The organism is Methylobacterium sp. AC690 (assembly GCF_979256535.1).
Window position 1 is genome coordinate 1 of record NZ_CEEDOX010000027.1, and the last position, 51301, is coordinate 51301.

The window sequence follows — 51301 nt, forward strand, 5'->3', positions numbered from 1 at the left end:
CCTGCAACTGGGGGGGCGGGGAGACGGAGCCCCCCCAGTTGCAGGAGGGCATCGGACATCGCTCGGGCGCGGACAAACGATGAGACGGAGCGGGCGTGACAGCGTCAGGCGGAGGGTGCGCGGGACACGAGGCGGAGGAAGCCGAGCGCGATCGCGGTGAAGACGACCGCCCCGAGGCCCGTCGCCACGGGCGCGAAACCCGGCCCGACCAGAACGAGCGACGAGCCCCGCCCGGCGAGCGTATCGGCCGCCGCCAGCAGCACGCCGACGATGCTCTCGCCTACGAGAAAGCCGGAGGCGATCAGGACCCCCCGTCGCCGCGCCAGGGTCTCGCCATCCCTGGTGGGCCGTGCGCGCAGGCGGCGCCGGGCGAGCCAACCGATGACGCCGCCGATGGCGATCGTCACGACGACCTCGAGGGGCAGGTAGATGCCGATGCCCACGGTCAGGGCCGGGAAGGACAGGTCCCGCCGCCGCAGGATCGCCTCCAGGGCCACGAACGCGACGCCGAGTCCGGCGCCGATCGCCACCATCGTCCAGGGCAACGCGCCGTGGATGATGCCGCTGGCGATCTGGGTCATCAGCGCGGCCTGCGGCGCCGGGAGGGCGTTGCCCGCCTCCATGTCGGGCCGGGGCAGGGCACCGGCGAATCCGTAGGCCTGGTAGAGCAGGGACAGCAGCGGCGCGATCACGAGGGCGCCCACGGTGACGCCGGCGATCAGCGCCACCTGCTGCCGCCAGGGCGTGGCATCGACGAGCTGACCGGTCTTGAGGTCCTGCAGGTTGTCGTTGGCGATCGAGGCGGTCGTGACCACGACGGCGGCGAGGAGCAGCGCCAGGCCGATGACGAAGCGGTCGCCCTCCGGCCCCGCCTCGCGGCCGATCAGCAGCGGGATCATCACCGCGGTCACGAGGGTGGTGAGGATCCCGATGCCGGAGATCGGGCTGCTCGACGAACCGAGGAGACCCGCGAGGTAGCCGCAGGCGGCCGCCATCAGGAAGCCGAACAGCACCGCGAACAGCGTGGCGACCGCCACCACGACGCCGTGCAGGCGCCCGAGCTCGGCGCCCGAGGCGAAGATCCAGAACAGGCCGGCGAGGAGCAGGGCGAGAAGCAGCGTTCCGGCGGCGACCCAGGTGATGGGGAGATCGCGTTCCTGGCGCGGAATGTCCGCCCCGGTGCCGCCCTTGCGCGCGCTGGCGAGGGCGGAGCGCAGGCTGCCGGCGATCTGGCGGCTCAACTGGGCCACGGTCCAGAGCGCACCCACCGCGATGATGCCGGCGCCGACCAGCCGGACCTTCTCCGACCAGACGGCCTGCGCGGCACCGTCCCCGGCCCGGGCGGCCGCCGAACCCATCGCGGTGAGCACCGGCACGGCGATGCCCCAGGCGATGGCGACGCCGGTGAGCAGGGCGAGGCAGGCACCGATCCCGACCAGGTAGCCGACGCCGACGAGGGCGAGGGAAAAGCCGGTGCCGAGGCGAAACAGGGCCGAGCCCGCCGCCAGGGTCGTGTGCATGCCATCCGCCAACACCCGGAAGCCGGTGGTGGAGAGCCCGACGAGGCCGGCCAGGGCGGCCGCACCGATGAGCGGGCGCAAGCCACCGCGATGGCTCTCATCGCCGGAGGTGTCGCCCGCCCGGAGCACCTCGGCCGCTGCCGTGCCTTCCGGGTAGGGCAGGCCCGCCCCCATTACCAGGGCGCGACGCAGCGGAATCGAATAGGCGATGCCGAGGAGCCCGCCGATCAGGCACAGGCCGGTGGTCTGCCAGTACGGAAAATCCGCCCAGTGTCCGATGAGCACGAGGCCCGGCAGGGCCAGGATGACGTTGCAGAGCGTTCCGGCCGCCGAGGCCTGGGTCTGGACGATGTTGTTCTCGTAGATGTTGCTGCCGCCGACCAACCGCAGAACGCCCATCGACAGCATCGCCGCCGGGATCGAGGTGGAGAACGTCACCCCGGTCTTCAGGCCCATGTAGAGGTTCGCCGTCATGAACACGACGGTGATCAGCGCGCCGAGCAGCAGCCCGCGCCAGGTGAGTTCGGATGCGTGCTGCGAGGCGCCCTTCACGAAGCCGCGTTCGGCGCGCCGCCCACCAGAGCGGGAGGACGGTTCGCGCGGCAAAGTCGATGCATGGGTCGGGAATCCTGTCGCCGCGGGGCCGGCGGCACATCCGAAGCCCTGTCCCGCCCCCGCATGGTGCGAAAGCCGGCGCGACCTGCAAACCACATAGGTTATCGGAGTCCGGGGTCCCTGCCGGCTGCCCAGGGGATCGCGCGCGATCCTTGCGAGGTGGCAAAGGGGATCGCGCGCGATGTTTCGAAGGTGGCCAAGGGATCGCACGCGATCCTTACGAGGTGGCCAGGGGATCGCACGCGATCCTTGCGAGGCGGCGAAGCGCGCGCATGCGATCCTGATGCGACCCTCATGAAACGGCGCCGCCTTGCCGCTCGAACCCTCACGCGCCGCGGCGCAGATTCATCGGGCGGTCCGACACCTGGATCGCGCGAACCCCCGAGCCCTCCATGTCCCGTCCCCTACCGGTCACGCCCGACAGCCCGATCTCCGGCCCGGACACATCACGCTTCGTCATCGGCCGGGACGGGCGGGGCTGCTGGGTGGCCCTCGAGGTCCATGGCCGGGCCGGCGGCCTCTTCCGCACCTGCCAGGCGGCCCTGCACTACGCCGTCGAGGCGACGGCGCATCGGCCGGACAGCGTGAGGATCGCGGCGGATCGCATCGAACTTCGGATCTGAGGGGGCGAACGGCGTTCGGAGCCGGGCCTCAGCCGCCGGCCCCGAACCCGTTCCGGCACAGGGCAGCGTGCAGGCTCGGTGCGTCGCGGGCGGCCCGCAGGGCCGAGGCCACGCCCGGATCGCGCAGCCGCCGGGCGATGCAGGCCAGCGCCGTCACCGAGGCGTCACGCGGGTCGACCGGTAGGAGCAGGAGCGCGACGAGATCCACGGGACGCTCATCGATGGCGTCGAAGTCGAGGGGATCGCGCAGGCGGGCCAGCAGCCCGTAGGGTCGTTCCAGGCCGTCGAGACGGGCATGGGGCAGGGCGATGCCGTACCCGATCCCGGTGGATCCGAGGCTCTCGCGCGCTGCCAGGGCTGCGCGGATCGGCGCCGTCTCCCGCCCGAGCCCGCGAGCCGCCCGGCGCGCCAGGTCTTCGAGAAGCGCCGCCTTCCCGGCTACGCGCAGGCCGCAGACGGCCCGCTCCGCCGGCAGGAGAGCGTTGAGGGTGATCAGATCGTCGAGAGGCATCGGATCGTCGAACGTCATCGGATCGGGCCGCCCCCATCGTCCGGCGCGCGCAGGCGGTAGCCCACCCCGGTCTCGGTGAGGAGGATGCGGGGGCGCTCGGGATCGGCCTCGAGCTTCTGACGGAGCTGGCGCATGTAGACCCGGAGATATTGCGGGTCGGACGAGGTCGAGACGGCATTCATGAGCTGGGCGTGGGTCAAGGCCTTGCCGGCATGCTGCACCAGGACCCGGAGGAAGTCGTATTCCCGCGGCGTGAGCTTCACCTCCGCGCCGCGGACGCGGACGATGCGGCGCACGAGATCCACGCTGAGACCGTCGACCTCGAACAGGGGGCGCTCGCCTTGAACCGCCAACTGGTGACGCAGGGCCGTACGCAGCCGCGCCAGGAGCTCGCCCATGCCGAACGGCTTGGTGACGTAGTCGTCCGCACCGAGGTCGAGGGCCTCGACCTTGCCCGGCTCGTCGTCGCGACTCGACAGGACCACCACCGGCAGGTCGCGATGATCGTCCCGGATGCGACGCAGGAGGTCGTGCCCGCGCATGTCCGGCAGGCCGAGGTCGAGGATGATCAGGTCGATCGTCTCGCGGCTCAGGATCTCGAGGGCGGCACGCGCGTTCGGCGCCTCGAAGATCGTGTAGCCCTGGGTCGCCAACCCCATGCGCAGGAGCTTGCGGATGGGGGGCTCGTCATCGACCACGAGGATGGCGAGGCTCATGCGGGGAAGCTCATGCGGGGAAGCTCATGCGGGGAAGCTCATGCAGCGAGGTCCGAAGCGGTGCCGCTCGCGGCGGGCACCGGCAACAGGAGGGTGAAGACGGCGCCGCTGCGGTCCTGCCGGTTGCCCGCGGTGAGCGTCCCGCCCATCGCCTCGACGAAGCCGCGGGCGATGGCGAGGCCCAGCCCGGTCCCGGCCCGCACGGAGTCGCCCTTCCGGACGCGATAGAACTTGTCGAACACCCGCTCGCGCTCCGCCTCCGGCAGGCCGTCACCCGCGTCGATCACCTGGAGGCGGACCTGGGACGGTCCGCCGGCCTGACCCGAGACGACCTGCGCCGTCACCGTGACGGTCGAGCCGGCCGGGGCGTACTTGGCGGCGTTGTCGAGGAGGTTGACCAGGACCTGCTCGAACAGGACCGGGTCGAGGCGCAGGGCCGGAAGGTCCGGCGCGAGCGCCAGCACGACCCGGTGCTCGGCCAGGATCGCGCCCAGGCGCCGCAGGGCGGTGTCGACGATCTCCGCCACGTCCTGCGCCGTCAGGTTCGCCGCGACCGCGCCCGCCTCGAGCCGGGTCATGTCGAGGAGGTTGACGATGAAGCGGTTCAGCCGCTCGGATTCGGCGATGATCGTCGCCAGGAGGTCACCCTTCGCCTCCCGGCCCAGGTCGGCATCGAGGTCGCGCAGGGTCGTGGCGGCCCCGAGGACCGCGGACAGGGGTGTCCGCAGGTCATGGGAGATCGACGTCAGCAGGGCCTGGCGCAACCGGTCGGTCTCGGCATCGCGTTCCGCGCGCGCCAGATCCTCCACGAGCCGGACCCGTTCGATGGCGAGGGCCCCCATGTCGGCGAGGGCATCGAACAGCCGTCGATCCTCGGGGGTGAGGATCGGTCCGGTGCCGTCCGCGTCGAGGCCGATCACCCCGATGGGGCCGCGACCTGTTCGCGTCGGTATGAAAATACGACGCGCGCCGGGAAGCGTGTCGGCGCCGCGTCCCGCCGGCCGATCGTTCGCGAAGGCCCATTGGGCCGCGGCCAGATCCGCCGCGTCCAGGCGGTCCTCCGGAGGATATCCGGCCCGGACCGCCACCGCGTCGCCCTCAGGCAGCAGCAGGACGACCCGTACGCGCAGCATCGCGGCGATCTGCGCCGAGGTCGCCCACAGGACGTCGTCGAGGGTACCGCAGGCGGAGAGCTTGCGGCTGAAGCCGTAGAGACGCTCCGTCGCCCTCGCCCGGCGCTGACTGACCACGGCCACGGCCCGAGCCCGGGCGGCGAGGTTCGAGACCAGCACGGCTACCAGGGTGAACAGCAGGAACGCGGCGACGTTGGTCGGGTCGGCGATGGTCAGCGTGTAGACCGGCGGCAGGAAAAAGAAGTTGTAGGCCAGCGAGGCGGCGACCACGGCGGACAGTGCCGGCCCCAGGCCGAAGCGTGCCGCAACCGCCACCACCGCGGTCAACAGGAACAGATCCGCGTTCTCGACCCCGAGATAGGGCTGGAGTCCGAGTGCCAAGCCGAGGCCCGCAAGGATGGCGAGGGCGGCGAAGCCGTAGCCGGCACCATCGACGGCGGGGCGGCCCGGGGCCGTCGCGACGGTCTTGGGAGAGGCCGGCAACGGCAGCGTTTCGCCGGGCACGACGTGGATGGTGATGGCGCCGCTCCGGCGCACGAGGTCGTAGACCACCGAACCGTTGAACAGCTCGAACAGCCAGGACCGCGTCGCCTTGCCGACGACGATGTGGTTGACGTTGGCTCCGCGGGCATACGCCAGGAGGTCGTCCGCCACGCGCCGGCTGCCCGGCAGGGTCACGGCGTCGCCACCGAGCCGGTCGGCGAGACGCAGCGCGTCGGCAATGCGATCGCGGTCCGCTTCGCTGAGGCCGAGGCTGCGCGTGCCCTCCACCGTCACGGCGGTCCACGGCGCATGCAGGCGGTCGGCCAGGCGCTTGGCCGAGCGGACGAGGCCGGCCGAGCGCGGATCCTCGCTGATGCAGACCATCACCCGCTCGCCGGCGCTCCAGGGCCCCGCGATGGCATGGGCCTGCATGTGGCTGAGGAGTTCGTCGTCGACCCGATCGGCCGTGCGCCGCAGGGCGAGTTCGCGCAGGGCCGTCAGGTTGCCGCGGGAGAAATAGTGGCGCAGCGCGCGCTCCGCATTGGCTGGCACATAGACCTTGCCGGTCTTCAGGCGCTCGATCAGGTCGTCGGGGCTGAGGTCCACGACCTCGATATCGTCGGCCCGATCGAGGATGCCGTCCGGCACCGTCTCGCGCACCCGGATGCGGGTGATCTGCGCGACCACATCGTTCAGGCTCTCGACGTGCTGGATGTTGAGGGTGGCGTGCACGTCGATGCCGGCAGCGAGCAGCTCCTCGACATCCTGGTAGCGCTTGGGATGGCGTGAGCCCGGCGCATTGGTGTGGGCAAGTTCGTCGACCAGCGCCAGGGCCGGGCGCCGTGCCAGCAGCGCGTCCAGGTCCATCTCTTCGATGACGCTGTCATGGTAGGGAACCCGGCGGCGCGGAACGACCTCGAAGCCCTCGACCAGGGCCTCGGTCTCGCTGCGGCCGTGGCTTTCCACGACACCGATCACCACGTCGGTGCCGGCCTTGAGCCGGGCCCGACCGATCGTGAGCATCTCGTAGGTCTTGCCCACACCGGGCGCGGCACCGAGGAAGACCTTGAGACGGCCCCGTCCCGCCTCGTCCCGGCGCGCGTGGTCGAGCAACGCGTCTGGCGAGGGGCGCTGACGCTCGCGGCCGTCCTCGCTCATCGATAGTCCTTCATGACCGGTGTCCTTCGCAGCAGGTTATTGCCGCAGGCGCGCGTCCAAAGCGAGGTTCAGCGCCAGGACATTCACGCGCGGCTCACCGAGAAGCCCGAAGGTCCGGCCTTCGACCTGTGCAGCGACGAGATCGCGCACCCGGTCCGCGCTGACGCCCCGCGCACGGGCCACGCGCGGCACCTGGAACAGGGCGGCCTCGGGCGACAAGTCGGGATCAAGCCCGGATCCGCTGGCGGTGACGAGGTCGACCGGCACCATCGCGCCGGGGTTCTCGGCCCTCAGGGCGTCGAGATCGCCCTTTACCCGCTCGGCGAGGACGGCGCTGGTCGGTCCGAGGTTGGAACCGGCCGAGTTGGAGGCATTGTAGGGCGCCGGCACGGTTTTTGAGGCATCGGCGGGATCGGCGGCCACCGTCGCCGAGGGGCGCCCGTGGAAGTAGCCCGGGCTTGCGAAGGACTGGCCGATCAGGCTGGAGCCGACGATCGTGCCGTCGCGGCGGATCAGACTGCCGGCAGCCTTGGCGGGAAAGATCGCGGCGGCGAGGCCGGTCATGGCCAGCGGATAGGCGAGGCCGGTGATGGCCGTCAGCGCGACGAAGAGGACGAGGGCGGGACGCAGGGACGCTACTAGCATTGGGGGCAACTCTTGTTTGGACTGCGGAGGGGGTTCAGGCGAGGTGCAGAGCGTTCACGGCGAGGTCGATCGCCTTAATGCCGACGAAGGGCACCAGGATGCCGCCGAGGCCGTAGATCAGAAGGTTGCGCCGCAGGAGTGCCGCGGCCCCCACCGCCCGGTATGAGACGCCCCGCAGGGCGAGCGGGATCAGAGCCACGATGATCAGGGCATTGAAGATGATCGCCGACAGGATCGCGCTCTGGGGCGAGGCGAGATTCATGACGTTCAGGGCCTGAAGCTGCGGGTAGAGCGTCAGGAACATCGCCGGGATGATGGCAAAGTACTTGGCCACATCATTGGCAATGGAGAACGTGGTCAGGGCCCCGCGGGTCATGAGCAACTGCTTGCCGATGCCGACGATCTCGATGAGCTTGGTCGGATCGGAGTCGAGGTCGACCATGTTGCCGGCCTCGCGGGCCGCCACCGTTCCGGTGTTCATGGCGACGCCGACGTCGGCCTGCGCCAGGGCGGGCGCGTCGTTGGTGCCGTCACCGCACATGGCCACGAGCTTGCCCTCCGCCTGCTCCCGGCGGATCAGGGCGAGCTTGTCCTCGGGCGTGGCCTGCGCCAGGAAATCGTCGACGCCAGCCTCGGCCGCGATGGCGGCCGCCGTCATTGGGTTGTCGCCGGTGATCATCACTGTGCGGATGCCCATGCGGCGGAGTTCGACGAAGCGCTCGCGGATGCCGCCCTTGACGATGTCCTTGAGGGACACGACGCCGAGGAGTTGCCCATCGCGGGCCACCGCCAAGGGCGTACCGCCGGCCTTCGCGATCGTCTCGGCAATGGCCCTGATCTCCGTCACCGCCTGCAAGTCCTCGGCCGGTCGATAGGCGAGCGCCGCATTCGTGGCGCGGGACGCGATCGGCTGGCCACCAAGGGAAGCGATCACCGCCTCGACCGCGCCCTTGCGAATGGACCGTCCATCGAGGTCGACCCCCGACATTCGCGACTGCGCCGTGAAGGGCACGAAGGTGGCGTTCAGGCTGGCCATGTCGCGGGCCCGGATGCCGTAGCGATCCTTGGCCAGCACCACGATCGAGCGGCCCTCCGGCGTCTCGTCGGCGAGGGAGGCGAGTTGCGCCGCATCCGCGAGATCCTGCTCGTCGACCCCGCCGACCGGCCGGAATTCGGTCGCCTGACGGTTGCCGAGGGTGATGGTTCCGGTCTTGTCGAGGAGGAGGGTGTCGACGTCGCCCGCCGCCTCGACCGCGCGCCCCGACATCGCGAGCACGTTGAAGCGCACGAGACGATCCATGCCGGCGATGCCGATCGCCGAGAGGAGCGCGCCGATGGTGGTCGGGATGAGGGTGACGAACAGGGCGACCAGTACGACGAGAGGGATCGCGCCGCCGGCGTAGCTCGCAAAGCTCGGGATGCTCGCGACCGCGAAGACGAAGACGAGGGTCAGGCCGGCGAGCAGGATGTTGAGGGCGATCTCGTTCGGAGTCTTCTGCCGGGAGGCCCCCTCGACCAGGGCGATCATGCGGTCGACGAAGGTCGAGCCGGCCGCCGCCGTGATGCGCACGCGGATCACATCGGACAGGACCTGGGTTCCGCCCGTCACCGCCGACCGGTCCCCGCCCGACTCCCGGATCACCGGCGCGGACTCTCCGGTGATGGCCGCCTCGTTGACGGAGGCGACGCCCGCGATGACCTCGCCGTCGGAGGGGATCAGGTCGCCGGCCTCCACCAGGACGACGTCGCCGACCTTCAGGGAGGTACCGGGAACCGAGTCCCAGGTGTCACCCGAACCGGTCAGCCGCTTGGCGGTCATCTCGGTGCGGGTTCGGCGCAGGCTGTCGGCCTGCGCCTTGCCGCGGCCCTCGGCGAGGGCCTCTGCGAAGTTGGCGAAGATCAGCGTGAACCACAGCCACAGGATGATCTGACCGGAGAAGCCGAGTCCCGACGCGCCGGTCGCGAGATCACGGGCGAACAGCACGGTGGTGAGGACGGCGACGACCTCCACCACGAACATCACGGGATTGCGGATCATGAACCGAGGATCGAGCTTGCGGATCGAACCGATGAGGGCCGGGCCGACGAGGGCGGCGCTGAAGAGGGACGTGGTGGGGCGAGACATGATGCGAAGTTCCACGGAAGGTCGCGGGAAGGCCGGGCGCGGTGCGCCGGGTCCATGAGGTTGGTCAGGGCGCGAGAGCGCGGCTCGCGAAGTTGGCAGCGAGCACCAGGGCGAGGGCACCCAGGAGGGTGACTCCCAGCACCGCCAGGATCAGGTCCGAGAGTCGGGCCGGCGGGGTCCCGGACAGCGGGCGAGGCGGGCGGGCGCCCGCTCGGAGTCCGTGCAGGTGGTGTCGCCGGCCACGGCGCGGTGGAAAGGCGGGTCGCATCGCTCAGCCGCCCGTGGCGAAGGTCTGGCCTGCCGTGCCCGCGAGGTGCTCGACGATCGGGCCGAGGGCGAGGGACGGGAAGAAGGTCAGGCCGCCAACGATCAGGATCACGCCGACCAGCATGCCGATGAACAGTCCGCCATGGGTCGGCAGCGTCCCGGCGGACGCCGGCACGGTCTTCTTGGCCGCGAGGGCGCCCGCGATCGCCAGCGCGGGGATGATGACGAAGAACCGTCCCACCAGCATGCCGATCGCCAGCGTCGTGTTGTAGAAGGGCGTGTTGCCGCTGAGGCCACCGAAGGCCGAGCCGTTGTTGGCTGCGGCTGAGGTGAAGGCGTAAAGGATCTCCGAGAATCCGTGCGGCCCGGCATTGGCGGGACCGGCGAGACCGGCGGCCACCACGGTGGCGAGGGCGGTGAAGCCCAGCATCATCAGCGGCAGGCACAGGATGGCAAGCATGGCCATCTTCACCTCCCGCGACTCGATCTTCTTGCCAAGATACTCAGGCGTCCGGCCGACCATGAGTCCGGCGACGAAGATCGCCACGATGACGAAGACCAGCATGCCGTAGAGACCCGCCCCGACGCCGCCGACGATGATCTCGCCGAGTTGCATGTTGATCATCGGGATCAGGCCGCCGAGAGCGGTAAAGCTGTCGTGCATCGCGTTCACCGCGCCGCAGGAGGCGGCAGTGGTCACCACCGCGAACAACGCCGAGGCGACGATGCCGAAGCGAAGCTCCTTGCCCTCCATGTTTCCGCCCGTGAACCCCATCCCATTCAGAACGGAGCTGCCCGCGGCCTCGCTGGCATAGGTGACGAGGACGCCGGCGAGAAACAGCACGCCCATGGCGCCGAGGATGGCCCAGCCCTGCCGCTCGTCGCCGACCATTCGGCCGAAGACGTTGGTCATCGCCGCGCCGAGGACGAAGATTGAAACCATCTGGAAGAAGTTGGACAGAGCGGTCGGATTCTCGAAGGGATGGGCCGCGTTGGCGTTGAAGAACCCGCCGCCGTTGGTACCGAGCATCTTGATCGCGACTTGGCTCGCCACGGGTCCGACCGCGATCGTCTGGGTGGCGCCTTCGAGGGTCGTGGCCTGGATGGAGGCGCCCAGGGTCTGCGGGATGCCCTGCGAGACCAAAACCAGGGTGTAGAGCACGCAGATTGGCAGCAGCACGTAGAGCGTGCAGCGGGTCAGATCGACCCAGAACGAGCCCACTGTCCGGGCCGAGGCCCGCGAGAAGCCCCGAACGAGGGCGAGGGCGAGGGCGATGCCGGTGGCCGCCGAGAGGAAATTCTGGTGCGTGAGGCCCAGCATCTGCGACAGGTAGGAGAGGGTGCTCTCGCCGCCGTAGTTCTGCCAATTGGTATTCGTCACGAAGCTCGCCGCGGTGTTGAAGGCGAGATCCGGCGCCACTGCGGCTTGCCCGGCCGGGTTCAGAGGCAGGACATCCTGCAGACGCAGGAGGCCGTAGAGCGCCGCGAAGCCGAGGGCGTGGAACGTCAGCATGGCGAGCCCGTAGCCGAGCCAGCTCTGCTCGCTTCGGGCATCAATGCCGGCGAGGCGATAGAGCCCGGTCTCGATGGGCCCGAGCATGGGCGAGAGCAGCGTGCGCTCGCCCTTGAAGGCGCGGGTCATGTACCCGCCAAGCGGCCTGACGAGCGCCAGCACGGTCGCGCAGAACAGCGCGACCTGAATCCATCCGTTGATGGTCATGGGGGGGTCCTTGGAAATCCGTCCGGAGGGCGCGTCAGAACCGTTCAGGGCGCACGAGGGCGAAGGTGAGGTAGCCGAGCAGCCCGAGGGTCACGAGGGCGCCGAAGGTGAGGTCGAGGGTCATGGCAGGGGATGCTCCTGGCGGCGCGCTCAGAGGCGTTCGCACAGCAGCACGTATCCGGCTGCCAGGCCGAAAAAGACGAGCCCTGCGGCGAGGAAGGCGATGTCCAGCATTCTGCGTCCGATCCTGTGCGGCGGATCGGCCCGGGTCGTTGCGACCGATCACGCTCGCCCGGATCATGGACGGGAACCGCGTTAGGGTTCGAGAGACCGCTCGGCGCGATCTTATAAGGATCGTATGAGGATCTGAGCCTTCAGGGCGCCGAAGGCGCCAAGTCGAGCTTGGCCGCGAGGCGCGGATAGACCCGCAGGGCGTTGCCGGCATAGACCTTCGCGCGGTCCGTGTCGGAGAGTGCGGCCGCCTCGACGTAGCGCTTGGTGTCGTCGAAGGCGTGGCCGGTCTCGGGATCGATCCCGTTCACCGCGCCGACCATCTCGGAGGCGAAGAGAATGTTGTCCGGGGGCACAACCTTGAGCAGAAGGTCAATTCCGGGTTGATGATAGACGCAGGTGTCGAAGTAGACGTTGCGCAGCAGTTCCGTGAGTGGCGGACGCTTCAGGTCCTGCGCCAGCCCACGATAGCGCCCCCAGTGATACGGAACCGCACCACCCCCGTGCGGAATGATGAGGCGCAGGGTTGGAAAATCCTTGAACAGGTCCGAGGTGACGAACTGCATGAAGGCCGTGGTATCGCCGTTCATGTAATGCGCACCGGTCGCATGGAAGTTGCGGTTGGCCGACGCGCTCACGTGCACCATGCCGGGAACGTCGAGCTCGACCATCTTTTCCCAGAGTGGATACCAGAAGCGATCCGAGAGGGGCGGATCGCTCCAGTGGCCACCGGACGGATCGGGGTTCACGTTGCAACCGACGAATCCCAGCTGGGTCACGCAGCGCTCGAGTTCCGCCGTGCAGTTCTGCGGCGAGACGCCCGGTGTCTGCGGCAGCTGGCAGACACCGACGAAGTTGCGCGGCATCAGGGTGACGACGCGGTGGATCATGTCGTTGGAGACAATCGACCAGTCGAGACTGGTCCGGGCATTGCCGATGTGGTGCCCCATGCCTCCCGCACGCGGCGAGAATAACGCGAGGGAAATACCGCGCTCCGTCTGGAGGTTGATCTGGCGCTCGGCAACGCTCGCGCGGACCTCGTCGTCGCTAACCGACAGCGCGGAAACCGAGGGTGAGTGCGCAGGATCGGTGATGGCATCGATCTGGCGCTTGCGCCATGCCAGCATGGCCGGCGGCTCGGTGGTGTAGTGGCCGTGGCAATCGATGACCGGACCGCGATAGGGCGTACGCCCTGCGGTCTGCGCCGAGGCCGGCGGCGTTCCCGTCGCCGCTGCAGCCCCGAGGGCCGCCACCGCCCGCATGAAGCCGCGCCGCGGTAGGCAGCAGGCACAGGCCGCAGGGAGCGCGGCGTCGGAGGCTGCGATCATCACGACCTCACCGGACGGAGAAGGGGAGCTGATACGGGCGGCCGAACGGGACGCCATTGTTCACCGTCTGGACGGGCGAGAGGAAGCCCGTCCCGTCGCGGCGGTTGTTGCGGGTGTCGACCAGGGAGAGTGGCCGCTCGACCCATTCCATCACCGAGACGTCGCCGGGCGCACCCACCTGCAGGGTTCCGAGCTTGGCGTCCCGGTCGATGATGCGGGCGGGGGCCGCGGTCGCCATCGCGATGACCTGCTCCAGGCTGAAGCCCAGTGGCAGGAACTTACTCATCACCAGGGGCAGGAACGGCATGCCCGGCGTGTTGCCGGAGACCACGTGCAAATCCGACGAAATCGTATCGGGCGGGGCTCCTTGAGCGATGGCCGCTTCCGCCACGGTGAAATCGAAGGAGCCGCCGCCATGGCCGATGTCGAAGACGACGCCACGCTGCTTGGCGGCAAGGGCCGCCGGCAGAAGCCTGCCGTCCTGAACGATATTCGTGAACTGCCCGGCCATGTTCGGCGCGCCCGAGTAGCAATGCGTGAGGATGTCGCCCGGCCGAAGCAGGTCGAGAATGCGGCTCATCAGGTCGGCGGTCTCGACGCCACCAATATGCACCATCACCTTGGCAGGGCGTCCCGACAATTCGCAGGCCTGGATCGCCCGGCGCAGGGGCTCGGCGCCATGCTTGAAGATGACGTTCTCGGACATCCGGACCTTCGCCCCGAGAACAAAATCCGGATTCTCCGCGATGGCGAGCGCACAGGCTTCCACCTGGGCATGGTCTATGTTGTAGAGTTCCGCGACCGGGAAAGCGGATAAGCCGTGATTGGCGATGTGCACGAAGGCGAACATCCGCGTCCGGGTCTGCGCGGCAATGTGCCGGCGCAGCGCCGCGATGGTGTTCGCGCCGGCATCGCCAGCGGAGACCACCGTCGTCACCCCTGAGAATGGCACCGCTTCATCGGCCGGGATGCCGATCGCCGAGCCGTAGGGAAAGGTATGGGCGTGCAGGTCGACAAGGCCGGGCAGCACGAGTTTTCCGGATGCGTCGATCGTCTGCTTGGCCCGATCCATCGGCAGACCCGCCGCGAGGGCAGCGATCCGTCCATGACGGATACCGACGTCGCGCTTCCCGCGCAGGGACTGGCTCGGATCGATCACCTCACCGCCCCGTATGAGGAGGTCGAAGGGGCCGCTCGGGTCCGGCTCCGCCCAGGCCCCGGTCGTGGCGGCGAGACTCGTCGCGGCCGCACCAGCGAGCCAGGCGCGACGGGTTACCGCGTCCACGTCGTCAATCCGCGGATAAGGTTGCAAGGCCGGGCGAGGGCAGGACGGGACAGCCAATCGCGATCACGTGGAGCGAACGGGGCTTGGCACCACGACATCGCTTCGACTCCCTGACTTCGGCGCTCGTTGATCGGCTCCGATCTCCAGGATGCTAGAGGCTGACAACGGTGATCGGCAATATCTTTCGCAGACGAACACGCGTCGGCGCAAAGAAATCGGTGAAGTGAGGCTCGTCCACCGGACGACCCCCACGAGTCCGGGAGAAATGGGATCCAGATGAAACGTCGCTCAGACTCGCGCTGGCGCACGAGAACTTCGGTAGATCTCCGTGCCAGCCTGATCAGCATTGAACAGGCGTTGACCTACCTGTCGCGATCGACCTGCAGAAAGTCGATCGGCGGCCCGCGCGTCTCATCGAAGACGCCGGCGGTGAGGCTTCTGCCGTAGACGCATCCCGTGTCCAGATTGGTGCGATAGGGCTGCCTGTCGGGTACTCCCTCCAGCTGCGGCGTGTGTCCGTGCACCACGTGTTTCCCGAAGTCGAAGGCCGTGCCGAGAAACGGCTCTCGGATCCAGAGGTGGTTCCACATGTCGGGATCGACCCCGGTGCGCCCGGGGCGAAAGCCCGCATGAACGAAGTAGCGCAAGGCGTCCTCGTGGACGGTGGGCAAGGACGAGAGCCAGGTCAGCACGTCCCGCGGAAACGCCTCCGGGGCGGTGATTCCGAAGGCGCGGAGGGTCTGGCGGCCGCCGTTGCTCAGCCACGTGGAGGCCCCGTGCGCGTCGCGATAGGCCTCCAGCATCATCTGCTCGTGGTTCCCCATGAGGCAGGTGAGGGCACTGGGCGCATCGCGCTGAAGATGCCTAAGGATCTCGATCACCCGGGCGCTCTCGGGACCACGATCCACGTAGTCGCCCAGGCAGACGATGCGAGCCGGTCTCCCGGCTCGGTGCAGGTTGATTTGCTCCAGCAGCCGGAGCAACGCATCGGCGCACCCGTGGATGTCGCCGATCGCGTAGGTGAGGACGTTCATGCGAAGTCCGGTGACAGGGTCAGGGGCATGCCCGTCGCATGGCAGGAAACGGATGCGCTGAACATCCCCGCCTCGGATCGTCGCCGGGGTCGGCGCTTCGCGCGCGGGTCACCGGCCACGCGAATTTGATGGCCCGGTCCTAGCGGAATATCTGGATCATCGCCGGGGTCAGGATGACGACGAACAGCACCGGCAGGAAGAACAGGATCATCGGCACCGTCAGCTTCGGCGGGAGGGCGGCGGCCTTCTTCTCGGCCTCGTTCATCCGCATGTCCCGGCTCTCCTGCGACAGCACGCGCAGGGCTTGGCCCACGGGCGTTCCGTAGCGCTCGGCCTGGATCAGCGCCGTCGTCACCGCCTTGATCTGATCGAGTCCGATACGGTTGGCGAGGTTCTCGAAGGCGAGTCGCCGGTCCGGCAGATAGGAGAGCTCGGCGGTCAGGACCGCGAGTTCCTCGGCAAGCACGATGGACTGCCCGACCACCTCGGTGCTGACGCGCCGGAACGCGTGCTCGACCGACATGCCGGATTCGACGCAGATCAGCGTCAGGTCGAGGGCGTCCGGCCAGGCGGCCCGAATCTCGGTCTGCCGCTTGTTTGCGCGATTGTGCAGGTACAATTCCGGGGCTTTGATGCCAAACAGCAGCACCCCGATCACGATCATCGTGCGGATGGCAAAGGGCTGGTCGAGGACACCGAGAACGAAGAGGTAGAAGATCGCCACCAACGCGAGCACGATGGGCGTCACCATGCGGAAAAACAGGAAGCCCGTCTCGGCCCCGGGCGACCGATAGCCCGCCATCATCAGCTGCTTGCGGGCGGTCTCCGTCCCGAGCCAACGGCTGAGATTGAACTGCTCCACCACCCGTCTCATGTAGGCCTTGGGGGCGACCCGAAGAGTCGCCTTGGAGCTCATGCGCTCGCGCTCCCGGCGGCGGATCTCCTCCCGCTCCTCACCGATCAGCTTGATCCGCTTGCCGAGGCGGTCGGGCTCCAGCATCGGCTGGAGCAGCGCAAAGGCGGTCGCAGCCGCCGCGATGGCGGCCAGGGCCGTGCCCAGGAAGCGCGGCTCGGTGACCTTGGCGGCGATGAGATCCAGCATGCGGTGTCTCCGTGCGATCCGACCGGACGAGGATTCGAATTCAGGACTTAAGTGGCATCGAAGTGTCAGACGTCGAAGCTGATCATCTTCTTCATCGTGAAGACTCCGAGCGACATCCAGATCGCCGAGCCGACCAGGGCGAGCTTACCAATATCCGTCCGCCAGAGCAGAGAGATGTAGTCCGGGCTCGACAGGTATGTCAGGAGGGCGACGATGAAGGGAAGCGCCGCGATGATGCCGCCGGAGGCCTTCGCCTCCATGCTCATCGCCTGGATCTTCCCGGCCATCTTCTTGCGCTCCCGCAGGACCCGAGACAGATTCGCGAGGGCCTCCGACAGATTGCCGCCGGACTTTGCCTGGATGCTGATCACGATGGCGAAGAAGTTGACGTCCGATACGGGAACGCGCTCGTGCATCTTCATCAGGGCGTCGCCGAGGGAGAGGCCAAGGGTCTGCGATTCGACCACCTGACGGAATTCGCTGCGGATCGGCTCCTCGGCTTCCCGCGAGATGATCCGGAAGCAGTCGCCCACCGGGATACCCGCGCGCACGCCGCGGGTGATGATGTCGATCGCCGTCGGCAGTTCGTTGATGAAGGCCTTGATCCGCCGCTTGCGCAGATAGGTGATGAGCCAGAGGGGCATGCCGAAGCCGCCGGCGAAGACGGCGCCGAGGCCCGCGAGGGGATTTCCGGTCGCGATCAGGATCACCAGACCGAACACCACCGCCATCACCGCGGAGACAGTGAGATACTGATTGCGCGACCAGGACAGGCCGGCGCGGGCCAGCTTCAGCTCCAGCGTGACCTTGGTGCCTTCGCGCTTGGCCTCGACTTCCTTGAGGCTCTTCGCGACCTGCTCGCGGCGATTGACTGTCGCGACCCGGTTTCCGGGCGCTGCCACGACGCTGACGGTCCTGCGCCGCTCGGCGGAGCGCTTCTCGCCGGAGAGGTAGGGAAAAACGAAGACGTAGGCGAGTCCCCCGGCCGTGAGCGCGAGGAGACCGGAGGCGAGGGCCAGACCGCTGGCGTTCACAGCCCGCTCCCGCCTGCGCTGGCCGCATCGAGGGCCGCGGCCAGCGCTTCGTCCTCGCCATAGTAGCGGGCGCGCTCCCAGAAGCGGGGACGGCCGATCCCCGTGGAGCGATGGCGCCCGATGAGCTTGCCGTTCGCGTCCTCGCCGAGCACGTCGTACAGGAAGAGATCCTGGGTAATGATGACGTCACCCTCAAGGCCCATCACTTCGGTGATGTGAGTGATCCGGCGCGAACCGTCGCGCAGGCGGGTGGCCTGCACGATGATGTCGATGGAGCCGCAGATCATCTCGCGCAGCGTCCGGGACGGCAGGCTGAAGCCGCCCATGGTGATCATCGATTCGATACGCGCCAAGGCTTCGCGCGGGGAGTTCGCGTGCAGCGTACCCATCGAGCCGTCGTGACCGGTGTTCATGGCCTGCAGGAGATCGAACGCCTCCGGGCCGCGGACCTCGCCGACGATGATCCGCTCGGGCCGCATGCGCAGGCAGTTCTTGACGAGGTCGCGCATGGTGACCTGCCCGGAGCCCTCCATGTTGGGAGGCCGGGTTTCGAGACGTACCACGTGCGCCTGCTGCAGCTGCAACTCCGCCGCATCCTCACAGGTGATGATGCGCTCGTCGGCGTCGATGTAGCGGGTCAGGCAGTTCAGCAGCGTGGTCTTACCGGATCCGGTACCGCCCGAGATGACGACGTTGCACCGGACGCGGCCGATGATCTGGAGGATGCGGGCACCTTCCGGCGAGATCGCACCGAAGCTCACGAGCTGGTCGAGGGTCAGCTTGTCCTTCTTGAACTTACGAATCGTCAGCACCGGCCCATCGATGGCCAGCGGGGGCGCGATGATGTTGACGCGCGACCCGTCCGGCAGACGGGCGTCACAGATCGGCGAGGCTTCGTCGACGCGCCGGCCGACCTGACTCACGATCCGCTGGCAGATGTTCATCAATTGTTGGTTGTCGCGGAAGCGGACGTTGGTCAGCTGGATCTTGCCACCGACTTCGATGAAGGCCCGGCTGGCGCCATTGACCATGATGTCGGCGATGTCGTCGCGGGCCAGCAGCGGTTCGAGCGGGCCGTAGCCGAGCACGTCGTTGCAGATGTCGTCGAGCAGTTCTTCCTGCTCGGCGATCGACAGGACGATGTTCTTGAGCCCGATGATCTCCGAGACGATGTCGCGGATTTCCTCGCGCGCCGACTCCGCATCAAGACGGGAGAGCTGGGATAGATCGATCGCCTCGATCAACGCCCCGAAGATCATGCTCTTGGTGCGGAAGTAATCCTCCGACTTCACCGACTCCATGATGGGCACGGGTTCGGGCCGGCGGGGTGCCTCCGCGCGGGGACGCAGGGCGGAATCGTCGTGGACCGGGAGCGAGACTTGCGGTTTGTCGACCACGGCCGCCGGACGCGGCGCCAGCACCGCCGCGCTGCCGGATCGTCTACCGAACATGGTGCAGCCTCCTGGCGGTTAGGTCACGATGAGCAGGCCGGGGCATCACGACGCCTTGCGACGGGCGAGTTTGGAGAGCAGGGGCTCGAACAGGTTCGGGCGCGCACGGCGCAGTTCGGCGCGGCCGGTGATCGAGGCGGCGAGCGACGAGTAGATCTCGGCCGCCTTCGCGTTGGCCTGCACCTCGCCGATCATCTGCCCGTTATTGGCGGCGGTCCCGAACAGCGCGGCGTCGAAGGGAATCGAAGCGGTGATCGTGGTGTCGAGCGATTTCGCGAACTCGGCCGCGGCGATCTCGGGACGCTTGGGCACACCGACACCGTTGAGGATGATCCGGGGTTTGCGGTCATTCGGGCGGTGCTGCTGCAGGAGCGTCAGCAGGTTCTTGGTGTTGCGCAGGGCGGCAAGCTCGGGGCTCGCGACGATCAGGATCTCGTCGGCGCTGATCATCAGCCGGCGCGACCAGGCGGTCCACTGATGCGGCACGTCGAGGACGACGCACGGCACCGCGGCCCGCAACAGGTCGAGCAGGTGGTCGAAGGCCGGCTCGGCAAGATCGGTGGTGCGGTCCAGGGTGGCGGGGGCAGCAAGGAGCGAAAGGTTGTCGCTGCACTTCGACAGCAGCCGGTCGAGAAGGTTCGAATCCAGGCGGTCCGGCGCGAACACGGCTTCCGCGATGCCCTGGGGCGGATCCTGGTTGAAGTTCAGGCTCGCGGTCCCGAAGGCGATATCGAGGTCGGCGATGACCGTCGCGGTGTCCTGTTCGCGACCGATCGTCCAGGCTAGGTTGTGCGCGAGGGTTGAGACGCCGACACCGCCCTTCGCGCCCACGACGGCGACGGTGCGCCCGACCGGCTTGGCACCCGGTGCCGTGAACAGGTCCGAGATCGCCTGGATGAGATCGATGGGACGCACCGGCGCCATCAGGTACTCGCTGACGCCGCGCTGGATGAACTGCCGGTAGAGCGCGACGTCGTTGACGTGCCCGATGACCACGACCTTCGTTCCCTCGTCGCAGACCTCGGCCAGCGAATCGAGGCATTCCAGCGGGCGCGACTTCGCGCCCTGGGTCTCGATGACGATGACGTTCGGCGTCGGGGCATGCCGATACGCTTCGACCGCCGCGGCGCCGCCGCCCATCTGAACCTTGATGTGCGCCTTCTGAAGGCGTCGGTCCGAGCCGGCCGATTCGATCAGCGCCGCACTTTCCTGCGTCTCGCAGAACGCCTGAATCGTGATCCGCGGTACGGGAGCGATGATGCGCTCGGACGTCTCGTTCAGATCCGTCATGAAGGAAATTCCGGTTCAGGTTGCCGCCGATGCGGGAGCGAAGACGGGTCAGGTCGCGGGTGAGGCGGAGCGCCCGCTGAGCGCGGTTATTGGGAGACCTGCGCCTTGATCGAGGTCTTCCCATCCTGACGCCATTCGATTGACGGATCCTTGCCGTCGCGGATCTTGCCGATGTCGTTCGTGCGCCGGATCGTATCGATCCGACCCTCCGGGCGGGCCCGGACGAGATCGACGGGATCCGCGATCTGGGCGGCAACGTTCGACTGCGTCGCGCAGCCGAAGTTCCAGTACGCCTCGTTGCGACCGCTGAAGCCGGGATCACCGACGCCGAGATCCTGCGGCCAGGTTCCGCACTGGCTCCCGACCTTGGCTTCCATGCGCTGGAAGCTGAGGCGGAGGGGCGCCGCGAGGTTGGGATTTGCCACTGCATAGCGGGCGGCCACGACCTGACGATCGGAGACGCCGCCGTCCAGGCTCATCCGACGCAGGGCCGCGGCCGTGCGCTCCACGGCGGCGGCCGTGACGGGCGTGCCGCCGGCAGGAACGTCGAGGGCCAGAGTCCCGCGTCCATAGCGCCGGTATTCCAAGAGGAACGCGTCGACGTCGGCGGCCTGGCGCGGATCGATATGACCCGTGCCGGTGACGAACACGTCGAGGGTGCGCACGCCCTCGGCGAGAGCCAGGGGATGCCGCGCGCGGTAATCGGCCGGATAGAGCGAGCCGGTGGTCACGACGGGATCGGCGCGACAAGCCCCGAGGAGGGCGGCGACGCCGGCCACGGCCACGAGGGCCAGCGGGCTGCGGAGGGAAGAGGTGGACATCGGGGGAGGGTCCTGCTGATGCCGGGGCCGGAGCGTCTGGATACGGTTGCGAGTGCGCCGAACTAATCGGTGATGAAGCCGACGCGGCCGCGATAGGCGGTGCCCAGGGGACTGGCGCCGGCGACGCCGTAGAGGCGGTTGAAGCGCCCGAGCAGGATGGCCTGCGCATCCTGCGCATCGACGAAACCGTCATCCGGGCGGGAGACTTGGCGCGGCTCCATCGGCTTGGCGATGTAGGGCGTGACCATGATCATCAGCTCGGTTTCCTGCCGCTGGTAATCGCGCGACCGGAAGAGCGCGCCGATGATCGGCAGGTTGATCAGCCCCGGCAGACCGGTGATCGCCGCCTTATTGCGCTGCTGGATCAGACCGGCGGTCATCATCGTCGCGCCCGAGGCGAGCTCGATCGTGGTCTCCGACTTGCGGACGGTGAAGCCCGGCACGGCCGTGGTGGTGCCGGTGAAGTTCAGGTTCAAGGCGTTCTGCTGGTCGATCTCGGTGACCTGCGTGCCCACGCGCACCGAAATCTTGTTCTCCGCCAGAACCACGGGCGTGAAGTTGAGGCTGACGCCGTAATCCTTGTAGCTCACGCTCGGAACGCAGGTCTGGATCGTGCTGGTGCCGACCGAGGTACAGCTCAGGTTCGACGGAACCGGGATCTGCCCACCGGCCGTGAAGGTGGCGGACTCGCCTGAGATCGCCGTGAGCGTCGGCTCGGCCAGGACGCGAGAGACGCCCGCCTGCTCGAAGGCCCGCAGCGTCGCCGTGAGGTTCGCTCCGCCCGGTCCGTTGATCGTTCCGGACAGGAGGTTGCCCGTCGGGAACGAGCCGCCGTTCAGGGCGAGCGGCGCCGTGTTCACGAGGTTCAGCCCGGACCAGCCGCCGCTGAGATTGACGCCGAACTGCTTCAGGACCGTGCGCGACACCTCCACCACGGTGACGCGCAGCATGACCTGATCCTTGCCGCGGATCGTCAGGTTGTTGATGACGGCGCCGCGCGCCGCGGGGCCGGAACCCGAGATCCCCACGAAGGCATTGGCGATGTCGAGGGCCTGGGCCGCCTCGGACGCCGAATTGACGGTCCCGGTCAGCACGACCGAGTCCCCGGCGGCGCGCACGTCGAAGCGCCCTCCCGTGATGCTCTGGTTGAGGGTCTGGCGCAGCACGTTGAGGTCGCGCGCCACCGTGACGTCGAGGGCGGTGATCTGCCGACCCTCGGCATCCATGATGAAGATCGAGGTGGCCCCGTTCTCCATGCCGATGATGAACACCTTCCGGGTCGAGCGGACGACCGCGTTGGCGACCTTCGGATTGGCGACGAAGACCTCCTTGGCATCGCGCGGCAGATCGATCACCAGGGAGCGTCCCATGGTGAGATCGACCCGGCGCGAGGTCGCCGTTTCGTTGGTCCCGACCGCGAGGATCGGGGCTGCCGTCAGTCCGCCCGAGGGCTGACCGTAGCTCGGACCGACCATCGCACCGGGCAGCAGGCCCGCGAGAAGGCAGGCCAGCAGCGGGGTGCGGCGCGCCGCCAGCCGGGGGGAGGGGGTCATCGACATGTCCTCAATCATGGTGCGTGTGCGTCCCTCAGCGTCGCGATTGCTGCTTCGCGACGCCGAACCGCACCACGGTCAGGGCCGTCTCCGGACGGTTCTCGAGAAGGGGCTCGGCCGCGCGCCCGCTATCCATCAGGCTCCTCAGCGAGAGCGAGAGCTGGCCGACTTTCTGGGCCAGCGTGACGGTTTCGGCCTGCGCCGGCGTCAGGGCCAACGTCGCCGTCTGGCCCGTGGCAACGCTGTTGCCGTTCTTCTCCTGGAGGATCTGTCCGATAGCCAGGACGCGCACGTCTTGGAGCAACGTCTCGGAGACCTGCACCTCCGCGCTCCCGCGCGAGGATTCCTCGTCGCGATAGGTCCGGATCACGTCCACGTGGTCGTTGGGGAGGATGAAGCCGCCCGCGGTGTTGCTACCGATCGCATCGATCGTGACGGCGATGGCCCGCATGCCTGCGGGCAGGATCGCGGCCATGAAGCCGCCGTCGGAGCGGGCGAGCTTCTGCGGCCGGATCGGTTCACCCGCGAGGAAGCTCGACCGGGCGATCGACCCGACGATCTCCTCCATGCCGCGGGGCGAATTGGTGCGGGTGATGTAGCCGGTGGTCACGGCATCGTTCGGCCAGGGCTGCCAGCGCAGATCCGGGGCCTGGATGTTCTGGCCCATCGGCAATTCGGCGGCGGCGACGAGCACGTCCGTCATCGGCACGACGGGGGGCGGGACGATGGCAGCCGGCTGCACGACCGGCTTGTCCTCCCCACTGATCAACAACGCCGCGCCACCACCTGCCACGAGGGCTATGGCAAGGACGGCCAGTCTGGCTGGTTTCATCGCCGAACTCGAACCTGCGACGGCACATCGCCGTGTCGGTCCAGAGTGGCCTGGCATTCCTCAAATTACGGTTAACAAGGTGTAATCGGTCTGACGCAGTGCCGAACCGATAAGCAACGCCGATCAGACTGCGACCAATCGGAGCCAGATCGCCGTGTCGGGCAGCACTAGAAGCGCCGAGAGCGCCAGGGCGATGCCGTAGGGAACGCCGGTCTTCGTGTCGTGCAGATGAAGCACGAAGGGGAGGCGGGCGACGGAAGGCGGGAGAGGCTGCTGGCGCAGGGCGAGGAGCAGCAGGGTCAGCACGCCACCGGCAAGAGAGGCGACGACGAGGTAGCCGGCCAGTTGGTCGAAGCCGATCCACAGCGCCGTCGCGGCCGCGAGCTTCGCATCGCCGCCGCCGATGACGCCGAAGGCAAAGAGCGTGAAGGTGACGACCAGGGTCGCCGCGCCAGCGCCGAGATGGCCTGCGAGGTCGTCCCAGCCGAGGCCGGTGGCGACGGCGAAGACCGCGAAGCCGACGACCAGGGCGACCGAGACGGTGTTGGGAATGAGCATCGTCAGGAGGTCCCTGACGGCGGCGTAGGCCATCAGGAATGGGAACACGACGAGGAGACTGACGCTGGCCATGTCGCTTTCGGTCCTGCCCCGTGCGGGCCTGTGTCTCTGGGAAGTGCGAGGCCCTTGGGCGGCCCGGTCTCTCCACACCATCCCGGACCCGGATTAAAAGTCCGTGCCGCGAGACCCGAGAGGGGTTCGAGACCTCGCGCGCAAACGTTTTTCTGGATCCAAAACGGAGCGAGGAGCATCGCGGACAATCCGCAATACTCCTCGAAACCGGCAAAATCGGAAGATCGACAGCGCGCCGCGCGGCCACCGGGGCCGGAGCCGCGAGACCTTTCCGGCTGCGCGGACCGTGATTACGAGCTCTTCAGGTTGTTCGCCACGGTGGTCAGGGTCGCTTTCAGGTTCGTTCCGACCGTGCCCAGGACGGTGACGACGGCGACGGCGATGAGCGAAGCGATCAGGCCGTACTCGATCGCGGTGGCGCCGGACTCGTCGGCCACGAAACGCTTGAACATGGTGGTCATGGCAAAATTCCCCTGGAAGTGAATGTGCCGTTCACGCTGTAGGCGTCTCAATCGGCGACAGGTTCAGTGTGCCCAGGTGCCCTTGCCATTGGGTTAAATCGTTCGCCGAAACCCAGCCGGAGGAAATCGCGTCGGGGTTTGGTGAGCTTTTGGTAAACGCAACATTCCGCCATCGACAACCGGGTTCACCGCCCCGCTTGATGACTTCCCGCGAACAGCTAGGCCTACTTCAGTCAAACTGCATTCACGCAGCGACTACATGGCAGCGTTGTATCCTCGGTGGGGACAACGAGGTTGTCGGTTTGTTTACCCTACTGATGTCTCTTGGATGCCGAGCTTCGGCCGGTGGGTGCGTCCCGATGCACCGAGATCAATCATGATCTGCGTCGCGCCGTGCGGTCCAGTGAGCGTCCGATGCACTCCCCAACCCTTCCGCCCCACATCCCTCTTAGGATCCTGACGGCGCTTCTCCTGTCAGGGTATGCCATCTTCGGTTGCGGGCCGGTGCGTGCTCAGGCCCCGGACGCGCCGCCCACCATCGTGGCGGTCACCGTCGACAACGCCAAGGTCATGCGCCTGCCGGAGAAGACCTCGACCGTCATCGTTGGAAATCCGATGATCGCCGACGTCGCCCTTCAGCGAAACGGCGTCCTGATCCTCACCGGGAAGAGCTTCGGCAGCACCAACCTGATCGCCCTCGATGCCGCCGGGCAGATGCTGGCGGAATCCACGATCAGCGTGCAGGCGCCGCAGGCGGCCGTGATCACGGTCCAGCGCGGCCTCGAACGCGAATCCTACTCCTGCACGCCGAATTGCCAGCCCTCGATCCAGCTCGGCGATGCGACGAAATTCTACGGCGAAGTCAGCAGCCAAGCCGAGAACCGTCGCGCCCTGGCCACCGCCGGCGCCGGACCTGCGAACCGCTAGCGCGGCGAAGACTGCGCCGCGGATCTCAAGGCACGGGAAGATCTCACCGCACGGGAAGATGCCGCTCGGCGCTCTCGGTCGCGGATGCCAGGCGGAACCCGTCCAGGCCCTCGACCGTGGCCGCAAGGCCCGCACGCCGGTCCGCGACGTAGCGCAGCGCACCGGCGACCACGCGCTCGGAGTAGGGTTTCGCGATGACTCCGACCGCGCCGGCGAAATCATCGGGAATGCGCTTGGCGTTCGCCGTCATGAACACGACGGTGGTGTGAGGATCGGCGCTGAGGGCGCGGGCGACCTCGACGCCGGTGGGGCCGTCGATCAGGTGGATGTCCACGAAGGCCACGTCGGGGGAGGTCGCCCGCCCCAGGGCGATCGCTTCCGCTGAACTGCCGGCAACGCCCACCGTGATGTGGCCGAGGTCATCCAGCAGGCATTCCAGTTCGAGGGCGATGAGGACCTCATCCTCGACCACGAGAATCCGCAGGGGCGTCTCGGTCATGGGGATGCCCATTCCGGGCCCGGCGCCCGATCCGTAATGGCACTCTGAAGCGAGATCGCGTCCAGGGGAACGACGATCTCGACGCGGGTGCCCGGCGCGACGTCGCTCCAGGCGATCACGCCGCGCAGCTGGCGCACCACCATCTCCACCAGGGAGCGACCGAATCCCGCAGGGTTCGGCGTGCCACCGGCTAAGCCGACGCCGTCATCCTCGATCAGCATGCGCAGGCCGTCCTCGCTGCGCTGCGCGGTGATCGTGATGCGCCCCGGCCGGCTGTCCGGGAACGCGTGCCGGACGGCGTTGGTCGCCAGTTCGTGCATCATCAGCGCCAGGGGCGCAGCCATCGCGGCCGACACGGCGATCGAGTCGATCTCCGCACTGACGGCCGTTCGGTCCGTGTCGAGCCCCGCCACCAGTTCCGAGACGAAGTCCTCGGCGAACTCGCGCAGGTCAAATCGCGTGACGTCGCCGGTGGAGTAGAGCATCCGGTGCACGGTCGAGAGAGCGCCGATGCGCTCCGCCATCCCCTGCAGGGCATCCCGGGCCTCGCCGCGCGGGGTGCGCCGGGCCTTCAGCAGCATCAGCGAAGAGATGACCTGGAGGTTGTTCTTGACCCGATGGTCGACCTCGTGGAGGAGCGCGGTCTTCTGCTCGAGGGCGGCGCGAAGGTCGGCGGTCTGCTCCCCGACCCGTCTCTCGAGCTCGTCGTGCGCATCCTTCATCGCGACTTCGTTCCGGTACTTGCCGGTCATGTCGGCCTGGGCCGAATAGAAGTGCACGATCTGCCCCGTCTCGTCGTGCACGGGGGCCACGGTCATGCCGTTCCAGAACGAGGTTCCGTCCTTCCGGTAATTGACCAACTCGATCTCGATCGGGCGCCCGGCGCTCACCGCGTCGCGCAGCCGCCGCACGGCGCGCGCATCGGTCTCGGGCCCCTGAAGCATGCGGCAGTTCCGACCGGAGACCTCCTCCCAGGCGTAGCCGGTGAGGCTCAGGAAGGCATCGTTCGCCCAGACGATCGGGTTGTCGCGCTGGCGCGGGTCGGTCAGGACCATGGGCGTCGGACTCGCGGTGAACGCCGCCACGAATGCGCCTGCGTTGATCCCGAGGCCGCGTGCCCTGGTGGCCGGCGTTTCCCTATGCGTCATGATCGGCTTCAGCCAAGACGAGACACCCGAACTGTTGGTCTGGACGTTGGCCCGTCGCCTGTCCACTCGGGCGCGAACACAGACTTGAACTGCCGGGATACCCCGCCGTCAACTCCTGGATCGTGGAACCACTTGAGGGCGGTCGGGCCGCTAACAGGAAGATGCGAGACCTCGCGTTAAGATTTCGGAAGGCATGCTGCCGATGGTAAGCGATGCACCACGGCACGCGGGCCCGGCGACAGCCCCGTGTCGGGCCGGCGACGAGGCCTGCTATGGTTCGCGGGCATCAAGCCTTTCGGCCCCCAGGAGTTCCATGCCATGGCCCAAAGCGACGCCCTGGAGATCCCGAGCCGCCGCCTCCGACTGCGGGACATCGTCGAGGATCCCCGCATCCTGCTGATGCTTGCCCTGGGATTCTCGTCGGGTTTGCCGCTGCTGCTCGTGCTCGGCACCTTCTCGACGCGCCTCGCCTACTCGGATGTCGACGTCAAATCGATCGGGCTCTTCAGCTACCTGGCGCTCCCCTACAGCCTGAAGTTCTTCTGGGCCCCGATCATCGACAGGTTCGATGTGCCGGTGCTCAGCCGGGCGCTGGGCCGCCGCCGGGCCTGGATGATCGCGACCCAGTGCGCGGTCGCCCTGTCACTGACTCTCATGGCCTTCGCCGATCCCGGCACCAGCCTGGCGCTCCTCGGCCTCGGCGCCTTCCTCGTGGCCTTCTGCGCCGCGACGCAGGACGTGGTGATCGACGGCTGGCGGATCGACGCAGCCGGCACGGACCTGCAGGGGGTGATGGCCGCCACCTCGAACCTCGGCTACCGCCTCGCCCTGATGTCGGCCGGCGCCGGAGCCCTCTTCGTCGCCAGCGCCTATGGCTGGAGCGTCGCCTACCTGTCGATGGCGGCCCTGATGGGCGTCGGCATGGTGGCGGCGCTGCTCGCCCCGGCCTATGACCGCGCGATCACCGAAGCGACGCCGGCCGCCCCGGCGCGGACCTGGACCTTCCGGGGCGCAGTGCTCGAGCCCCTCACCGAGCTGCACACCCGGCTGGGTGCCGGCCTCTGGGCGATCCTGCTCCTCGTCGCCCTCTATCGCCTGCCGGACTTCATCTCCGGCGTGATGGCGAGCCCGCTCTACCGGGAGGTGGGGTTTACCCTCGTGGAGATCGGCGCCGTCTCGAAGCTCTACGGCATCTGGGTGGGCATCGCGGGCGCCTTCGTGGGCGGCTGGGCCATGACGCGGTTCGGCCTGTTCCCCACCCTGGTGGTGGGCGCCTTCCTGGGCGCGGCCTCGAACCTTGCCTTCTCGTGGCTCTCCTTCGGCGGACCGGAGGTCTGGCGACTCACGGCGGCGATCTCGATCGACAACTTCTGCGGCTCCTTCGCCGGGATGGCGCTGATCGCCTACATGTCGAGCCTGACCGCGCCGGGCTTCGCGGCGACGCAGTACGCGCTCTTCTCCTCGCTCTACGCGCTCCCGGGCAAGCTCGTGGCCGGAACCTCCGGCTTCGTCGTGTCGGCCTACGGATATCCGATCTTCTTCGCCTTCACGGCGGCGGTCGGCATTCCGGTGGTGGTCCTCTGCCTGCTGGTCGGCCGGGCGGGTGACCGAACGGCGTCCGCCGCCGAAGCGACCGCGACGGACCCGGTCCGCCCCGAAGCGGCCGCGGGCGACGAGATCGGCGGGAACCATCCGCGGGGCCCCGGCCTTGCTTCCACCGGCCAGGACCACCCTGGCGCAGGCCGGCCCGCGAAACCCCACCCGGCACACGGATGAGATTGCAGACGTGAGCAACATCAAACTCGTCGACGACATCAGCAACACCCCGGCCGTGAGCCCGGGCCTTCCCGGCCTCAGCGAGACCGATCGCGCAGCGCTGCGGCGCGCGGTCGAAGCCCTGGAGAAGCCTGGGCTCGCGGCGCGGCTCTCGGCCGTGGCCGGCGCACCCTTGGATATGATCGGTCGGGCCTTGCCCGCGCCGGTCACCGACGCGGTGTCTCAGGCGACGGAGAGCGCCATGCGCGCCTCGCTCAAGGTGGCGCTGGCGACGCTGCCGGAGGGACGCGCGATCCCGGTTCCGACCGACCCGCTGCTCGCCGGTCCGGCCGAGGCGGAGTCCGCGACGGTGCGCACGGCGACGCGCCTGGCGAAGTACCTGCCCTCCAGCGCCTTCGGCCACAAGGCGATGGCCGCCGTCTCCGGTGCCCTTGGGGGCGCCTTCGGCTTGGCGACCCTGGCGATCGAACTGCCGGTCTCCACCACCCTGATGCTGCGCTCGATCGCGCAGATCGCCCGGGAGGAGGGCGAGGATCTGAGCGATCCGGAGAATGCCCTGGCCTGCGTCCAGGTCTTTGCCCTGGGTGGGCGCGAAGCGGCCGGCAGCGCCCTGACCGAGAGCGGCTACTTCGCCGTCCGCGCGGCCCTCGCCAAGACGATGGTCGAGGCGGCGCGCTACGCCGGCAATCGGGCGCTCCTCGACGAGGCCGCACCGGCGCTGATCCGCTTCTCGACGCAGATCGCGGCCCGCTTCGGCCTCGTGGTCTCCCAGAAGGTGGCGGCGCAGGCCGTGCCGATTCTCGGCGCCGTCGGTGGCGCCGCGGTCAACGCCGCCTTCATGGACCACTTCCAGTCCACCGCCCGGGCGCACTTCACCGTGCGGCGGCTGGAGCGGATCTACGGCGAGGCGCCCGTACGGGCCGCCTACGAATCTGAGAAGGCGATGCTCGGCGCTTGAAGCGCGGCGCCTGAGCGAAGCCGCACGCCGACGCGCGACGTGACGGGCAGCGGACGCGGCCGCGATCAGGCTTTCGGATAGCGCTGCGCGAGGAGGGCATGGACGAGGCGGGCGGTCTGCACCTCGCCCCCCTCCGGCCGGCCGGGCTTGGTGGACGGGTTCCAGCCGTAGAGGTCGAAATGGACGTGCGCCCGCGTGCCGGGCGCGAACCGCCGCAGGAACAGGGCCGCCGTGATCGCCCCGGCGAAGGGACCGCCCGAGACGTTGTTCAGGTCGGCGACCTTCGACTCGAGCAGGCTCGCGTAGGGCTTGTGCAGCGGCAGGCGCCAGACCGGGTCGGCGACGGCGATCCCCGCCTCGGACACCGCCGCGGCCAGCGCCTCGTCCTCGGTGAAGAAGGCCGGAAGGTCGGGACCCAGCGCGACGCGGGCTGCCCCCGTCAGGGTGGCGAAGTCGAGGAGCAGCTCCGGCCGGTCGGCCTCCGCCAGCGCGAGGGCATCGGCGAGGATCAGCCGCCCCTCCGCATCGGTGTTGCCGATCTCGACGGTCAGCCCGGCCCGGCTGCGGATCACGTCGCCCGGCCGGAAGGCGCTGCCGGAGATGGCATTCTCCACGGCCGGCACGATCAGGCGCAGCCGCAGGTTCAGGCCCGAGCCCATCACCATGTCGGCGACCGCCAGGGCAGCGGCGGCACCGCCCATGTCCTTCTTCATCAGAAGCATGCCGCTGGACGGCTTGATGTCGAGCCCACCCGTGTCGAAGGCCACGCCCTTGCCGACAAGGGTCACCCGCGGTGCGTCCGTCGGTCCCCAGGACAGGTCGATGAGGCGCGCGGCCCGCGGCGAGGCCGCACCGACCGTGTGGACGAGGGGAAACCCCGCGGCGAGATCGTCCCCCGTCACGACCGAGACGGTGGCGCCGTGGCGCTCGGCAACCGCGCGCACCGCGGCCTCGATCTCCGCAGGACCGAGATCGTTGGCCGGCGTGTTCACGAGGTCGCGGCCCAGCGCCACGGCCTCGGCGATGCGGGTGATGGCTGGCCCGTCGGCCCCCTCCGTCACGACCAGGGCCGGGCGCTCGGCGCCGGCCTCGCGATACCGCGCGAAACGATAGCTTCCGAGGAGCCACGCGAGAGCGGCGGCGCCGTCATCGAACCCGTCCGCGGCAACGAAGCGGTAGGTGCCGGGCGGAAGGGCGCCGGGAAGCTTGCCGGCGATCAGCGGATCACTGCCATCGCCCAGGCCGAACAGGATCCGGCCCAGACGACCGTCGGCCGCCGGGAGGAGGGCGATCCGCCCGGCCTTCGGCGCGAACTCCGTCGCCCGGGCATAGGCCGCCTGCGGGCCCGGCAGCGACGCTTCGACCCGGGGCCAGGTCTCCGGGGTGACGCTGAGGATCGGGATCGCGTCGCCGGGATCGGCGACGAGGCGGGACAGGGTCTGGGTCATGGAACTCGCGAGGGCAGGGCCGGGAGATTAACGGCGGGTTAGGGTTAACGCTCTATCACCTGGGCATCGGGAGCGCGAAGCGTTCGCCTGAGCAAATTCTGGGCCCCTGCGGGCCGTCGTGGAGCGCGTCATGGTCGGGCCGCTGGTCAAGTTCTCTCGGGTGCGCCCGATGCCCGTCCTGGCGGCGGCGCTGGTGGCGGCGCTTGCCGCCGGCTGCCAGTCCCGATCCCCGGAAACGACCGGCTCCATCGGGGGGATCTCCCTTCCGGGCTTCGGCCGCTCCCAGAACCCCGCGATCATCACCCGGCGGGAGGTCGAGGCCCTGGGCGAGAAGTACGCCGCCGACTCGAACGACCTGTCCCTGGCCCTTCGCTACGCCCAGGCCCTGCGGGCCACGGACCAGAAGAGCCAGGCCGTCGCGGTCCTGCAGCAGGCGGCCCTGCGCAACCCGAAGAACAACACCGTTCTGGCGGCCTACGGCAAGAGCCTGTCCGAGGTCGGCCGGTTCCAGGAGGCGGCCGACGTTCTCCAGAACGCCCACACCCCGGCGCGTCCCGACTGGCGTGTCCTGTCGGCCCAGGGCGCGGTGGCGGACCAGCTCAACGACCATACCCGGGCGCAGGGCTTCTACGAGGCGGCGCTGAAGATCCAGCCGGACGATCCCGTCATCCTGTCGAACCTCGGGCTCTCCTACGCCCTCGGCCGCCAGCTGGCGCAGGCCGAGGCGACCCTGCGGCGGGCCTCGGAGCAGCCCCGCGCCGATGCGCGGGTGCGCCAGAACCTCGCCCTCGTGCTCGGCCTGCAGGGCAAGTTCGCCGAAGCGGAAGCCGTCTCCCGCCAGGATCTTTCGCCCGAGGAAGCGGCGGCCAACACGGCGGCTCTGCGGGCCTTCGTGGCGCAGCCGAACAGCTGGAAGGCCTTGAAGGCCGCCGATGCCCGCAGCGCCCGGCCGGTTCGGCAAGTCGCCTCCGGCCCGGTGGAGTGAGGCTCTCTGCCACCGATGGGGCGGGTGACTTGAGGTTAACCGCAGGTTAAGGGCCACGGCCTAGTTACATATTGGACAGGTCGCGGTGCGACGCCGGCCTGCGGCCGTGCCCCCGGAAGAGGAGAGTGCGTGCGTTGGGGGACTGATCGCTGGCGCTTCTATCGGTTGATCGGACGCGAAGTCGCGCGCTCGGTGCGCGACACCTATGCCCGGGTGAGCGGCCGACCGGATATTCTTGCCCGCGCCCGCGTCACAGCCCTGGTCATCGCGCCGCATGACCTGCGGACCAGCGACGCGACCTTCGCCGACGACATCTACGCCGGCCTGTTCGTCTTCGCCGGGCGATCTCTGTCGGTCAGCGGCCGCTCGCCCTTCGACTACGCCCCGCCCTCTCCGGAATGGGCCGACATCCTCTACGGCTTCGGCTGGCTTCGCCACCTGCGCGCGGCCGATACGGCCCTCGCTCGCGCCAATGCCCGCGCGTTCGTGGCCGATTTCATCGCCGGCCGGGGCGACGCGGCCCTCGCCCGCCCGACGCCGGTCGCCGCTCGCCGGCTGATCTCCTTCCTGTGCCAGTCGCCCCTCGTCCTGGAGGGCGCCGACCACGCCTTCTACCAGGCCTTCCTGAAGGCTCTCGGCAAGACGGCCCGCGACCTCGAGAGCGACCTGCGCCGGAGCATCTCCCCGCAGAGCCGCCTCTTGGCGGCGGTGGCGCTCTGCTACGCCGGCCTGTGCTGCGACGGCATCCAGCCGATCCTGCGCCGCTCGACCCGCATCCTGGTGCGGGAGCTCGAACGACAGATCCTGCGCGACGGCGGCCATCGCAGCCGCGATCCGCGCTTCGCCATGGAACTCCTCCTCGACCTGCTGCCCCTGCGCCAGAGCTTCCTGTCGCGCAGCATCGACCCGCCGGAAGCGCTCCTGCACGCCATCGACCGCATGCTGCCGCTCCTGCGCCTGCTCCGGCATCCCGACGCGTCGCTGAGCCATTTCAACGGCATGGGCGCCACGGCGGCGGACCACCTCGCCACCCTGCTGGTCTACGACGGCGCCCTGGCGCAGCCGATGATGCACGCACCGAATTCCGGCTACGAGCGCCTGGAGGGCGGACGGGTCCTCGTCGTCGCCGACGTCGGCGCGCCGCCGCCCCTGCCCGATTCCATCAACGCGGGGGCCGGGTGCCTGTCCTTCGAGATGTCGAGCGGCCCGCAGCGCATCGTCGTCAATTGTGGCCTGCCGGCGAGTGGCCCCGAGTTGCGCCGCCTGGCCCGCAGCACCGCCGCCCATTCCACCGCGACGGTCGGCGACACCTCGTCCTGCCGCTTCCTCGGCGGCGGCGGGGCCTGGTACGAGCGCTGGGCCGTGACTTGGCTCTCGCACCGGATCGGACCCGTGATCCTGCGCGGCCCCCGCGACGTGAAGGCGGAGCGGACCACCGAGGAGGGCGCCACCATCCTGGCGGCACGTCACGACGGCTATCTGGGTGATCTCGGCCTTGTCCATGAACGACGCTGGCGCCTGGCGCGCAACGGCAACCTCCTCGAGGGCGAGGATGCCTTCGTCCGCCCGCCGGACGCCAAGCGCGGCAAGGCACGGCACCGGCCGCAGGAAGTGGCGGTGCGCTTCCACCTCCATCCGGCGATCGCGGCGCGCGGCCTCGATGACGGCCGCCTCGAACTGACGTCGCCGATCGGCGAGATCTGGCATTTCGGGGCCGAGGGCGTGCCCGTGGCCCTGGAGGAAAGCGTCTACTTCGCCGGAATCACCGGCGCCCGCCGCACCGACCAGATCGTGCTCTACCTGTCGGTCGCCGAGGACACCCGCATCCGCTGGGGCTTCGCCCGGGCTCCGGCGCGGCAAGGCTGAGGGGACGACTGGCCGCAGCGCACAATTTCGTGGTACGCGCCGCGCAGTTTCGTGGTACGCGCCGCGCAGTTTCTCGTCGCTTGCCTCCGGACGCAACGCCATGTCGCATGACCAGGTGCGGGTCACCCGCGCACTCCTCTCCGTCTCGGACAAGGAAGGCCTCGTCGCGTTCGCCACCGCCCTCGATCGCCTCGGCATCGAGCTCGTCTCCACGGGCGGCACCCACAAGGCCCTGAGCGCGGCCGGACTCCCGGTGACCGAGGTCGCCGAGCTGACGGGCTTTCCCGAGATGATGGACGGTCGGGTGAAGACCCTGCATCCCGGCGTTCACGGGGGCCTGCTCGCGGTGCGCGATAACCCCGAGCATCAGGCCGCCCTGGCGGCGCACGGGATCCGCGCCATCGATCTGCTGGTGGTCAACCTCTACCCATTCGAGGCGACGGTGGCGAAGGGCGCCTCCTACGACGATTGCGTCGAGAACATCGACATCGGCGGCCCGGCGATGATCCGGGCCGCCTCGAAGAACCACGCCGACGTCGCGGTCGTGGTGGATGTCGCGGACTACGCCGATCTCCTCGCCGAACTGGAGGCGAATGCCGGCAGCCTGCATGAGCGCACCCGGCGCCGCCTTGCCCAGAAAGCCTATGCGCGCACGGCGACCTACGACGCCGCCATCGCTAACTGGCTCGCCGGCCAGATCGAGAGCACGGCAACGCCGGCCTACCGGGCCTTCGGCGGCAGCCTCGCCCAGCCCCTGCGCTACGGCGAGAATCCCCACCAGAGCGCGGCGTTCTACCGGTCTCCCGGCCTGCCGCGCCCGGGCGTCGCCACCGTGCGCCAGCTCCAGGGCAAGGAGCTGTCCTACAACAACCTCAACGACACCGACGCGGCCTACGAGTGCGTGGCCGAGTTCGACCCGGCGCGCTCGGCGGCGGTGGCGATCATCAAGCACGCCAATCCCTGCGGCGTGGCCGAGGGCGCAAATCTCCGCGAAGCCTACGAGCGCGCCTTGAGCTGCGATCCGACCTCGGCTTTCGGCGGCATCGTCGCCCTGAACCGTCCCCTGGATGCCGAGGCCGCGCGCCGGATCGTCGAGATCTTCACCGAGGTCATCATCGCGCCGGACGCCACCGCGGAGGCGATCGCGATCGTCGCGAGCAAGAAGAACCTGCGTCTCCTCCTCGCCGACGGCCTGCCCGACCCGCGCGGGGCCGGCGAGACCGTGAAGACCCTCGCGGGCGGCCTCCTGGTCCAGGCCCGGGACGCGGCGGTGGTCGACGACATGCCGCTGACGGTGGTCACCCAGCGCGCACCGTCGGAGCGAGAATACGCCGACCTGCGCTTCGCCTACCGGGTCGCCAAGCACGTCAAGTCGAACGCCATCGTGTATGTGCGCGACGGCGCGACGGTCGGCATCGGGGCCGGTCAGATGTCGCGGGTGGATTCCTCGCGCATCGCCGCCTGGAAGGCGGCCGAGGGCGCCAAGCGCCTCGGTGCAGCCGAGAGCCTCGCCGAGGGCTCGGTGGTCGCCTCCGACGCCTTCTTCCCCTTCGCCGACGGACTGATCGCGGCGGCGGAGGCCGGCGCCACGGCGGTGATCCAGCCCGGCGGCTCCCTGCGCGATGCCGACGTGATCAAGGCCGCCGACGAGGCCGGTCTCGCCATGGTGTTCACCGGCCACCGCCATTTCCGGCACTGACGCCTCCCCGGGCGGCTGGAATCGGCCGCGCTTTCCGAGTCCACGAGGCCCGACCCCATGACCCACACCCAACATTCCAGCCGCCGCGAGGAGCGCCGCGCGGCGGGTAAGCGCCTGCGCGAACAGGTCTCGCGGGAATCCCACGCCGAGTGGCGGCCGACGCCGCAGCGCGATCCCCTCGCGGTCCTGCAGGCCGGGGATGCCGGCCGACTCGCCGAACTCGTGCCCCTGCGCCGGGAGCGGATGCGGGCCGACCCGTTCGCCTTTCTGCGTGGGGCCGCCGCCGTGATGGCGGCCGACCTGGAAGGCGTACCGGTGCCGGGCATCCCGGTTCAGGCCTGCGGCGACTGCCACATCGGCAATTTCGGCGTCTACCGCAGTCCCGAGGGGCAGACGCTGTTCGACATCAACGACTTCGACGAGACCCTGTGGAACGTCGACTTCACCGTCGACGTGAAGCGACTCGCCGCCAGCATCGCCCTGGCCGCCCTGCCGCGGGGCGAGGACAAGGCGCGCCGCGCGGCGCGGGCCGGCGTCCGGGCCTATCGCGAGCACATGCGGGAGCTCGCCGCTCTCTCGCCCCTGGCGATCTGGCACAGCCGGATCGACCTCGATCACGAGGTCGGGCGCCTCGGTGACGGGGACCTCTGCCGGCGTCTCCTGTCCGAGGCCGGGACCGAGCATGCCGACGGCCTCAGCCGCGGCGACGTGCCGACCCTCGCGGTGGTCCCGCACGAGACCGACCCCGCGGACTGGCGCATCGCCGACAAGGCGCCGACCATCTTCCACCAGGGGCCGGGCGGCCTCACCGAGGCGGTGCGCGACGCGGCGGCGGCGCTGCTCGCCTATCCGCACAGCCTCAGCGCCGACCGCTGGACCCTGCTCTCGCGCTACGCCCAGCGCGACGTCGCTTTCAAGGTCGTCGGCATCGGCTCGGTGGGACTGGTCTGCGCCGTCGGGATCTACACCGACGCGGACGGCGCCCCGCTGTTCCTGCAGATCAAGGAAGCCCGTCCGTCGGTGATCGGCCAGCTCGCGCTTAAGCCGTTCAGCATCGCCTCCGAAGGCCAGCGGGTAATCGATGGCCAACGCATCATGCAGGCGGCGAGTGACCTCTTCCTCGGCACCGCGTTCTCCGACGCGAGCGGCCGCTGCTACTACGTGCGCCAGCTCAAGAACCGGAAGCTGTCGGCGGTGTCGGAGATCCTCGCCGAGAGCGGCGCCAAGCCCTACGCCAAGCTCTGCGGCACGACCCTCGCCCGTGCCCATGCCCGCTCGGGCGACGCGGTGATGATCGCCGGCTATCTCGGCAAGGGTTCCGCCTTCGACGAGGCGGTCGCCGATTTCGCCATGGCCTATGCCCGTCAGAGCATCGCGGACCACGCCCTGCTGGTCACCGACTTCCTGACCACGCCGGAGCCCCAGGCCCGCTGAAACGAGAAAGGGCCCCGCCTCGCGGCGGGGCCCCTCGGGGGAGAGCCAGGCCTCAGCGGACCGGGTTCTCGTCGTAGGTGAAGATATCGCGATCCTTGGTCTCCGGGATGAAGAGGAGACCGATGACGAAGGTCATCGCCGCGATCGCGATCGGGTACCACAGGCCGTTGTAGATGTTGCCGGTCTGGGCGACGATGGCGAAGGAGGTCGCCGGCAGCAGGCCGCCGAACCAGCCGTTGCCGATGTGATAGGGCAGCGACATCGAGGTGTAGCGGATGCGGGTCGGGAACAGCTCCACCAGGGCCGCCGCGATCGGGCCGTAGACCATCGTCACGTAGAGGACGAGGATCGTCAGGATGCCGATGACCACGAGCTTCTGGCCCGTGAAGATGTCGATCGGATTGGCGGCCTTGACGATGCTGGCATTGCCGGCCGGCGCCGGGTAGCCCGCCGCGGTGAGCGCCGCCGGCACCGCCTTGGCGAAGGCCGGGTCGGCGACGGGGAAGTCCTTGCCGGCGATGGTCACGATGGTCGGTGCGCCGGCGGCGACCGGCTCGGTGGTGTAGTTCACGGCGGAGCGGGCGAGCAGCGCCTTGGCGACGTCGCATTCCTTGGTGAACTTGGCCGTACCGACCGGATTGAACTGGAACGAGCAATCGTCCGGGTTGGTCTTGACCACCACCGGCACCGTGGACTGCGCCTGGTAGAGCGCCGGGTTCGCGTTGGCGGTGAGTTGCTCGAACAGCGGGAAGTAGGTCAGCGCCGCGATCAGGCAGCCGCCGAGGATCACCGGCTTGCGCCCGATCTTGTCGGAGAGCGCGCCGAAGAACAGGAAGCCGCCGGTGGCGAGCAGCAGCGACCAGGCGATCAGCACGTTGGCGGTGAACTGGTCGACCTTGAGGATGCTCTGGAGGAAGAACAGGGCGTAGAACTGCCCGGCGTACCAGACCACCGCCTGGCCGGCGGTGAGGCCGAGCAGGGCGAGGAGCGCCCACTTGGCATTGCGCCACTGGCCGAAAGCCTCCGAGAGCGGCGCCTTGGAGTGGGTGCCTTCCTCCTTCATCTTCTTGAAGGCCGGGCTCTCGTTCATCTGGAGGCGAATCCAGACGGAGATGAGCAGCAGCACGCAGGAGACGAGGAACGGGATGCGCCAGCCCCAGGCCTGGAAGGCCGTGAGGGTGGTCTGGGTGCCGTCAGCGGCCGTCGTAACCGTCGGCGCGTAGGCACCGTTCACGTAGCCCTGCGTCGACAGGATGATGATCAGCGAGAGCAGCAGTCCGAGGGTCGCGGTCGTCTGAATGAAGGCGGTGTAGAAGCCGCGGCGGCCTCGTGGGGCATGCTCGGCCACGTAGACGGCCGCGCCGCCGTACTCGCCCCCCAGAGCCAGACCCTGGAGCATGCGCAGCGCCAGCAACGTCACCGGAGCGACCCAGCCGATGCCGTAGCCGTTCAGGGTATCGTAGGAGGGCAGCAGGCCGACGCAGAAGGTCGAGATGCCCATGATCAGGATGGTGATGAGGAAGGTGTGCTTGCGCCCCACCATGTCGCCGAGCCGGCCGAACACCAGGGCGCCGAAGGGGCGGACGAGGAACCCGGCCGCGAAGGCGAGCAGGGCGAAGATGTTGCGCGTGGCTTCCGGATACGCCGAGAAGAACTGCGCCCCGATGATCGTCGCGAGCGATCCATAGAGGTAGAAATCGTACCACTCGAAGACGGTGCCGAGGGACGAGGCGAGAATGACTTTCTTCTCGCCGGCGCTCATCGGCCGTGTGGCCGGATCGCTGATGGGAATTGCGCTGGACGCAACCATGGGACGTTTCTCCAAGTCTCGTTCTGCCCGGGCGTAGTCCACCCGTGACGTGTTTGACCCTGCAGGTCCCGAAGCCTTGTCGCTCAGCCTGCCCGGACTGTTCAGGCGCACCGATTGCGCGAGCCTATGCCTGGGACCCGTGGCCGGATGCTAGGCCACGCCATGTTTTCGCCCAAGTCCCAAACACCGCCGCACAGTCCTGAATTCGGATATTTTTCAAGTCTTCCCGAAATTTTTTTTGCATTTGGGAGGGATTAGAATTCAGGGTCGCAACGAAAGAGGGCGCGACTTGCGTCGCGCCCTCTCATCTCGCCGACACTGATGGGGTCAGTGGCTCAGTGTGCGTGGGCTCCATCGGCGCCGATCCCGGTCTCCGAGCGAACGAATTGCGCATCGAAGAGTGCGCGCTCACGCTGGGCCCGCTTGGTGTTGTCGAGCTTCGAGACGACGATGATCGTCAGGAAGGCCAGCGGCATCGAGAACAGGGCCGGATTGTCGTAGGGGAAGATCGCCACCGGGTTCCCGAAGGTGGTGACCCAGACGGCCTTCGACAGAACCACCATGCCGACCGCCGCGACGAGGCCGACGAGGCCGCCGATGAGGGCGCCCCAGGTGGTGGTGCCCTTCCACAGGATCGACATGGTCAGGACCGGGAAGTTGCAGCTCGCCGCGACCGAGAAGGCGAGACCGACCATGAAGGCGACGTTCTGGTTCTCGAAGACGTAGCCGAGATAGATCGCCACGATGCCGATGACGACGGCGGCGATCTTGGAGAGCCGGACCTCGGCGGCCTCGTTGGTGCGCCCGCGGGCGATCACCTGGGCGTAGAGGTCGTGGCTCACCGCGGAGGCGCCCGCGAGGGTCAGGCCCGCCACCACCGCCAGGATGGTCGCGAAAGCCACGGCCGAGATGAAGCCCAGGAAGTACGGGCCGCCCACCGCGTTGGCGAGGTTCACCGCCACCATGTTGGTGCCGCCGATCATGCCCTTGAGCTTGTCGAAGGCGCCGGCCGCGTCCAGGGAGAAGTAGGCCGGGTCGGACATCAGCAGGGCGATGCCGCCGAAGCCGATGATGAAGGTCAGGATGTAGAAGTAGCCGATCAGGCCGGTGGCGTAGAACACCGACTTGCGGGCCGCCTGGGCGTCCGACACCGTGAAGAAGCGCATCAGGATATGCGGCAGGCCAGCCGTTCCGAACATCAGGCCGACGCCGAGCGAGATCGCCTCGACCGGATTGTTGACGAGGCCGCCCGGCGCCATGATCGCGTCACCCTTGGGGTGAGTGGCGACGGCGGCGGCGAAGAGGGCCTCGGGGTTGAAGCCGTACTTGTACAGGACGGCGCCGGCCATGAAGGTCGCACCGCCGAGCAGCAGGCAGGCCTTGATCACCTGCACCCAGGTGGTCGCCTTCATGCCGCCGAAGGCCACGTAGACGATCATCAGCACGCCGACGATGATGACGGCGTAGAGATAGGGCAGGCCGAACAGGAGCTGGATCAGCTTTCCGGCACCGACCATCTGGGCGATCAGGTAGAACGCCACCACCACCAGCGTGCCGGTGGCCGAGATGATGCGGATCGAGGTCTGGTCGAGGCGGAACGAGGCGACATCGGCGAAGGTGAACTTGCCGAGGTTGCGCAGGCGCTCCGCGATGAGGAACAGCACGATCGGCCAGCCCACGAGGAAGCCGGTGGAGTAGATCAGGCCGTCGAAGCCGGAGGTGTAGACGAGGCCCGAGATGCCGAGGAACGAGGCGGCGGACATGTAGTCGCCCGCGATGGCCAGCGAGTTGGTGCCCGCCGAGATACCGCCGCCGGCCGCGTAGAAGTCCGCGGCCGACTTGGTGCCCTTGGCGGCCTTGTAGGTGATGCCGAGGGTGAACAGCACGAAGAACGCGAACATGCCGATGGCCGGCCAGTTCGTCGCCGATTGCTTGACCGCCCCGAGGTCAGGACCGGCGGCGTAGGCGGCCGTTACGGCGAGGGCCGCCAGGGCTGTGCCGAGGACGAGGGGATGCTTGAGGCGGATCATCGGCCGACGTCTCGCTTGAGGGCGGCGGTCAGCTCGTCGAAGCGGCCGTTGGCGCGCTGGACGTAGATGCCGGTGAGGATGAAGGCGAGCACGATCACGGTGACGCCGAGGACGAGACCGAGGGAGGCGGTGCCCCCGCCGATCTTCACGGCCAGCAGTGCCTTGTCGAAGGCGATCAGCCCGATGAAGCCGAAATAAATCAGCAGCATGATGATGGTGAGCGTCCAGCCGAAGCGCGTGCGCTCGTGGACGAGTTCCTTGAAATGCGGGCTCTGCGCAATGCGCGCAGTCTCCAGGTCGGCCATGACGGTTTTCTCCCAGGGATCCGCCTCTTGCCAGGGCGGCTTCCGGATTGAAGGCGTTTGGATTGTGGGGGGCAGAGGTCCGCGCGGAGTGGGGGTCACCCCCTCCGCGCGATCGAAGCGCCGGACTCGCTCAGTGCGTCCGGTTCTGGCGATTCTCGATCAGGTCGTCGACCACCGCCGGCTCGGCGAGCGTCGAGGTGTCACCCAGCGACGAGAATTCATCCTCGGCGATCTTGCGCAGGATGCGGCGCATGATCTTGCCCGAGCGGGTCTTGGGCAGGCCCGGTGCGAACTGGATCAGATCCGGCGAGGCGATCGGCCCGATATCCTTGCGGACCCAGGTCACGAGCTCCTTGCGCAGTTCGTCCGAGCCCTCCTCGCCCTCCATCAGGGTGACGTAGGCGTAGATGCCCTGGCCCTTGACGTTGTGGGGATACCCGACGACCGCGGCCTCCGAGACCTTCGGGTGGGCGACGAGGGAGGATTCCACCTCAGCCGTGCCCATCCGGTGACCCGAGACGTTGATGACGTCGTCGACCCGGCCGGTGATCCAGTAATAGCCGTCCGCGTCGCGGCGGCAGCCGTCACCGGTGAAGTAGTTGCCCGGGTAGGTCGAGAAGTAGGTCTGCTCGAAGCGCTCGTGATCGCCGTAGACGGTGCGCATCTGGCCCGGCCAGGAATCCTTGATGCAGAGGTTGCCCTCGCAGGGACCGTCCAGGGTCTTGCCCTCGGCATCGACCACGATGGGCTGGACGCCGAAGAACGGCCGCGTCGCCGAGCCGGGCTTCAGCTTGGTGGCGCCCGGGAGCGGGGTGATCAGGATGCCGCCGGTCTCGGTCTGCCACCAGGTGTCGACGATGGGGCAGCGGGAATCGCCCACGACCTTGTAGTACCAGTCCCAAGCCTCCGGGTTGATCGGCTCGCCGACCGAACCGAGGACGCGCAGGGAGGCGCGGGAGGTCTTCTTCACCGGGCCCTCGCCGCCACCCATCAGCGAGCGGATCGCGGTGGGCGCGGTGTAGAAGATGTTGACCTTGTGCTTGTCGACCACGTCCCAGAAGCGGGAATTCGACGGGTAGGTTGGAATGCCCTCGAACATCAGGGTCGTCGCGCCGTTCGCGAGGGGCCCGTAGACGATGTAGGAGTGACCCGTGACCCAGCCGACATCGGCGGTGCACCAGTAGACCTCGCCCTCGCGGTAATCGAAGACGTACTGATGCGTCATCGACGCGTAGACGAGATAGCCGCCGGTGGTGTGGACCACGCCCTTCGGCTGGCCCGTCGAGCCGGAGGTGTAGAGGATGAAGAGCGGGTGCTCGGCCTCCACCGGCTCGGCCGGGCACTCATCGGTCACCTGGGCGGCGGCCTCGTCGTAATAGACGTCGCGGCCGGCTTCCATCGCGATCGACGACCCGGTGCGGCGCACCACGACGACGTGGTCGACGCTGTCCTTGGGCAGGCGGGCGATCGCCGCGTCGACATTGGCCTTCAGCGGCACCTTGCGGCCGCCGCGCAGCCCCTCGTCGGCCGTGATGACCATCTTGGAGGCGCAGCCCTCGATGCGGCCGGCCAGGGAATCCGGTGAGAACCCGCCGAAGACGATGGAGTGGATCGCGCCGAGGCGGGCGCAGGCGAGCATCGCGTAGGCCGCCTCGGGGATCATCGGCAGGTAGATGGTGACCCGGTCCCCCTTCGACACGCCGCGGTTGCGCAGCACATTGGCCATCTTGCCGACTTCGGAATGAAGCTGACGGTAGGTGATGTGCTTGGATGCGCTCGGGTCGTCGCCTTCCCAGATGATCGCGACCTGATCGCCCCGCGACGCGAGATGGCGGTCGATGCAGTTGTAGGCGACGTTCGTTTGCCCGTCCTCGAACCACTTGATCGAGATCTGCCCAGGCTGGAAGCTGGTGTTCTTCACCCGTGTGAAAGGCGTCATCCAGTCGATGCGCTTGCCGTGCTCGCTCCAGAACGTCTCTGGATCGGCGACGGAGGCCTGATACATGGCCAGGTACTGAGCGTTGTCGACGTGGGCGCCTTCGCTCCACGTCGAACGCACTTCGACCACCTTCTCGTCCATCGCGTTGTCCCTATCGGTGCCCGATCGTATCGCGACTGTTCACGCAGCCGGGTCTTCCAAATACCGTCATAGGCTCAACGACATATTCCCCGCAAGCACCCATATGGCTAAGGGCGGGACAGGACCGTGGTTTTGTTTGAACGAATGTCAGTTGCAGCCAATGCAGATGCCGGTCTCGACCTTTTTATCGATGGCGCGCTGCTTGCGGGTGGCGTCGGACGTGCGGTCCTCGTCCGGTGCGGCCCCGCGGCCCGGCGGCTTGGTCACGCCGGTCGAAGTGATGTTCCGGAACTGACCGGCCGATCCCATATTCGGCTCGGTTCCATTCTGCTGGGCCAGGGCAACCCCCGGCAAACCGATCCCCAGGACGGCGATCAACGTCAACGCACGCATCATTGTCTCCATGGCAGGCGAGGGCTCCCCTCCGCTCTGGATCCAACGCACGCTGCGTAGGCCGGTTGCAGCGACGCCGGCCCGCTCTCAGGCCCGCTTCGTCGCCCCGGGCACGGGGAACAGCATCTCCACCAGGGTGCCCTCGTCCTTCCGGCTCGAGATGTGGAAGCGACCGTGATTGGCCTCGGTGAGGGCCTTGGTCAGCGGCAGCCCGAGGCCGGTTCCGCGGGAGGGTTCGACCGGGAGGCCCGACCGGAAGGGATGCAGGGCCCCCTCCATCTCGGCCGCCGACATCCCGGCCCCGGTGTCGCGGATGCGCAGGGCGATCTCCCCGCGGTCGGCGAGCGAGGTCGAGACGATGACCTGTCCGCCGGCCTCGGTCAGCGCGATGGCGTTCGCAATGACGTTCAGGGTCGCCTGCCGCACGAAGCGCTCGTCGGCCGAGAGAACCGGCAGGTCGGTGGAGAAGCTCGTGCGCAGGACGATGCGCCGCCGGACGGCCTCCGGGTGGAGGAGGGCGACGCAGCGCGAGACCACGTCGTTCAGGGACATGTCCGCGATGACCCGGTCGACCTTCCCGGATTCGATGCGCGCCAGGTCCAGCAGATCCGTGACGAGATCGAGCAGGCGCGTGCCCGAATCATGCACGCCCTGGAGGGACGCCTGGTCGTGCTGCGACCCCGTCGAATGACCGGACCGGTCGATGAGACCGTCGAGCGAATCGAGCATCGCCTTCAGCGGCGCCTGGATCGTCTGACCGACCTGGGTCAGGAGCTCGGCCTGCTGCGAAATCGCGTCCCGCTCCGCCGGCGCGGTTCTCAGGTCGGCCACATGACGCAGGTCGGCCCCGACCCGGTCAGGCATTGCGGGCGCGTCGCGGATCACCGCGCAGACGCGCTCCTCCGCGTCGCCGGAGAGCGGCAGCAGCTTCACCCGAAGACGACGACCCGTGCCGCGTGCCGCCACCGGCATCTCGTCCCGCACCGGAGCGCCCGGCTCGGCGTGCAGGCGTGCCAGCAGGTCGACGGCATGCTCGGAGGCGAACAGGCCGAGGAAACTCGCGCCCACCACCTCGCGGGGCTCGAGCCCGAAGGTCTCGGCGGTGCGTCGGTTCAGGGAGAGGATGCGGGCCTGATGATCGAGCAGCACGATGCCGTCCTCCAGCGCATCGAGCACCGCGCGGGCATCGAGGCTGTGGCGGGCGGCGAAATCCTGCGCGATCGCGGTCGCCTTTGCGGCGCGGGCATCCTCGCTCGGCTCCGCGTCGCGGGCGAGCAGAAGCTGTGCGGGTCGACCGGCCCATTCCAGGGCGGATTGCTCGATCAGGACGCTGACCCGCCCGCCGCCGCGGGTCGCGAGGACCAGGGGTGCCTCACCCGCCGGACGGTCCTGCGGATCGAGGCCACCGAACAGATGGACGATCCCACCTTCCGCCGTCAGCTCCTCCCGCGTCGCGTACCCGACGAGGCGCAGGAGGGGCTGGTTGGCGAACAGCACGGTGTCGTCGCGGTAGACCAGTACGCCGGCGGGAATGCGCTCCAGGGTCGCCACCATGGCACCATCGGGCATTGGCTCCTCGGACGACCGCACGAACGGGACCGGAAACGGCATCACCGCGCAGGGCAAGCTGGGCTCGGCTTCCTTGTCCGAACGCTCATCGCCCGCGAACCGGGCACCGAGGGCGCGCGCGATCTCGCGGAACGCGGCGTGCTCGTGGCTCGAAAGATGCGGATCGGAGGACTCGACAGCGGCCTCGTCCGGCGCATCCGCCACGGCCTCGACCGGAGCATCGGCAATTACCTCGGCCTCAGCGTGCGAGGCCGCATGCGGATGGGAAGCGGCCATTTCCGCAGGTATCGGCGATGCGGGCGCCGGTTCGATCTCGGGTTCCGAGGAGGTCGCCACCGGAGCCATAATCGACCGGATCTGCCCGAAGCCGCGAAAGCCCGAACCGGCCCGATTCCTCGGCGCGCCGGACACGTCGAGGTCGCAGAGGCCGCCATCCGCCGCGAGCAGCGTCAGCGGGATCGCCCGGAAGGTCCGCCCCAGGTCGAGGGCGGCGAGCAGGCCACCGGCATCGCGCAGGATGTCCGCGTCAGCCAAGGCCTGCCAGCTCCGCCCCTCGAGGCGTCGGCGCAGGGCCGGCCCGGCTGCCGGCGAGACCTGGAGGATCGTCCCCGTCGCGTCGCTCTCCCAAGTAAAGCGCTGCCGGGCGACGATCGGCGCCTCCGTCTCGACGACCGGCTCGTGCGAGACCGATTCTTGCGCGACCGCGTCTTGGGTGACCGCGTCTTGGGTGACCGGCGCGTTCACGTCGTCTGGCGCGTCCGGCGCAACGCTCGGATCGCTATCGACCGCCGATGCGCCGTGTTCGCTGCGCGGACGACGAGGCGGCAGCCGAATCGGCAGCGGCGTGTTCGCGACGAGCACGACGGCATCGTGCGACTCGGTGAGGGCGACGCGCATCACGCTGAACAACACCGGCGGTGCAAGGCGACGGGCGTCGAGATGCAACCGCATCAGCAGCGGCTGATTCGTCCGCAGGGGGGCGCGCCCGATCTGCTCGCCGAGCCGCAGTGCCGCGTCGACGCGGCCGTCCGCTCCGCCAATGCCGTCTCGGAGGCTCTCGGCCCGAGGCGAGGCGTGCAGAATCCGCGTCCCGTCCGCATCAAGGAGCAGAATCGCCGTTCCGGGATCACTCATGCGGGCGCTGAGGCGCGAATCATCCGCGCATCGACGCAGAGCCGCCTGGATCGCCCCATCGTCCTTCCAACCCGGCCCTGAGGCTCCACTCTCGAACATCCGCACCTGTTTCGCGTGACGAATCTTGGAACGTGACGTCCTTTTTACCGCGTCACCGCCTCTCCATAAGCCACGAGAGGGGCCGCCGCACGTTTACCTGTTGTCAACCTTAATGCTCCCGAGCAGGGTGGCATAGGGCTGGGGCTGTGCTATTGTGCAGCGCACAACAAGCCATCAACAATTCAGAACGAGGAGAGGATAATGAGCAGCACCCCGAATTACGAGGTTCCCGCCGAGATGCGCGATTTCGCCGAGAAGAGCGTCGATCAGGCCCGCAAGGCCTTCGACACCTTCATCAGCGCCGCCCGCCGCACCGCCGACACCGTGCAGGGTTCCGCCGAGATGGCACGCACGAATGCGCACGACGTGTCCGCCCGCGGCTTCGAGTTCGCCGAGCAGAACGTGACGGCGGCCTTCGACCTCGCCCAGAAGCTTGTCCGCTCGCGCGACCTGCAGGAAGCCATGCAGCATCAGGCCGAGTTCGTGCGCAGCCAGTTCGCCGCGATCCAGGCCCAGGCCAAGGAGTTCGGTGGTCTCGCCCAGTCGGCGATCCAGCAGAGCGCCGAGAAGGCCAAGGGCGCCATGCAGGAAGGCGCCGAGCATGCCCGCAAGGCCATGGAGCAGGGCTCCGAGGCCGCTCGCAAGGCCGGCAGCGATGCCGAGCAGGCCATGCGGAACGCGACCAACTCCTGATCGCCTGTCCGCGGAGCTCTCGCGGCTCCCGCCTCGCAGCCCGCTTCGCCCCCGGCCGAGCGGGCTGTTTGCGTTCAAGGCCGCGCGTGCCGGCCGAAACTGGCCGCGAGGCCCTGTGTCGAGAACGAGACTTGCCCACCAGAGGCGTGTCTCCTAACCCTGACGCCGCGCCGTGCCCGGGTGTCCCGGAGCGGCGCGGTCAACGAGGGCGTAAGACCATGCGACGTATCTCCCGAGGCAGTCTGATCCTCACGGTTCTCGTCGGGCTGTTCGCGGCACAGAGTGCCAGCGCGCAGTATTACGATGACGGCTACGATCGGCCGCCGCCGCGCCGGGCCTATGAGGAGCGCCGCCTGCCGCCCCGCCGCGAGGTCGGCTTGAACTGCGACGCGGTCCAGTCGGGCCTGACCGGCTTCCAGCCCTATTCCTGCCCGCTCCCGGGTCCGCGGCCGCTCGGTGTGCGCTGCTTCTGCAACATGCCGATCGCGCCCTTCAGCCCGCCGCAGACCGCGGTCGGGCGCGTGGTCCCCTGAGCGTTCGAAGTCCCCTGAGCGTTCGAAGAGCCGACGCGCCGAACGCAGAAAGCCGCGTCATCCTCCCGGATGGCGCGGCTTTCCAACTGATGGTCCCGTCGGAAGATTTCAGTTCAGGACGACGACCTTGGCGCCAACCTTCACCCGCTCGTAGAGGTCGGTGACGTCCTCGTTGGTCATCCGGATGCAGCCCGACGACACGGCCTGACCGATCGTATCCGGCTCGTTGGAGCCGTGGATGCGGTACTCGGTGCTGCCAATGTACATGGCGCGGGCACCGAGCGGGTTCTCCACGCCGCCGGCCATGTAGCGCGGCAGGTCAGGACGACGGGCGATCATCGCGGCGGGGGGCGTCCACGACGGCCACTCCTTCTTCGCGGTCACCGTCTTCACGCCCGACCAGGTAAAGCCCGGGCGACCGACGCCGACGCCGTAGCGAAGGGCCTCGCCATTCGGCATCACGAAGTAGAGGCGCCGCTCGGCCGTGGAGACCACGATCGTACCCGGCTTATAGTTTCCGTCGAAGGCCACGATCTCGCGCGGGATCGGGGCGACCTGCGCCTGGGGCGCGGCCTGGTAGCCCTGTCCGGCGGCGGCCGGGTAGCCGTACGGATCATCGGTCGTGCGGCCGTAGCCGTAGGCCGGATCGGACGAGTAGTAATCCTCGCCGGAATTCGTGCCGAACGGATCATAGGGAGCCGCCAGAACAGGGCTCGCGGAGAGAACGCAGACACCGAGTATGCCTGTGAGGGCGGTCGCCAAGGTCTTCATGTTGGATCCCTTACCTATGCCGTAACCTTTGCTATACAAGCGTAAGCATGGGACAGTGGTTCCACGGCCTGCGAGAAATCCGTCGTTTTTGCGGCGACCCCGGTTTTAATCCCTCTCTGTCGCCGCCCGCATGAGGGCGGCCGAAGTGGGAATGAGGCGGTTGTGGACGAGGTCGCGTCCGGTCTTGTCGGTCATGGCAGCCATCCGCGCCCAGAGTTTGCGGGGGAGGGTCGGTCAGCGCCTCTGCTGGTTCATCGTCCAGAGCACGCCGTAGGGGTCGTGCAGATGGTCGTAGCGATCGCCCCAGAACATGTCGGCCGGTGGCATTACGACGGTCGCGCCGGCCGCGACGGCCTGGGCGTCGCGCGCGTCGAGGTCGTCCACCATCGGCATCAGGGCAAAGGCCTGCGGCGGCTGCAGCACATGGCCGTGCTCGGGAAACGCGTCGCTTAAAATCGGAGACGCCCCGTTGCGGTAGAAATGCACGTGCATCGTCCGGCCCTGGTCGTCGACGGACATCGCAGTGGCGATCTCCGCCCCGAACGCCTCGACGTAGAACGCTGCCGCCTTCATCGCCCCTGCCTGCGTCAGGTCGGCGACGATGGTTCGGCATCCCACAGGGCCGGAGGGACTTTTTCAAGCGTCCCTGCGCGCGAAGCGTCGGAACGGCCAGCCCGGCCCGTCGTCGCACGCCGCGCGGCGACCCGCCTTGGGTGCCGAAAACCGGGGCCTCGCCACCGGGACCGAAAGGCTTGACCCCGGGCGGGACCCATGCCTTTTACGGGCCCTGGCACCCCCGACTCCGTAGCTCAGCTGGATAGAGCAGCCGCCTTCTAAGCGGCAGGTCTCGGGCAAGGTTACACGCTGTTTTGTCTACGCGAACATCAACGAAACACGCTGCTCGCTCCCTGTCAGTAGCGCACTCGTAGCAAACGCGTCAGGGGACCCGGTGGGGTTCGCAACGGCTCGCGAGGGCGGCTTCCATCTCCCGGAACCGCGCCAAGGCCCGGGCCGCGACGTCCTTGTCGACCGGCGTGGGGCCGAGAGCATCCAGACCAGCCATGCCCTGATGGCGTGATTAGCCAGCAAGGCCGGGATGGTGAGCACGGACCTCAGGGCCCGCTTGGCGAGATCCCCGTCCGAGGTCCGGTCCAAGGCCATGCGATCCATTGGGGAAAGGCGAACGACGACGACCGCGAGGGCCGTCACGGCCGTCAGCAGGGTCGCGGCGTACCGGGCGAGCAGGAGCGTCACTGCAGGCCAGACGGAACCGAAGGCCACTGCTACGAGGCAGTACGGCAGCGCTCCGAGCGCCCGGATGGCGAGCTTCCTGGCGTCCATGGTCAGTGCCCCTTCCTGAGGGTGCGGGCGACGTCGCCGAACGCGGCCTGGACCTCGTCGACGCCGGCGGTGCCGAACCGCGTGGTCAGGTCCACCGCCTTCGTCCCGGGCGGGAGCTCGAAGGTCGCCCCTGGGGTGAGGGTTAGGGAGTGCAGGTCCCGGCATGGGCAGGCGGAAGGCTTCGACCTTCCAGCCTTGGCATCCCGCAGGGCGACGAAGGTCGCGACCTGGTCGTCGGTCATGGTCTTGGCGAGCCACACCAGGGAGCCGTGCCGGACTATCTCGGCCAGGAACCCGAGGGCCATGGCGAGCGCGATCAGGGCAGCCAGAATTTCGAGCGTCTGCATGATCAGGCGGCCTTGAAGGTGTCTTCGGCTGGCTTGGTCATGGTCAGATTCCCTTCAGGCAGAGGGCGCGTTCCTGCGTCCGGCGCCGAGTCAGGCCCGGCATCGGGAGGCCCGCGGCGCGGTTGAACTTCAGCATCGCGTCGCAGGCGGCGCGGGTGTCCCCGGCGTTCCAGAGGCGGGCGACCGACGACTTGCAGAAGCCGCCCGAGCCGATGTTGTAGGAGAGGCTCAGGAAGGCGGCGTAGGTCTCGTCGGCCATCGGCCGGGTGACTCATGCCTCCAGCCGGAGGGCGTACTTCTCCAGGCTCCGGGCGAGCATCGCCTTGCACTCGGAGACCGTGAACGTGTCGCCGCGCCTGATCCCGTCGGTCTCGCCGTAGCAGGCCGTCCAGGGTTCGCGTCCCGTCGCCGGGTCCGGGTAGGCCGTGGTGCGCAGGCCCTCGAACCCGCCGACGAGGCCGGTGCACAGGGCGGCGGCCGCGGCGGACCGCTTCAGCCGGGAGCCGACCTTCGGGCCCGTCGGGCGGGAGGCAGGCGCGGCGGGAGCCGGAATTCCGGTGGCCACGGCAGGCTTGCGGAGGAGCCAGGCGAACATCAGGCCTGCTCCCCGGAGACCTCGGGCTGCGCGATCAGGCGCGCCCCGGTCGCGATGAGGTTCACCAGGCCGTAGCCGACGGCGAACCACACCGGGTTGACCGGGGGCGCACCGACAAGGACCAACATGCCGAGGGCCACCGCCGAGGCGACGGTCGCGACGGCGTTCAACTGGAACGACCAGCTATGGCGGACGACCTGCCAGAGGTTCGGGACGGGCTTGGGCTTCCTCACGGCTGAGGCCTCCGGATGCGGGTGCGACGAGGCGGGACCACCGGAGGCGGGGGCGGGGGT

General features: G+C 68.6%; 43 protein-coding genes, 1 tRNA gene and 1 pseudogene. 11 read left to right on the plus strand and 34 right to left on the minus strand.

The features are described 5' to 3' along the window. Positions 1-104: 104 nt before the first annotated feature. Positions 105-2072: an OPT family oligopeptide transporter gene (locus AC0IY1_RS23260; RefSeq protein ID WP_471772784.1), complete on the minus strand. Its 1968-nt coding sequence runs from the start codon at positions 2070-2072 to the stop codon at positions 105-107. Between the two features lie 455 nt (positions 2073-2527). Between AC0IY1_RS23260 and AC0IY1_RS23265 the strand changes: the two genes are divergently transcribed. Beyond that, complete coding sequence (locus AC0IY1_RS23265) at positions 2528-2758, plus strand: hypothetical protein (RefSeq protein ID WP_103708814.1); 231 nt, start codon at positions 2528-2530, stop codon at positions 2756-2758. Positions 2759-2786: 28 nt separating this feature from the next. Here the strand turns inward: AC0IY1_RS23265 and AC0IY1_RS23270 are convergent, their stop codons facing one another. The 19 genes from AC0IY1_RS23270 to AC0IY1_RS23360 form a co-directional block, all read right to left on the minus strand. Then, positions 2787-3269, minus strand: coding sequence for a PTS sugar transporter subunit IIA (locus tag AC0IY1_RS23270; RefSeq protein ID WP_471772785.1), 483 nt, complete (start codon positions 3267-3269; stop codon positions 2787-2789). 14 nt (positions 3270-3283) lie between these two features. Beyond that, positions 3284-3985 (minus strand): response regulator, encoded by a 702-nt coding sequence (locus AC0IY1_RS23275; protein WP_055952198.1) that lies wholly within the window; start codon positions 3983-3985, stop codon positions 3284-3286. 38 nt (positions 3986-4023) lie between these two features. Then, entirely contained in the window at positions 4024-6759 is a 2736-nt protein-coding gene (locus tag AC0IY1_RS23280) for a DUF4118 domain-containing protein (protein WP_471772787.1), read from the minus strand. A 36-nt stretch (positions 6760-6795) separates the two neighbouring features. After that, positions 6796-7404, minus strand: coding sequence for a K(+)-transporting ATPase subunit C (locus tag AC0IY1_RS23285; RefSeq protein WP_471772789.1), 609 nt, complete (start codon positions 7402-7404; stop codon positions 6796-6798). Between the two features lie 34 nt (positions 7405-7438). Beyond that, positions 7439-9529 (minus strand): potassium-transporting ATPase subunit KdpB, encoded by a 2091-nt coding sequence (gene kdpB, locus AC0IY1_RS23290; RefSeq protein WP_471772791.1) that lies wholly within the window; start codon positions 9527-9529, stop codon positions 7439-7441. 271 nt (positions 9530-9800) lie between these two features. Further along, the gene (kdpA, locus tag AC0IY1_RS23295; protein WP_471772793.1) at positions 9801-11516 is read right to left on the minus strand and encodes a potassium-transporting ATPase subunit KdpA; all 1716 of its coding nucleotides are present in this window, start codon (positions 11514-11516) and stop codon (positions 9801-9803) included. Positions 11517-11550: 34 nt separating this feature from the next. Next, positions 11551-11640 carry a K(+)-transporting ATPase subunit F gene (locus tag AC0IY1_RS23300; protein ID WP_055952213.1) on the minus strand — a complete coding sequence of 30 codons (90 nt, stop codon included), beginning with the start codon at positions 11638-11640 and terminating at the stop codon, positions 11551-11553. A gap of 250 nt (positions 11641-11890) precedes the next feature. Further along, positions 11891-13075 (minus strand): amidohydrolase family protein, encoded by a 1185-nt coding sequence (locus AC0IY1_RS23305; RefSeq protein WP_471772794.1) that lies wholly within the window; start codon positions 13073-13075, stop codon positions 11891-11893. Positions 13076-13082: 7 nt separating this feature from the next. Continuing rightward, positions 13083-14360, minus strand: a complete 1278-nt coding sequence (locus AC0IY1_RS23310; RefSeq protein ID WP_471772796.1) for an amidohydrolase family protein — start codon at positions 14358-14360, stop codon at positions 13083-13085. A gap of 362 nt (positions 14361-14722) precedes the next feature. Beyond that, positions 14723-15394: a metallophosphoesterase family protein gene (locus tag AC0IY1_RS23315; protein ID WP_471772797.1), complete on the minus strand. Its 672-nt coding sequence runs from the start codon at positions 15392-15394 to the stop codon at positions 14723-14725. A gap of 139 nt (positions 15395-15533) precedes the next feature. Next, entirely contained in the window at positions 15534-16496 is a 963-nt protein-coding gene (locus tag AC0IY1_RS23320; protein WP_055952220.1) for a type II secretion system F family protein, read from the minus strand. A gap of 65 nt (positions 16497-16561) precedes the next feature. After that, complete coding sequence (locus tag AC0IY1_RS23325) at positions 16562-17530, minus strand: type II secretion system F family protein (RefSeq protein WP_471772799.1); 969 nt, start codon at positions 17528-17530, stop codon at positions 16562-16564. After that, on the minus strand, positions 17527-18981 hold the full coding sequence (locus AC0IY1_RS23330; protein WP_055952226.1) for a CpaF family protein: 1455 nt from the start codon (positions 18979-18981) through the stop codon (positions 17527-17529). The genes AC0IY1_RS23325 and AC0IY1_RS23330 overlap by 4 nt, the downstream gene beginning before the upstream one ends. Positions 18982-19026: 45 nt before the next feature. Beyond that, positions 19027-20271, minus strand: coding sequence for a CpaE/TadZ family protein (locus AC0IY1_RS23335; RefSeq protein ID WP_055952229.1), 1245 nt, complete (start codon positions 20269-20271; stop codon positions 19027-19029). Positions 20272-20357: 86 nt separating this feature from the next. Then, positions 20358-21092, minus strand: coding sequence for a CpaD family pilus assembly protein (locus AC0IY1_RS23340; protein ID WP_471772802.1), 735 nt, complete (start codon positions 21090-21092; stop codon positions 20358-20360). Between the two features lie 62 nt (positions 21093-21154). After that, positions 21155-22645, minus strand: a complete 1491-nt coding sequence (locus tag AC0IY1_RS23345; protein WP_055952235.1) for a type II and III secretion system protein family protein — start codon at positions 22643-22645, stop codon at positions 21155-21157. Between the two features lie 34 nt (positions 22646-22679). Next, positions 22680-23477 (minus strand): Flp pilus assembly protein CpaB, encoded by a 798-nt coding sequence (gene cpaB / locus AC0IY1_RS23350; RefSeq protein ID WP_055952238.1) that lies wholly within the window; start codon positions 23475-23477, stop codon positions 22680-22682. 123 nt (positions 23478-23600) lie between these two features. Next, positions 23601-24107, minus strand: coding sequence for an A24 family peptidase (locus AC0IY1_RS23355; RefSeq protein WP_471772804.1), 507 nt, complete (start codon positions 24105-24107; stop codon positions 23601-23603). Positions 24108-24397: 290 nt separating this feature from the next. Then, positions 24398-24568, minus strand: coding sequence for a Flp family type IVb pilin (locus AC0IY1_RS23360; protein ID WP_103708800.1), 171 nt, complete (start codon positions 24566-24568; stop codon positions 24398-24400). A gap of 414 nt (positions 24569-24982) precedes the next feature. On the opposite strand from AC0IY1_RS23360, the gene AC0IY1_RS23365 reads away from it, so the two are divergent. Next, the gene (locus AC0IY1_RS23365) at positions 24983-25495 is read left to right on the plus strand and encodes a pilus assembly protein N-terminal domain-containing protein (RefSeq protein ID WP_103708799.1); all 513 of its coding nucleotides are present in this window, start codon (positions 24983-24985) and stop codon (positions 25493-25495) included. 43 nt (positions 25496-25538) lie between these two features. Here the strand turns inward: AC0IY1_RS23365 and AC0IY1_RS23370 are convergent, their stop codons facing one another. Next, entirely contained in the window at positions 25539-25994 is a 456-nt protein-coding gene (locus AC0IY1_RS23370) for a response regulator (RefSeq protein WP_244477298.1), read from the minus strand. Beyond that, complete coding sequence (locus AC0IY1_RS23375; RefSeq protein ID WP_055952249.1) at positions 25991-27142, minus strand: PAS domain-containing protein; 1152 nt, start codon at positions 27140-27142, stop codon at positions 25991-25993. Before AC0IY1_RS23375 ends, AC0IY1_RS23370 begins: the two co-directional genes overlap by 4 nt. 318 nt (positions 27143-27460) lie before the next feature. Between AC0IY1_RS23375 and AC0IY1_RS23380 the strand changes: the two genes are divergently transcribed. Together AC0IY1_RS23380 and AC0IY1_RS23385 are read left to right on the plus strand one after the other, a co-directional pair. After that, a complete protein-coding gene (locus AC0IY1_RS23380) occupies positions 27461-28918 on the plus strand; it encodes an AmpG family muropeptide MFS transporter (protein WP_103708918.1) in 1458 nt (485 codons plus the stop codon). A 19-nt stretch (positions 28919-28937) separates the two neighbouring features. Further along, positions 28938-29876, plus strand: a complete 939-nt coding sequence (locus tag AC0IY1_RS23385; protein ID WP_471772835.1) for an EcsC family protein — start codon at positions 28938-28940, stop codon at positions 29874-29876. A gap of 65 nt (positions 29877-29941) precedes the next feature. On the opposite strand, the gene AC0IY1_RS23390 is transcribed toward AC0IY1_RS23385, so the two are convergent. Then, positions 29942-31324 carry a leucyl aminopeptidase family protein gene (locus AC0IY1_RS23390; protein ID WP_471772807.1) on the minus strand — a complete coding sequence of 461 codons (1383 nt, stop codon included), beginning with the start codon at positions 31322-31324 and terminating at the stop codon, positions 29942-29944. A gap of 130 nt (positions 31325-31454) precedes the next feature. On the opposite strand from AC0IY1_RS23390, the gene AC0IY1_RS23395 reads away from it, so the two are divergent. The 4 genes from AC0IY1_RS23395 (at position 31455) to AC0IY1_RS23410 (ending at position 37308) form a co-directional block, all read left to right on the plus strand. Continuing rightward, positions 31455-32309, plus strand: coding sequence for a tetratricopeptide repeat protein (locus tag AC0IY1_RS23395; RefSeq protein WP_103708795.1), 855 nt, complete (start codon positions 31455-31457; stop codon positions 32307-32309). Between the two features lie 129 nt (positions 32310-32438). Further along, complete coding sequence (locus AC0IY1_RS23400) at positions 32439-34175, plus strand: heparinase II/III family protein (RefSeq protein ID WP_471772809.1); 1737 nt, start codon at positions 32439-32441, stop codon at positions 34173-34175. A 100-nt stretch (positions 34176-34275) separates the two neighbouring features. After that, complete coding sequence (purH, locus tag AC0IY1_RS23405) at positions 34276-35874, plus strand: bifunctional phosphoribosylaminoimidazolecarboxamide formyltransferase/IMP cyclohydrolase (protein WP_471772811.1); 1599 nt, start codon at positions 34276-34278, stop codon at positions 35872-35874. Between the two features lie 57 nt (positions 35875-35931). Next, positions 35932-37308, plus strand: a complete 1377-nt coding sequence (locus AC0IY1_RS23410; RefSeq protein WP_471772814.1) for a DUF2252 domain-containing protein — start codon at positions 35932-35934, stop codon at positions 37306-37308. Between the two features lie 52 nt (positions 37309-37360). Here AC0IY1_RS23410 and AC0IY1_RS23415 read toward each other — a convergent pair whose 3' ends face one another. The 6 genes from AC0IY1_RS23415 to AC0IY1_RS23440 all read right to left on the minus strand — a co-directional run bounded on the left by AC0IY1_RS23415 (position 37361) and on the right by AC0IY1_RS23440 (position 46629). After that, positions 37361-39118: an MFS transporter gene (locus tag AC0IY1_RS23415; RefSeq protein ID WP_471772816.1), complete on the minus strand. Its 1758-nt coding sequence runs from the start codon at positions 39116-39118 to the stop codon at positions 37361-37363. A 335-nt stretch (positions 39119-39453) separates the two neighbouring features. Further along, complete coding sequence (locus tag AC0IY1_RS23420) at positions 39454-41148, minus strand: cation acetate symporter (protein ID WP_055952278.1); 1695 nt, start codon at positions 41146-41148, stop codon at positions 39454-39456. After that, a complete protein-coding gene (locus AC0IY1_RS23425) occupies positions 41145-41453 on the minus strand; it encodes a DUF485 domain-containing protein (RefSeq protein WP_055952280.1) in 309 nt (102 codons plus the stop codon). Before AC0IY1_RS23425 ends, AC0IY1_RS23420 begins: the two co-directional genes overlap by 4 nt. A 130-nt stretch (positions 41454-41583) precedes the next feature. After that, positions 41584-43533: an acetate--CoA ligase gene (gene acs / locus AC0IY1_RS23430; RefSeq protein ID WP_471772818.1), complete on the minus strand. Its 1950-nt coding sequence runs from the start codon at positions 43531-43533 to the stop codon at positions 41584-41586. Positions 43534-43680: 147 nt separating this feature from the next. Continuing rightward, positions 43681-43926: a hypothetical protein gene (locus tag AC0IY1_RS23435; RefSeq protein WP_471772820.1), complete on the minus strand. Its 246-nt coding sequence runs from the start codon at positions 43924-43926 to the stop codon at positions 43681-43683. Between the two features lie 87 nt (positions 43927-44013). Next, positions 44014-46629 (minus strand): PAS domain-containing sensor histidine kinase, encoded by a 2616-nt coding sequence (locus tag AC0IY1_RS23440; RefSeq protein WP_471772821.1) that lies wholly within the window; start codon positions 46627-46629, stop codon positions 44014-44016. 300 nt (positions 46630-46929) lie between these two features. On the opposite strand from AC0IY1_RS23440, the gene AC0IY1_RS23445 reads away from it, so the two are divergent. Both AC0IY1_RS23445 and AC0IY1_RS23450 read left to right on the plus strand, forming a co-directional pair. After that, positions 46930-47421 carry a phasin gene (locus tag AC0IY1_RS23445; RefSeq protein ID WP_055952300.1) on the plus strand — a complete coding sequence of 164 codons (492 nt, stop codon included), beginning with the start codon at positions 46930-46932 and terminating at the stop codon, positions 47419-47421. Between the two features lie 218 nt (positions 47422-47639). Continuing rightward, positions 47640-47954: a hypothetical protein gene (locus AC0IY1_RS23450; protein WP_471772823.1), complete on the plus strand. Its 315-nt coding sequence runs from the start codon at positions 47640-47642 to the stop codon at positions 47952-47954. Between the two features lie 108 nt (positions 47955-48062). Here AC0IY1_RS23450 and AC0IY1_RS23455 read toward each other — a convergent pair whose 3' ends face one another. Both AC0IY1_RS23455 and AC0IY1_RS23460 read right to left on the minus strand, forming a co-directional pair. Beyond that, on the minus strand, positions 48063-48725 hold the full coding sequence (locus tag AC0IY1_RS23455; protein WP_471772826.1) for a L,D-transpeptidase: 663 nt from the start codon (positions 48723-48725) through the stop codon (positions 48063-48065). 234 nt (positions 48726-48959) lie between these two features. Beyond that, complete coding sequence (locus AC0IY1_RS23460) at positions 48960-49298, minus strand: VOC family protein (RefSeq protein WP_471772828.1); 339 nt, start codon at positions 49296-49298, stop codon at positions 48960-48962. 231 nt (positions 49299-49529) lie between these two features. Here AC0IY1_RS23460 and AC0IY1_RS23465 point away from each other — a divergent pair. Continuing rightward, a tRNA-Arg gene (locus tag AC0IY1_RS23465) sits at positions 49530-49642 on the plus strand. A 426-nt stretch (positions 49643-50068) separates the two neighbouring features. Here the strand turns inward: AC0IY1_RS23465 and AC0IY1_RS23470 are convergent. The 3 genes and pseudogenes from AC0IY1_RS23470 to AC0IY1_RS23480 all read right to left on the minus strand — a co-directional run. Next, positions 50069-50413 (minus strand): hypothetical protein, encoded by a 345-nt coding sequence (locus AC0IY1_RS23470; protein ID WP_471772830.1) that lies wholly within the window; start codon positions 50411-50413, stop codon positions 50069-50071. A 43-nt stretch (positions 50414-50456) separates the two neighbouring features. After that, a pseudogene (locus tag AC0IY1_RS23475) lies at positions 50457-51008 on the minus strand (lysozyme). Continuing rightward, positions 51008-51301: hypothetical protein (locus AC0IY1_RS23480; protein WP_471772832.1), on the minus strand; the 294-nt coding region annotated here is incomplete at its 5' end. The pseudogene AC0IY1_RS23475 and the gene AC0IY1_RS23480, both read right to left, overlap by 1 nt.

What these genes read in the sequence shown, in the direction of transcription:
- AC0IY1_RS23300 (WP_055952213.1), bottom strand. Translation starts at nt 11,640, where the DNA reads ATGACCCTCGACCTCACCTTCGGCGCCCTCGTGACCCTCGGGCTGCTC.
- AC0IY1_RS23340 (WP_471772802.1), bottom strand. Translation starts at nt 21,092, where the DNA reads ATGTCCACCTCTTCCCTCCGCAGCCCGCTGGCCCTCGTGGCCGTGGCC.
- AC0IY1_RS23390 (WP_471772807.1), bottom strand. Translation starts at nt 31,324, where the DNA reads ATGACCCAGACCCTGTCCCGCCTCGTCGCCGATCCCGGCGACGCGATC.
- AC0IY1_RS23280 (WP_471772787.1), bottom strand. Translation starts at nt 6,759, where the DNA reads ATGAGCGAGGACGGCCGCGAGCGTCAGCGCCCCTCGCCAGACGCGTTG.
- AC0IY1_RS23395 (WP_103708795.1), top strand. Translation starts at nt 31,455, where the DNA reads ATGGTCGGGCCGCTGGTCAAGTTCTCTCGGGTGCGCCCGATGCCCGTC.
- AC0IY1_RS23410 (WP_471772814.1), top strand. Translation starts at nt 35,932, where the DNA reads ATGACCCACACCCAACATTCCAGCCGCCGCGAGGAGCGCCGCGCGGCG.
- AC0IY1_RS23285 (WP_471772789.1), bottom strand. Translation starts at nt 7,404, where the DNA reads ATGCTAGTAGCGTCCCTGCGTCCCGCCCTCGTCCTCTTCGTCGCGCTG.
- AC0IY1_RS23335 (WP_055952229.1), bottom strand. Translation starts at nt 20,271, where the DNA reads ATGACGGATCTGAACGAGACGTCCGAGCGCATCATCGCTCCCGTACCG.
- AC0IY1_RS23320 (WP_055952220.1), bottom strand. Translation starts at nt 16,496, where the DNA reads ATGCTGGATCTCATCGCCGCCAAGGTCACCGAGCCGCGCTTCCTGGGC.
- AC0IY1_RS23370 (WP_244477298.1), bottom strand. Translation starts at nt 25,994, where the DNA reads ATGACCGAGACGCCCCTGCGGATTCTCGTGGTCGAGGATGAGGTCCTC.
- AC0IY1_RS23330 (WP_055952226.1), bottom strand. Translation starts at nt 18,981, where the DNA reads ATGTTCGGTAGACGATCCGGCAGCGCGGCGGTGCTGGCGCCGCGTCCG.
- AC0IY1_RS23415 (WP_471772816.1), bottom strand. Translation starts at nt 39,118, where the DNA reads ATGGTTGCGTCCAGCGCAATTCCCATCAGCGATCCGGCCACACGGCCG.
- AC0IY1_RS23305 (WP_471772794.1), bottom strand. Translation starts at nt 13,075, where the DNA reads ATGATCGCAGCCTCCGACGCCGCGCTCCCTGCGGCCTGTGCCTGCTGC.
- AC0IY1_RS23265 (WP_103708814.1), top strand. Translation starts at nt 2,528, where the DNA reads ATGTCCCGTCCCCTACCGGTCACGCCCGACAGCCCGATCTCCGGCCCG.
- AC0IY1_RS23425 (WP_055952280.1), bottom strand. Translation starts at nt 41,453, where the DNA reads ATGGCCGACCTGGAGACTGCGCGCATTGCGCAGAGCCCGCATTTCAAG.
- AC0IY1_RS23315 (WP_471772797.1), bottom strand. Translation starts at nt 15,394, where the DNA reads ATGAACGTCCTCACCTACGCGATCGGCGACATCCACGGGTGCGCCGAT.
- AC0IY1_RS23420 (WP_055952278.1), bottom strand. Translation starts at nt 41,148, where the DNA reads ATGATCCGCCTCAAGCATCCCCTCGTCCTCGGCACAGCCCTGGCGGCC.
- AC0IY1_RS23355 (WP_471772804.1), bottom strand. Translation starts at nt 24,107, where the DNA reads ATGGCCAGCGTCAGTCTCCTCGTCGTGTTCCCATTCCTGATGGCCTAC.
- AC0IY1_RS23345 (WP_055952235.1), bottom strand. Translation starts at nt 22,645, where the DNA reads ATGACCCCCTCCCCCCGGCTGGCGGCGCGCCGCACCCCGCTGCTGGCC.
- AC0IY1_RS23460 (WP_471772828.1), bottom strand. Translation starts at nt 49,298, where the DNA reads ATGAAGGCGGCAGCGTTCTACGTCGAGGCGTTCGGGGCGGAGATCGCC.
- AC0IY1_RS23470 (WP_471772830.1), bottom strand. Translation starts at nt 50,413, where the DNA reads ATGCAGACGCTCGAAATTCTGGCTGCCCTGATCGCGCTCGCCATGGCC.
- AC0IY1_RS23275 (WP_055952198.1), bottom strand. Translation starts at nt 3,985, where the DNA reads ATGAGCCTCGCCATCCTCGTGGTCGATGACGAGCCCCCCATCCGCAAG.
- kdpA (WP_471772793.1), bottom strand. Translation starts at nt 11,516, where the DNA reads ATGACCATCAACGGATGGATTCAGGTCGCGCTGTTCTGCGCGACCGTG.
- AC0IY1_RS23360 (WP_103708800.1), bottom strand. Translation starts at nt 24,568, where the DNA reads ATGACCACCATGTTCAAGCGTTTCGTGGCCGACGAGTCCGGCGCCACC.
- AC0IY1_RS23455 (WP_471772826.1), bottom strand. Translation starts at nt 48,725, where the DNA reads ATGAAGACCTTGGCGACCGCCCTCACAGGCATACTCGGTGTCTGCGTT.
- AC0IY1_RS23380 (WP_103708918.1), top strand. Translation starts at nt 27,461, where the DNA reads ATGGCCCAAAGCGACGCCCTGGAGATCCCGAGCCGCCGCCTCCGACTG.
- AC0IY1_RS23375 (WP_055952249.1), bottom strand. Translation starts at nt 27,142, where the DNA reads ATGACGCATAGGGAAACGCCGGCCACCAGGGCACGCGGCCTCGGGATC.
- AC0IY1_RS23445 (WP_055952300.1), top strand. Translation starts at nt 46,930, where the DNA reads ATGAGCAGCACCCCGAATTACGAGGTTCCCGCCGAGATGCGCGATTTC.
- acs (WP_471772818.1), bottom strand. Translation starts at nt 43,533, where the DNA reads ATGGACGAGAAGGTGGTCGAAGTGCGTTCGACGTGGAGCGAAGGCGCC.
- AC0IY1_RS23270 (WP_471772785.1), bottom strand. Translation starts at nt 3,269, where the DNA reads ATGCCTCTCGACGATCTGATCACCCTCAACGCTCTCCTGCCGGCGGAG.
- purH (WP_471772811.1), top strand. Translation starts at nt 34,276, where the DNA reads ATGTCGCATGACCAGGTGCGGGTCACCCGCGCACTCCTCTCCGTCTCG.
- AC0IY1_RS23435 (WP_471772820.1), bottom strand. Translation starts at nt 43,926, where the DNA reads ATGCGTGCGTTGACGTTGATCGCCGTCCTGGGGATCGGTTTGCCGGGG.
- AC0IY1_RS23440 (WP_471772821.1), bottom strand. Translation starts at nt 46,629, where the DNA reads ATGAGTGATCCCGGAACGGCGATTCTGCTCCTTGATGCGGACGGGACG.
- kdpB (WP_471772791.1), bottom strand. Translation starts at nt 9,529, where the DNA reads ATGTCTCGCCCCACCACGTCCCTCTTCAGCGCCGCCCTCGTCGGCCCG.
- cpaB (WP_055952238.1), bottom strand. Translation starts at nt 23,477, where the DNA reads ATGAAACCAGCCAGACTGGCCGTCCTTGCCATAGCCCTCGTGGCAGGT.
- AC0IY1_RS23365 (WP_103708799.1), top strand. Translation starts at nt 24,983, where the DNA reads ATGCACTCCCCAACCCTTCCGCCCCACATCCCTCTTAGGATCCTGACG.
- AC0IY1_RS23450 (WP_471772823.1), top strand. Translation starts at nt 47,640, where the DNA reads ATGCGACGTATCTCCCGAGGCAGTCTGATCCTCACGGTTCTCGTCGGG.